35 protein-coding genes and 8 pseudogenes (1 of these 43 running past the window's edge) are annotated in these 57,671 nt (G+C 43.6%); 18 read left to right on the forward strand and 25 right to left on the reverse strand.

Translation table 11 applies throughout. The features are described from left to right. Window positions 1-110: 110 nt before the first annotated feature. Window positions 111-633: pseudogene (locus tag Xhom_RS17600) on the reverse strand (IS110 family transposase); the annotation flags it as partial. A 90-nt stretch (window positions 634-723) separates the two neighbouring features. Here Xhom_RS17600 and Xhom_RS37025 point away from each other — a divergent pair. Together Xhom_RS37025 and Xhom_RS17615 are read left to right on the forward strand one after the other, a co-directional pair. Continuing rightward, window positions 724-1,147: pseudogene (locus tag Xhom_RS37025) on the forward strand (IS1 family transposase); the annotation flags it as partial. A 202-nt stretch (window positions 1,148-1,349) separates the two neighbouring features. Further along, window positions 1,350-1,562 (forward strand): annotated as a pseudogene (locus tag Xhom_RS17615) (IS5/IS1182 family transposase); the annotation flags it as partial. Window positions 1,563-1,747: 185 nt separating this feature from the next. Here the strand turns inward: Xhom_RS17615 and Xhom_RS17620 are convergent. Then, window positions 1,748-3,175: a phosphoethanolamine transferase gene (locus Xhom_RS17620; RefSeq protein ID WP_232326261.1), complete on the reverse strand. Its 1,428-nt coding sequence runs from the start codon at window positions 3,173-3,175 to the stop codon at window positions 1,748-1,750. 665 nt (window positions 3,176-3,840) lie between these two features. Between Xhom_RS17620 and Xhom_RS17625 the strand changes: the two are divergent. Together Xhom_RS17625 and Xhom_RS17630 are read left to right on the forward strand one after the other, a co-directional pair. Beyond that, a pseudogene (locus Xhom_RS17625) lies at window positions 3,841-4,262 on the forward strand (tyrosine-type recombinase/integrase); the annotation flags it as partial. 1,510 nt (window positions 4,263-5,772) lie between these two features. Then, window positions 5,773-6,495 (forward strand): hypothetical protein, encoded by a 723-nt coding sequence (locus Xhom_RS17630; RefSeq protein ID WP_069315530.1) that lies wholly within the window; start codon window positions 5,773-5,775, stop codon window positions 6,493-6,495. Between the two features lie 242 nt (window positions 6,496-6,737). Here the strand turns inward: Xhom_RS17630 and Xhom_RS17635 are convergent, their stop codons facing one another. The 6 genes from Xhom_RS17635 to Xhom_RS17660 form a co-directional block, all read right to left on the reverse strand. Next, entirely contained in the window at window positions 6,738-8,123 is a 1,386-nt protein-coding gene (locus Xhom_RS17635; RefSeq protein WP_069315531.1) for an MATE family efflux transporter, read from the reverse strand. Between the two features lie 82 nt (window positions 8,124-8,205). Continuing rightward, window positions 8,206-18,312, reverse strand: coding sequence for an amino acid adenylation domain-containing protein (locus Xhom_RS17640; protein WP_084022995.1), 10,107 nt, complete (start codon window positions 18,310-18,312; stop codon window positions 8,206-8,208). Window positions 18,313-18,429: 117 nt separating this feature from the next. Then, window positions 18,430-19,185, reverse strand: coding sequence for an SDR family oxidoreductase (locus tag Xhom_RS17645; protein WP_069315533.1), 756 nt, complete (start codon window positions 19,183-19,185; stop codon window positions 18,430-18,432). Then, entirely contained in the window at window positions 19,185-23,498 is a 4,314-nt protein-coding gene (locus Xhom_RS17650; RefSeq protein ID WP_069315534.1) for an AMP-binding protein, read from the reverse strand. Before Xhom_RS17650 ends, Xhom_RS17645 begins: the two co-directional genes overlap by 1 nt. Before the next feature lie 1,073 nt (window positions 23,499-24,571). Continuing rightward, entirely contained in the window at window positions 24,572-25,891 is a 1,320-nt protein-coding gene (locus tag Xhom_RS17655; protein ID WP_069315535.1) for a dicarboxylate/amino acid:cation symporter, read from the reverse strand. Between the two features lie 318 nt (window positions 25,892-26,209). Next, window positions 26,210-26,620, reverse strand: a complete 411-nt coding sequence (locus tag Xhom_RS17660; RefSeq protein WP_069315536.1) for a hypothetical protein — start codon at window positions 26,618-26,620, stop codon at window positions 26,210-26,212. Window positions 26,621-27,079: 459 nt separating this feature from the next. Between Xhom_RS17660 and Xhom_RS17665 the strand changes: the two genes are divergently transcribed. Then, window positions 27,080-27,946 (forward strand): DUF817 domain-containing protein, encoded by an 867-nt coding sequence (locus Xhom_RS17665; protein ID WP_069315537.1) that lies wholly within the window; start codon window positions 27,080-27,082, stop codon window positions 27,944-27,946. Between the two features lie 119 nt (window positions 27,947-28,065). After that, window positions 28,066-28,653 (forward strand): PF03691 family colicin E2 tolerance protein CbrC, encoded by a 588-nt coding sequence (gene cbrC / locus Xhom_RS17670; protein ID WP_069315538.1) that lies wholly within the window; start codon window positions 28,066-28,068, stop codon window positions 28,651-28,653. A gap of 174 nt (window positions 28,654-28,827) precedes the next feature. Here the strand turns inward: cbrC and Xhom_RS37030 are convergent, their stop codons facing one another. The 6 genes and pseudogenes from Xhom_RS37030 to Xhom_RS17690 all read right to left on the reverse strand — a co-directional run bounded on the left by Xhom_RS37030 (window position 28,828) and on the right by Xhom_RS17690 (window position 30,432). Next, complete coding sequence (locus tag Xhom_RS37030) at window positions 28,828-28,935, reverse strand: hypothetical protein (RefSeq protein WP_232326262.1); 108 nt, start codon at window positions 28,933-28,935, stop codon at window positions 28,828-28,830. 115 nt (window positions 28,936-29,050) lie between these two features. Next, complete coding sequence (locus Xhom_RS37035) at window positions 29,051-29,203, reverse strand: hypothetical protein (RefSeq protein ID WP_232326264.1); 153 nt, start codon at window positions 29,201-29,203, stop codon at window positions 29,051-29,053. A gap of 98 nt (window positions 29,204-29,301) precedes the next feature. Continuing rightward, the gene (locus Xhom_RS17680) at window positions 29,302-29,778 is read right to left on the reverse strand and encodes a DUF6882 domain-containing protein (RefSeq protein ID WP_069315539.1); all 477 of its coding nucleotides are present in this window, start codon (window positions 29,776-29,778) and stop codon (window positions 29,302-29,304) included. A 47-nt stretch (window positions 29,779-29,825) separates the two neighbouring features. After that, window positions 29,826-29,978 (reverse strand): annotated as a pseudogene (locus Xhom_RS33735) (IS110 family transposase); the annotation flags it as partial. Further along, window positions 29,973-30,140 (reverse strand): annotated as a pseudogene (locus Xhom_RS33740) (IS110 family transposase); the annotation flags it as partial. The pseudogenes Xhom_RS33740 and Xhom_RS33735, both read right to left, overlap by 6 nt. 64 nt (window positions 30,141-30,204) lie before the next feature. After that, a complete protein-coding gene (locus Xhom_RS17690) occupies window positions 30,205-30,432 on the reverse strand; it encodes a hypothetical protein (RefSeq protein ID WP_069315541.1) in 228 nt (75 codons plus the stop codon). Between the two features lie 459 nt (window positions 30,433-30,891). Here Xhom_RS17690 and Xhom_RS17695 point away from each other — a divergent pair, with 459 nt between their 5' ends. The 8 genes from Xhom_RS17695 to Xhom_RS17730 all read left to right on the forward strand — a co-directional run bounded on the left by Xhom_RS17695 (window position 30,892) and on the right by Xhom_RS17730 (window position 39,069). Beyond that, entirely contained in the window at window positions 30,892-32,322 is a 1,431-nt protein-coding gene (locus Xhom_RS17695; RefSeq protein WP_069315542.1) for a gamma-aminobutyraldehyde dehydrogenase, read from the forward strand. 15 nt (window positions 32,323-32,337) lie between these two features. Beyond that, window positions 32,338-33,111, forward strand: coding sequence for a nuclear transport factor 2 family protein (locus Xhom_RS17700; RefSeq protein ID WP_069315543.1), 774 nt, complete (start codon window positions 32,338-32,340; stop codon window positions 33,109-33,111). Window positions 33,112-33,181: 70 nt separating this feature from the next. Continuing rightward, complete coding sequence (locus Xhom_RS17705) at window positions 33,182-33,919, forward strand: FadR/GntR family transcriptional regulator (protein ID WP_069315544.1); 738 nt, start codon at window positions 33,182-33,184, stop codon at window positions 33,917-33,919. Window positions 33,920-33,973: 54 nt separating this feature from the next. Next, window positions 33,974-34,726, forward strand: coding sequence for a cache domain-containing protein (locus tag Xhom_RS17710; protein ID WP_069315545.1), 753 nt, complete (start codon window positions 33,974-33,976; stop codon window positions 34,724-34,726). A 36-nt stretch (window positions 34,727-34,762) separates the two neighbouring features. Continuing rightward, on the forward strand, window positions 34,763-36,049 hold the full coding sequence (locus Xhom_RS17715; RefSeq protein WP_069315546.1) for a 4-aminobutyrate--2-oxoglutarate transaminase: 1,287 nt from the start codon (window positions 34,763-34,765) through the stop codon (window positions 36,047-36,049). 49 nt (window positions 36,050-36,098) lie between these two features. After that, a complete protein-coding gene (locus Xhom_RS17720; protein ID WP_069315547.1) occupies window positions 36,099-36,497 on the forward strand; it encodes a DUF805 domain-containing protein in 399 nt (132 codons plus the stop codon). 25 nt (window positions 36,498-36,522) lie between these two features. Further along, window positions 36,523-38,064 carry an NAD(P)/FAD-dependent oxidoreductase gene (locus Xhom_RS17725; protein ID WP_069315548.1) on the forward strand — a complete coding sequence of 514 codons (1,542 nt, stop codon included), beginning with the start codon at window positions 36,523-36,525 and terminating at the stop codon, window positions 38,062-38,064. Between the two features lie 762 nt (window positions 38,065-38,826). Continuing rightward, window positions 38,827-39,069, forward strand: coding sequence for a hypothetical protein (locus Xhom_RS17730; RefSeq protein ID WP_069315549.1), 243 nt, complete (start codon window positions 38,827-38,829; stop codon window positions 39,067-39,069). Here the strand turns inward: Xhom_RS17730 and Xhom_RS37040 are convergent. Beyond that, a pseudogene (locus tag Xhom_RS37040) lies at window positions 39,041-39,235 on the reverse strand (group II intron reverse transcriptase/maturase); the annotation flags it as partial. The gene Xhom_RS17730 and the pseudogene Xhom_RS37040 sit on opposite strands and share 29 nt — an antisense overlap. Window positions 39,236-39,905: 670 nt before the next feature. Here Xhom_RS37040 and Xhom_RS17735 point away from each other — a divergent pair. Next, entirely contained in the window at window positions 39,906-47,120 is a 7,215-nt protein-coding gene (locus Xhom_RS17735) for a TcdA/TcdB pore-forming domain-containing protein (protein ID WP_069315550.1), read from the forward strand. 75 nt (window positions 47,121-47,195) lie between these two features. Here Xhom_RS17735 and Xhom_RS17740 read toward each other — a convergent pair whose 3' ends face one another. Both Xhom_RS17740 and Xhom_RS17745 read right to left on the reverse strand, forming a co-directional pair. Next, window positions 47,196-47,708, reverse strand: coding sequence for a DUF6622 family protein (locus tag Xhom_RS17740; RefSeq protein ID WP_069315551.1), 513 nt, complete (start codon window positions 47,706-47,708; stop codon window positions 47,196-47,198). 260 nt (window positions 47,709-47,968) lie between these two features. Continuing rightward, the gene (locus Xhom_RS17745) at window positions 47,969-48,313 is read right to left on the reverse strand and encodes an IS1 family transposase (protein ID WP_084022997.1); all 345 of its coding nucleotides are present in this window, start codon (window positions 48,311-48,313) and stop codon (window positions 47,969-47,971) included. Between the two features lie 169 nt (window positions 48,314-48,482). Here Xhom_RS17745 and Xhom_RS17750 point away from each other — a divergent pair, with 169 nt between their 5' ends. Then, window positions 48,483-48,872, forward strand: coding sequence for a hypothetical protein (locus tag Xhom_RS17750; protein ID WP_069315552.1), 390 nt, complete (start codon window positions 48,483-48,485; stop codon window positions 48,870-48,872). A 203-nt stretch (window positions 48,873-49,075) separates the two neighbouring features. On the opposite strand, the gene Xhom_RS17755 is transcribed toward Xhom_RS17750, so the two are convergent. The 8 genes and pseudogenes from Xhom_RS17755 to Xhom_RS17785 form a co-directional block, all read right to left on the reverse strand. After that, window positions 49,076-50,209, reverse strand: coding sequence for an alpha/beta fold hydrolase (locus tag Xhom_RS17755; protein WP_069315553.1), 1,134 nt, complete (start codon window positions 50,207-50,209; stop codon window positions 49,076-49,078). 587 nt (window positions 50,210-50,796) lie between these two features. Then, window positions 50,797-51,192 (reverse strand): structural protein, encoded by a 396-nt coding sequence (locus tag Xhom_RS17760; RefSeq protein WP_069315554.1) that lies wholly within the window; start codon window positions 51,190-51,192, stop codon window positions 50,797-50,799. Beyond that, the gene (locus Xhom_RS17765; RefSeq protein WP_069315555.1) at window positions 51,189-51,506 is read right to left on the reverse strand and encodes a phage holin, lambda family; all 318 of its coding nucleotides are present in this window, start codon (window positions 51,504-51,506) and stop codon (window positions 51,189-51,191) included. The genes Xhom_RS17760 and Xhom_RS17765 overlap by 4 nt, the downstream gene beginning before the upstream one ends. A 205-nt stretch (window positions 51,507-51,711) precedes the next feature. Next, the gene (locus tag Xhom_RS17770; protein WP_084022999.1) at window positions 51,712-51,855 is read right to left on the reverse strand and encodes a phosphopantetheine-binding protein; all 144 of its coding nucleotides are present in this window, start codon (window positions 51,853-51,855) and stop codon (window positions 51,712-51,714) included. After that, window positions 51,852-52,139 carry a hypothetical protein gene (locus Xhom_RS37045; RefSeq protein WP_069315556.1) on the reverse strand — a complete coding sequence of 96 codons (288 nt, stop codon included), beginning with the start codon at window positions 52,137-52,139 and terminating at the stop codon, window positions 51,852-51,854. The genes Xhom_RS17770 and Xhom_RS37045 overlap by 4 nt, the downstream gene beginning before the upstream one ends. A 77-nt stretch (window positions 52,140-52,216) precedes the next feature. Continuing rightward, a pseudogene (locus Xhom_RS46215) lies at window positions 52,217-52,444 on the reverse strand (hypothetical protein); the annotation flags it as partial. Continuing rightward, the gene (locus Xhom_RS17780) at window positions 52,441-52,677 is read right to left on the reverse strand and encodes a hypothetical protein (RefSeq protein WP_069315557.1); all 237 of its coding nucleotides are present in this window, start codon (window positions 52,675-52,677) and stop codon (window positions 52,441-52,443) included. The gene Xhom_RS17780 and the pseudogene Xhom_RS46215, both read right to left, overlap by 4 nt. Before the next feature lie 469 nt (window positions 52,678-53,146). After that, entirely contained in the window at window positions 53,147-53,782 is a 636-nt protein-coding gene (locus Xhom_RS17785) for a histidine phosphatase family protein (RefSeq protein WP_069315558.1), read from the reverse strand. 359 nt (window positions 53,783-54,141) lie between these two features. Between Xhom_RS17785 and adiA the strand changes: the two genes are divergently transcribed. Next, on the forward strand, window positions 54,142-56,415 hold the full coding sequence (adiA, locus tag Xhom_RS17790) for an arginine decarboxylase (RefSeq protein WP_069315559.1): 2,274 nt from the start codon (window positions 54,142-54,144) through the stop codon (window positions 56,413-56,415). Window positions 56,416-56,432: 17 nt separating this feature from the next. Then, window positions 56,433-57,671 carry the 5' portion of an arginine/agmatine antiporter gene (adiC, locus tag Xhom_RS17795; RefSeq protein ID WP_069315560.1) on the forward strand. The gene runs 120 nt beyond the window's last position, so 1,239 of the gene's 1,359 nt are visible here — the first part of the coding sequence; it begins with the start codon at window positions 56,433-56,435; its stop codon lies off the right edge, out of view.

Genomic DNA, 57,671 nt, shown 5'->3' on the forward strand with positions numbered 1-57,671 from the left:
ATAGAACACAAATGGGGCGGAGCAAAAGCGATAAGGAGGCAAAAAAGATGTTCAGTTGATGAGTTGTTTACGGAGCATATTGAATATGTCAGGTTATGTTGATTTTTCTATAGATAAAGCGGCAGCACATTCTTTTCCAATACAGAAGACAGACGTTTTATCACGACGATGCCAACTGGTATACTGAGACTAAATTACAGTAAAAACGCCTGCATCTGATTCGTTGTTTTCACCTTATTCCTGACCAGCGACTCCCTGACACTGTGTAATGCCCTCATCGTCTGCTGGTTTTTCGTACTGGGCTGAACAAAACGTATGGCAGGCCGGGATGCTGCTTCACAGATGGCTTCAGCATCAATATAATCGTTTTTATTACTTTTAACGAATGTCCGAACAAATTGGAGGATAAATCAGTTTAGCCGCATGTCTTAAGGCGCTAATCTTGCACGCCATGAAATGGGTACCGGCACCGGCTTCCATGACAACAGTCGCGGAAGGGGTCATCGCCAAAAATTCAAAGAGCTTGGTTCGAGTTAATTTCTTGCGACAAAGTGCCTTTCCATTCTTATCCTGACAATGGCTGTGGAAAGTTTGTTTACCGAGGTCGATACCAATAAGTGCAATACTATTCATGATAATGGTCTTTTCTGAAAGAAAAACACGCTGTCAATATACGGTAACAGAGTGGGGGATGACCATCTCATTAAACTCAGATTCTGATACGTAACTGAAGCCATTTATCCCAGCACCGAAGTGATTGTCTATTGCGAAATGGATCAGCCGTGGTCGTATGTGAAGCCAAAGAACAAACCCCGTTGGCTCTTTTATGCTTACGACAGAATTCGACGAAAAGTGATCACCCCTGTTTTTGGCTCAAGAATAAAGAAAACACTGAAACGTCTGAGGGCCTTGTTAACCCCTTTCAACATTGTGATCCATATGACCGTTGGTTGGCGGGGCTATGAAAACGCTGACAGGAAAACTGCATGTGATCAGCAAGCGCTATACACAGCGCATAGAGAGGCATAATCTGAATCATCGTCAGTATTTGGCAAGACTCACTCGCAAAACCCAGTTTTTTTCAAAATCTGTAGAAATGCGTGACAAATTTATTGGGTATCATCTGAATATTTGGCATTATCAATAAATTTGAGTCACGACCGAGAAAGCGACGGTAGATATTTACAAAGGGATTCAGGTTCTTGTAGAACACAGGAAATAGTTGTTTGGAATGGTCAAGTACAAGATAGAGGAGATATGGTTTGTACAGAAAGTATAGCAGGCTGTTTAGTTTATATAAATGCCGCAAATAGCCAATAGTTACCATTAGGCTGTGTCCCATAATGTATATTTCGTATAAAATCAATGAAAAAGGCAGCACTAATGGCCGCACGAAATTTGATGAACAGGTTTATCATGACCGTAATATTGTCGAATGCTGTTTCGGTTTTCTCAAAGGAAATCGGCGTATTGCAACACGCTACGAAAAAACCGCACGAAACTATCTGTCCATGGTAAAATTAGGCTGTATTCGACTCTTTTACAGGCGATTATTTAATTAAGGGACACAGCCTAGAAATACCTGTTACTCGAAGAGTGTTTATTATCCTATGGGTTGCGGGAAGGTGGCACCCTCAACATTAAAATTGAGTACAAAGAATGAATCAAGTAGTATTGTCGAAATAATACGGTGGATGTATATCTTACGACCACTCTAATAAGTGGTCGTGATTTTTTATACTTTACTTCATTCTACCTGTGAAAATGGCAAAACGGATTCATCTGCTGTTAATACTCTGTCATTATTTCTTTCTTTATTAAGGATTGATGGATCAATATCGTAACCTATAAGATTTGATAATATGTATTTGTTCATTAATCCACTCAAATAACCACCTTCATTTCGGAATGATTCTATTAATTGACAGTTATATTGATGATTATTTGATTTGTACATAAAAGGTACAAGGTATTGCTCTCTACCTTTTTGATAGCCATGTCCTTTATTAACAATTTCTCCATGGTCAGAAGTGTATATTAAAGAGTAGTTAATATTTTTTTTATTAATAACATTATATATATTATTTATAACCCTATCTGTATGATGGATAGTTAGGTCATAGTTATCAGCATTAGGCAGTGCCATTTTATCAGCATCATCGTAATTTTTATAAGGCATATGGCTACCATGTAAATGAATTACAATGAATTTATTTTCTGCATTATCTAAAAAAACTTCATTCAACAGAAAACTTAGGTTGTCATCTTTAAAGTTTGTGAGTTTTATTATATCAGATTTTTTTGCTATAAATCCATATTTAGATGAGTGAAGTCCATTTAAGTCTTGTGAACCCAACCAATACGTTTTGTAGTCGTTTGATTTAGCCATTTCTATTATTGACTTGTTTTTAAATAAATTTTCTTCACTTTCAGGAGAATGGAAAGCAAGGCTCATCGAAACAGAATTTCTTGTTATTGGAGCACTGGAGTGTGCATTATTTTTTATACATCCTCCACTGGAAGAAAATATACGATTCATGTTTGGTGTTGTATTTAATTTGTATCCATATGCGCTATAACGAGTTGATAGTGATGACTCACCCATTATTAAAATAACAGTATTAATTTCAGGCTTGTTTTTTCTTGTTATTGATTTGTTGACTTTATTTATTTCATTAATGTTTGCATATTTATCATTTGAATGACTAGAAATATACAAATAAAAAAAATCACCAATAACAGCGGGATATCTGTCTCTTATAAATAGACCAACTGTTTTATCATCTTCTCTTATATCTGACAATAATTGTTTATCAACGGAAGAAGCACTAAGACAAAACGTGATAAAGAAAATAAAAATAGGTAAGATTTTAAATGTTATATGGTACTGAATGTTTTTTGATTTTTTTCTTATTAGATAAAATAAAGCTACTGTAACTACTAAAGACGGTAATAACATTATGAAAAATAAATGTCCGGCCATAGATAACGATTCTTCTTTATTCGTCTCAATAAATGAATCTAGAACTGATACAGATACTCTTTCACCGAAAACAAGAGAGTAATTTATTTGGATAATAAGAAAGAAAAATAGTGCACTACCAGTCCTGAACAAAATTTTACTCTTTCCATTAATTAACAAAAAAATTGATAAGAGCAGTGCGAAAGTTGACATGTGAGGTATGCTGGAATCTTTTTGAAAGATAAAAATATTCAGTAGATAAGATAAACCCAATATTGCAATAATAGTCAAAATGTACTTGTATGAGATTTTATTTATTAAATTCATGAGTGATATTGTGTAATAGTGATATAAAAATATTATTATACATACATTAATTTATTAAACAAAAAAAAATAGAAGAGCATTTACTTCTTTGATAAAGAAGCAAAAGTGAGGAGCTGTTATTGATTTTATTGCTTATACATTCGATTTTCTATCTTCCACCGCTCTACAATCGCGCTTTGGTTTGACTGGGAAGAGGCGGATATATTGAGTTAGCCTCCATGCCCAGATAAAGAATAAAAGTGATTAACAACACACAAGGGTTGTTGCTATCTCTACGTCTTTTTTATTCCTAATTACCAGTGGGTAGAGTCTGTAACTATTTGTTTTTTATCAAGGTTAATTGATGTTTTTATTAGGATTTTGTTATAACTTATTGATTTTATTTAAAGTAACAATGATTTTAAAGTCTCTCGGTCTTTAGGTTGTTCGGGTTCAAGTTCCGATACGGCGACATACTATAAGTTTTCTGCGTCTACTGTAGTCCATTGGAATCAATATGCCTCTGGGGCATAATCAGGGGTGTCTACACATCTATTGCAGCCTAAATCAGAGGGGCATATCCCTTTGAACGCATTGCTCGTGAATGGTACGCTAGTAACAAACGATGGAATGAAGATCACAGCAACTGGATCATGCGTAGTCTTGAACAATACATTTTCCCCATATTGGTGCTTTCGATGTATGCACTTTGAGAACAAGTCACTTATTAGCCCCTATCAAAGCTGTTGATGCGGATGGCAAACATGACATAGCCTAACGATTACAACAAAGTGTCACTGCTATCATGCATTATGCCGTCCAGAATGATATCCTCGAATCCAGTTCGGCCGATGATATGGCTGGCGCTCTCACTACAGTAAAATCCAAACATCACCCCGCATTACCTCATGAACGTTTACCTGAATTTTTGACCCGTATTTCCCGCTATCGTGGGCGATTGATTAGAATAACCACTATTCTGTTCTTATCTACTATGACTTTTTTCCCTATGCACTCAATGTATTGTCCTGATAAGGTCTAATTATTCTGGCTATAATTAGGATTTCAAACAATCACTCTATTATCGATAATAACAATTGGCTAAATATTATAACAACATGTTCGTCTGGGGGGGGGGACTAAACCTGTTATTACCATAAAAACACGCGTCTGTAACTTGTGCCACACTAAAATATTCGAACATGTTCCTTCGTTCTCGCTTCTCGCATTTCGCTATGTTGTTTTTTTGAGGGCAGGCGCGGCCAATAAATACTGCCGTGCCTGCCCACTAAATACAGTGCTTTTTATGCACCTGCAAGGGATCGTCGGAAAGCCACCAATACTGGTGCTTTGCGGGGTATAAGATCCTTTGCGAGGTGTGCGGATTTGTGCGGGGAATGAACAACTTATGCAAGAGAAAAGTCGTTACATTTTTATAAAGCTAAATTACCCTTATTCATAAGTATCTATAGTGTTTATGAGGGTATTTTATGCCTCATCCATTCACAACAGTTGCTCGTATTAATAATTTTATTGAATACGAACGGAATCGTCGAAGACGTTGGAGTCGAAACCATCATATGAATGAGTTATTTTACTCTGGTCTTGAAGCTACCGTTGTAAATCCACATGATTGCTACCCACGTTTATATCTTACTCATGATATTGACGGTAATCTAATGGTTTTAATCTATGTTCATAGCCTTGGCAGGGATTGACATTATATGACCCTATTACAGCAGTCGGTTGGTATCTGGCTAATGATCATTTGGTATGTTATACCGACGAAAGACTATAAACTTGATAACGCCTGAAACCTCATTTACGACACTTAGTAACATTATTGATGTGATGAATAGTACCTATACCCATTTTATTTAAAATAAATTTAATAAAAATAGTCTGCTATGCATTTCAGGTTTGTTTAGTATATAAGCATAACTGATTTTTAATATTTTATTAATGAAATATATTTATCACAAACTAAAGTGAAGAATTTTTTCTATGACTATTTTTTTCTACAGACATTTTGTTGAAGATAAATTGAATAACGTATGACAATTATCATTATTGATAAAATTGAGTACCTCAGTTTACTCAAAAATAGTTCACGACTGCTAATTAATGGTTGCCATGATAGCATTGATTAGATTTATTCTAATACACAAGTATTATTTAAAAATCTCTATATGAAATAGATACTACATTAATTTTTGTTGCTTTTAATAAAAATATATGAATTGTAGTAAATATTATTTTTTTATTTATTTTGATGTTTAACAGAAAGATGATTTTGTTTTTTGTGTTTTATAAATAGTAGGCATTACAACTGAATTATATGCCTGTCGTCTTTCAAGTTGCAGCTTTGTTGGCTACGTTCACTCACCCCAGTCACATAGTGGCCTATGCTCCTGGGGATCTGTTCTCTTGCCGTCGCGCTGCACTTTGAAATCCATTGGGTATAGAGATCTGTTTAAAAAACAACCTAAATGAGGAAGCTTAATATGAGTAGCGTAAGTATAAAATTCAGTGATGGACGTAATGACGTTGTTGGTGTTGATAATGCCAATGCAATTCTGCGTGAAGTTGGTGTGCGGATTAGTTTGGCATCTATTCCAGAAGAAGCTAAACCTATTATCAAAGTATCAAAAACCCGTGCAACTAACGATGAAGAGAAGAAAAAACTTATTTCCATCTTTAATTTAAACCGTGCAGATTTTCTGGAGCAAATCCGGCTTGCTGGGCGAACTCCAGCAGTTAATCGCGGTGGCTATTTATCTACTACAGAAGTAGATGTTCCCCCTTATCCAAAAGTTTACGATATGAAAGAAATGACAGATGAAACGAAAAAGTACGTACTGAGTAAATTTGGTCGACTGCATGTAAATTCTTCTGAAGATGGCTCCGGAATTGACGAAGTAATGACTGTGATTTCAGGCGGCCCATTAAATTGGTTCTTTGTTCTGAACAATGGAGTGACTGCTAACGTGTTAGTTAATGAAGTTGGACCAAACGATCAGGCTATACGCCTCAGCTATCCGGGATTGGGCCCTCATGGTGGTTTCATTAATGCGGATCAAGGTTTACTGGTGGCATACGCACATGGTCCGGAAACATTTGTGATGCGTTATGAGGATCCCAGCGTAGCTCATTCAGAAATACTTAATACCAATCCTTGGATGGACTTTTCGGGTGACAGGCCGAAACTATTAGATAAGGTAAAATAAATTCGAGCGGCTATTTAAGTCCCAGTTTAAATAAAACCTGTTTTCTGATATGACCGACAGAATTCGGGAAAAACCCACACAAAAAATTTGCTTATTTATGATATAAAACAAGATATTATATCTGTAATTTTGCCAATAATCTGCGGCCGCCTGTGTGCGGCCCATTGAGAAAAATTTATCCTGAAGATTCCTTCACTGTCGTACAAGAAATAGAATCGCATTATCAATGTATAAATAAATTTCTATATTTCTAATTTAGTAGAATTATGCATGCGTTGCCGTAATAGCATTTGCAATCTAATCTGCATTATAAAACAAGCGATGAACAGCCCGGAACACATTCCCCACCAGACACCATCAGGGCCGAGAGAAGACTGCGAGAGCCACCATGCAAGTGGAAGACCGATCCCCCAATAACTCACTCCAGAAATAATAACTGTAATTTGAGCATCCTTCAAAGCACGGAGAAGTCCACATACCATTGTTTGCCAACCATCCAGCAGGCACAGTAGGGCGGCAAACGGCACCAACATTAATGCGATATTTTTGGCTTCGGTTGCCTGATTTACATCTGAAGGTAGGAAAAGGGACAATAATTCATTTGGGATCAGCAGTAAGGCAGTGATGGTAAATAATGACCATAATAGAATTAGAGTGTTTCCAATCCAGGATAAGCTATGTACTTTATGCCAGTTTCCCGCACCTGAAGCTTGCCCAGCACGCATGGAAACCGCATACATCAGCCCTAGTGGCACAGTAAAACTTGTGATGACCAATTGCATGAGGCTTTGATGAGCCGCTAGCGTGATAGCGCCTAAAGCTCCCATTAGCCAGGCACAGCCATTAAACAAACTATTTTCCAGACCCAGTGTTCCCGCTGTAGGTATACCAATTTTAAGTAATTCTGGCATGGTGGCTAAATTTTTGCGGGTTAATCGGGTAAAGATTGGATAGCGTTTGTAGTTGCGATGCAGGCAGAGAATAACAACGAATGCGATTCCCATATAACCATATGTAATAGTAGATGCAATGGCGATGCCATATATCCCCATCATTTGGGATAAAATCAACCCTAAACTACCAGAGAGAATAAGTGCGCTGAACATAATAAAAGGGATGGGCCCCGGTTTACCAATACCGGCGGTGAACCCTCTCAATGCGAGAAATAAGAGGCCAAATGGCATACCCCAAACGAGTATGTGCAAAAATTTCTGGGCTATTTCTACCGTATGTGCAGGTTGTCCAAGCATCAGCATCAGAGGGGTAATATTCCACAAAAGTATTCCCATTCCTAGAGATAAAAGCAGAGCAAGAAGTAACCCACAACGAATAGCAGATACAATATCGCGACGGCGACCTGAGCCATGATAGATAGCAACCAGATTGCCGGCAGCGGAAATGACACCGAATGACAATATATAGCATAAGTAAAATGCCGAAATGGCCAACGCACCTGCTGCCAATACCTGCGGGCCGAGTTGCCCCATCAATAATGTATCGATGAATAAAATCCCACTTTGAGCACATTGGGAAATAATCAATGGCGTCGCAAGCGTCAGAATAGAACGTATATCATCCAGCCAATTAAGGGGCTTAATAATATTCTTTGTGTGAAGGTCTATATTCAAATTTACATCCTTGCTCAACTTGATAAATCTGCCCCACAGAAGAGTAGCTGTGGGGCAGTCTTTTTTTAGCTATTACTTCTGTTTATTGACTACTTTGTTCACTGATAAGCGTGTTGGTTTTAGGTAAAGCACTTTGTTGGGCAAATATCCGGTTGAGGATATTCGCTATCTCCTCGATGTTGCCTTCCTTAAAGATATCATCATGGGTAGCGTTAATACGGTAGGTATTAAATTTCCCCTTGACTAATTCATCCCAATGATTAACAAGATTGTCAAAAATAAGTGGATTGTTGTTTTCTTGCTTTTGTGACGCTTGTATCAGTACTACTCGCCCCGAATAAGGATGTGGCTGATAGTTCATCAGCAGTTTTGGATTGTGCTGTAACTCAACCGAAAAGGCTTTACCAAAAGCACTTTCAGGATCAACACCTTCCTTAGACATGAAATCTTGCAAGGCAATCTCGTCAGGCTGTTGCCAATGGTGATCCGATGCAAAGAAACTATCTATCAGGACAAGCATTTCAACCTTTTGACCCATAGCACGCAATTGTTGAGCCATTTCATAAGCGACTACGCCACCATAAGACCATCCGCCTAAATGATAAGGTCCGTTGGGTTGTGCTTTACGAATTGCTGCAATATAGTGCTCAGCTTGTTGTTCTATGCTGACGAAACGCCCCTGTTTTTGACCAAAAGTAGGGTTGTTTAATCCAAAAAGTCGTTTGCCCGGCATACGTTTGCTTAAGGCAAGGTACGGAAATGCCAAGCCAAAAACAGGATGAACCAGGAAAATAGCTTTATCGGAACCTTTTTTTGAAATGGTTAACAAGATTTCTTTGTCTGGATTCAACATCTCTTCACTAAAAGTTTCCGCCAACTCTTTTGGTGTTGGGTGCTGGAAGATGTCTATGATTTGTACAGGTTTGCCCAACTTATTTTCGATAGTGACGGCAAGTCGCAGGGCAAGTAGTGAGTGACCTCCAATCTGGAAGAAATTGTCAGTAATACTGACCTGTTCCAGTCCTAAAATCTCTTGGAAAGACTCGGTTAACGAACGCTCAATACGCGTGCGAGGGGGTTGGTAAGTGTTGTTTTTGAGGTGTAAACGAGAAACAGCAGGTAAACGACGACGATCCAGTTTACCGGAGGCGTTGAGTGGGATCTCATCGACAGGGGTAAAAGAAGCCGGAATCATGAATTCTGGGATACGTACTGAAAGCGCCTGACGCAGTTGCCCGATCCACTCAGGTGTTGGTGTTGCACTGGAACAAAAGTAGGCAACCAGCTCTTTATCACCAGATTCTTCTTGGTGCATGACAACAACTGCGGCATTAATGCCGGGATAGGTCAACATGGCGGCTTCAATTTCACCTAACTCGATCCTGAAACCACGAAGTTTCACCTGATCATCAATTCGACCGAGATATTCAATATCACCACTGGATAGATATCGGGCATAGTCGCCGCTTTTGTACAACCGCAGAGAGAGGTTGTCTTCAGTAGGAAGCTCAATAAAGCGTTCGCGGGTCAACTCTGGTCGATTGAGATAACCACGAGCCAAACCTTGTCCCCCGAAATAAAGTTCACCGACAACACCAACAGGACATGGGTTTAATTGCCTGTCCAGAATGAAGGCATAAGTGTTATTAATTGGTCGCCCAATCGGAACGCCTCGCACGAAGTCATTCTTATGGTTGGTAATATCGTAGGTTGTTGAGAACGTGGTATTCTCGGTTGGCCCATAACCGTTAATGAGTTTTTCTGGTCCTTGTCCGCTATTTAACAATTCTCGAATATGCGGGACGCTTAAGGCTTCACCACCAATAATGAGGGCACGCAAGGGCCGGAACAAATCCGGGACAGCGGAAACTTGTTGATTGAATAGGCTGGATGTCAGCCACATTATGCTGAGAGATGCTTCACGAATGGCAGAAAACAGTTTGTGAGGATCCAGCACGGTTGTTTTATCCAAAATGACCAACGTAGCACCATTGAGTAAAGCTCCCCAAATCTCAAATGTGGCGGCGTCGAATGCCAGGCTGGATGCGAGTGCGATCCGATCTTTTGGTGATATGTCCAGGAAACCGTTTTCTTTCACCAGCCGTATAATACCTTGGTGTTCAATACAAACACCTTTGGGCAGACCGGTGGAGCCAGAGGTATAAATGGCATAGGCCAGATTGTCCCGCTCGATATTTCTTATCTGTTCAGAAATAGTACCTTCAGCGTAAGGTAATTCGTTAATTGAGTTTAGGTAGATTATTTCACCTTCGAACGCTTTACATTTGTGCGTGGTATCGTTGTCGGTAATCAGACAGAGTACCTCCGCATCGTTCAGGATGAGAGTGATTCTCTCTGCCGGGTAGTCATTATCGATAGGGACGTACATTCCCCCAGCTTTGAGTATTGCAAGGATTGTTACGATGGCTTCCGGTGAAGGGCGTAATAACATACCGACAGGTGTTTCATGCGTGACTCCTTTGAGTTGCAGGAAGTCTGCAAGTTCTGACGATTTTGCATCCAGCTCGGCATAACTTATTGAGCGTTCTCCTGCGATGAGTGCAATGGCATCAGGATTAGTGCTTACTTGTTGTTTAAAGATCGACACAACATTGCCTTTGGCTTTAGATATTGATGCCGTTGGTATGGGCAGTGAACCTGTTTGCAGCGGTATATTTGCCAGCTCCAGTTTCGGTGTATGCGCGACCGCCTGAAGTAAGGTGGCGAAACTGTCGGCAAAGTGACGGATAGACTCTTCACGGAACAGTTCTGTCGAATATTCAAAAGCAAGCTCAAGCCCATGGCTATCTTCTTTGACTGCGAGCAAGAGATCAAAGCGGGCTATTTGCGTATCGACTTCGAAGAATGTGGTTTTTACATCAGGAAGATCGAGTTGCCACTCGTTTTCGTTTTGCATATCAAACATGGTTTGAAACACCGGATGTTGGTTAAGTCCACGTTTGACCTGACAAATTTCCACGACTCTTTCAAACGGAATGTCCTGATGTTCATAAGCATCCAATATATTACTCTTGACGACGTTCAAAAATTCATTGAACTGCATCTCAGGAGTACATTGGCTGCGGATAGCGACGGTGTTAACAAATAAACCAATGGTCTTTTCAATCCCTTGGTAGTGTCGGTTAGCGATAGGAACGCCGACAACAAGATCTTCTTGAGTGGTCAGACGATGCAACTGGGCTTTATAGGCGGTAAGCAGCATCATGAATAGCGTGACCCCGTTCTGTTCGCCTAATTTGCGCAATTGCACATACGTTTCGTAAGGTATCCGGGAGTTGAGTACTTTTCCGTGATAGCCCAGTTGTGCCGGACGAGTATAGTCTGTTGGCAAGGCTAAATAATCTGGGGCACCGGATAGCTTAGCGCGCCAATAGTTAGCCTGGTGTTGCAGATCAGGGTTAGATAGATACTGGCGTTGCCATGTGGCAAATTCGCTATAGCGCATTCCTTGTTTATCGGTTGGCATGGATCTGTTTTTGATGATAGCGCTGTACCGTTGTCCAAGTTCATGCAGGAAGATAGTACGTGACCAGCCATCCCAGATTAGATGATGAACATTCATGAAAAAAACGTTGCGGGTGGGGCTTATCTCTATCAAGCTGGCACGAATAAGTGGCCCATGTTCAATATCGAAAGGTTGGATAGCTTCGCTTTGCAAAGAAACGTTGAGATTATGCAACCACTGGTCATCATCGGCGAACACGTTATCAGCGAATACCTTACCATCAACAAATTGCAAAATATCAGGGGTATTGGCGCTGATATTCAATACGGGTTGCTCATCCTCTTGATTGATTGTTGAGCGGAAAACTTCATGAGATACCAATAACTCACGAAATGCCCGAACGAATGTCTGTTTGTCTAACTGACCTTCCAAGACGAAAGCGATAGGAACATTATATAGCGGCGAGTTTGGTTGCAGTCGGGAAATGAACCATAACCGCTCTTGAGCGAATGACAAAGGTGCAATACGTGAAGTCGTACAAGAGAGTAAATCTGGTGCCATTCCAGCGTGGGTCGGGGAGGCAGAATTTGAGGTACTGTCTATCAATCCTTCAATTTTTTGGGCCAACTGAGCAATCGTTGGTGCATCGAAAATGGTGCGCAGAGGAAGATTGATTTGCATCGAATTGCGGATTTTTGAGATCAACTGTGCTGCGAGCAATGAATGTCCTCCCATAGTAAAGAAGTTCGCGCCGATACTACGTACTTCTAAACCGAGGACTTCGCTCCATAGTGATATTAATTGATGCTGGATATTGGTTTGAGCGGGGCGTTCTTCTTCTTCGGTATGGATGAGGCCCTGTTTTTGAGTATCTTCAATCAGGCGTTTGCGATCCACTTTACCGTTGGACGTCATCGGAAAACTCGGGTCAACAATAATGTGTGCCGGAATCATATAATCAGGCAGTTGGCTGCGCATGTGTTCTTTCAACAGGTTACGATCTACCGAGTACAGTGTCTTGGCTTTCTCCTGCAATTGACCCAAATAATCAAGCCCCTCCAATACCAGTGATGGTTGGATACCAAAATCAACCAGACAGGCGATTTCATCAACGCCGATATCTTTTAATTGGCGTACCACACTCAGACAGGATTCAACGCTGCCGATGAGTGAAGACGTTTTAGAATATCGTTCAAACGCCAGTTCGATGATAGCTTCCGCTTCTTCTTCTGTTTCGAACATCTCCTCTTTACCAAATGATTTCGCCATTTTTTCAAGGGATAAGTGCGCACGCAAATAGTCGGAGAAAGGTTTGCGGCAGATTTCCACTGCATCTGATTCATCCTTCCAGACAAAGGCATGAAGCATTAAGGTAATAGTTTTTTCTGCTGGGTTATGACCATATTCCCGCAGAGTCTGTCGATAAAGGGCGATTTTTTCTTGTAGGACTTCTACTGATTGTCCCAGAAGGTGAGTCAGTAAATTGGTTCCTGTTTTGCCTGCTTCTACAAAGGTGGAAGGGTCGCCTGCTGCGGTAATCCACGTTCCCAGATTTTCCTGTTGTGGTCTTGGATATACACTGACTTCACCGATATTGCCGACACCATCTTTGACAGTGATGGCTTCGCCACGCCACAGCGCTTTAATCGTTTCAATGTGTTCAGCCATGACTTCGCGTCTGTTGGCAAAATTCTCAGGAAGTAGTGCGAAGTCTTTAGGATTCCAACCAGAGGCGAAAGCCAATCCGACTCGACCGTTAGACAAATTGTCGACAACAGCCCATTCTTCAACGATTCGTATCGGATTGTGAAGTGGCAGAACAACACTGCCAGCGCGGATTTGGATCTGATTTGTGATCATCGCGATAGCCGCACCCAAAACGGAAGGGTTAGGGAACTGACCACCGACGGCATGGAAGTGACGTTCTGGTGTCCATATTGCTTTAAAGTTGAGAGTATCAGCACGTTTCGCACTTTCCAGATAGAGCTGATAGCTCTCTTTCGCCGATGTCTCGAAACCCGCAGAGAAGTAAAACAAACTGAAATCCATTGCGGCTGAGGTGTGTTCATGTTTCGGAATAATATGTGCAACCAAGCTGGTATCGCCAGATTGACCTTTGACGGGGATAACAACTGCTTGTTTTACCGCGGGAGCTTGTTCCAGACATTGTTCAATCTCACCCAACTCAATTCGGAAACCGCGTAATTTTATCTGGTTGTCCGAACGGCCAAGATACTCAATACGACCATCTACCAAAAACCGAGCAACATCACCAGTGAAGTAGAGGCGGCCTAAAGAAGCGTGTTCAATGAAACGTTCCGTCGTTAAATCTGGGCGTTGATGATAGCCACGTGCTAAACCGGCACCGCCAATATAAAGATTACCGATCACACCAATGGGTGTTGGCTGCATCTGGTTATCAAAAATATGGATAGAGGTATTGGCGATAGGGCGCCCAATGGTTATTTTATCAAAATCAGGATATAGGCGCTCTGTGGTAGACCAAATAGTCGTTTCTGTTGGCCCGTATACGTTCCATAATTCAGCCCCAGTGCCTACGAGTGAATGAGCAAGCTCTTCACTAAGTGCTTCTCCACCACAGAGGATCTTAAATCCAGTCGGGCATTGCCAGTTTGCTGCTAACAAGAGCCGCCAAGTGACTGGCGTAGCTTGCATAATTGAACAATGGTTTGTCGTGAGAAGCTCTGTTAATCGTTCACCGTCAGAGGCTTCCTCTTTATCTGCAATCAGTAACTTACCCCCCGTAATTAATGGTAGGTACAGTTCCAGGCCCGCGATATCAAATGAAATCGTCGTGACTGACAACAGAGAATCTTCTGCTGTGATTCTCAACCGTTGTTGCATATCGAGAAGCAGATTACTTAGCCCGCGTTGTGTGACCTGAACGCCTTTTGGCACACCTGTTGAGCCGGATGTAAAAATAACGTAAGCGAGATCTTCAGGTTCATTCAGTACGGATAATGCCGCGGTATTTGATTCGGCAATAACAGGCCAATCTGTATCGATGAATAGCGTCTTATCTTGCGGCCAGTTTTGCTGATTTTTCAATGACGCTGAGGTGATCAACACAGTTGCATTGGACTGGGTCAGCATGTATTCGGTTCTGTCTGCCGGGTAGGCAGGATCAATCGGGACATAGGCCGCTCCAGATTTTATCACCGCCATCAGCGCGATGACCATATCCACTGATCGCTCAAGTGACACCGCCACCAATTTGTCGGGTTCTGCCTCTTTGGTTCGAAGGTATTTGGTTTGAAGGTATTTGTTTCGAAGATAATGCGCTAATTGGTTAGAACGCTTGTCGAGCTCTGTGTAACTCAATTGGTTGTCTTTACAAACTACCGCGATGGCATCACAACGAATGCTTGCTTGTTGGCTGAATATTTCGCTGACATTGCGCTCCAAATCGAAATCAGCATTAGTGTCATTCCATTGCGATAACGTTTTATTTTCCTCAGTACTGATGACTGAATGTGTGTGCAGCGCAGCGTTTGGTTGTCGTACGATGGCATCCAATAATGTATTGAAGTTTGCACAGAATCGCTTTATGGTCGCAGCTTGGAACAGATCAGTAGAGTATTCTAATTTGATCTGGGCGCCATCATCGTCTTCCAGTATGGTCATCGATAAATCAAAACGAGAACTGTTTGAATCCACCAGCAGCGCCTGACTTTGGATGCCCTGCATTTGTAACCTGAGTTCATCTCGATGCTGATAATCGAACATTACCTGAAATATAGGGTTAAAGCTGAGATCACGTTCTTGTTGAAGTGCTTCTACCACTCTTTCAAACGGAACATCCTGATTCTCAAAAGCAGTCAGTGTGGTATCCCGTACTTGTTCCAGAAGGGCAGGGAAAGTCAGTTCTCCACGACACCAACTGCGGATAACAACCGTATTGACGAAAAGACCGAATACATTTTCTACTCCCGGATAATGGCGGTTGGCTGCTGGTGTGCCTACGGGAATATCTTCCCGACCGCTATAACGGGCGAGCAAGCTGGAAAAAACAGCCATTAAGGACATGAAAGGGCTTGCTCCCTGTTTCAGACCCAACAGTTTGATAGATTCCAGTGCCTCCTTACTGATTCTGTCCTGATGTAATGCACCACGATAAGAGGTGGATTTAGGGCGAGGCATATCTGTCGGAAGAGGCAGAAGAGCGTCGCTGTTTTGCAGATGTTCTTTCCAATAATGAAGTTGTTTGTTGATATCTGATGACATGATTTGAGTCTGTTGCCAAACAGCAAAATCAAAATAACTGATATCTTGCAACGTAGGAACTTGCAGCGTAGAAAGTGGGGTATTTTCTTCACACTGCCTATTATAGGCTTCTCCCAGTTGGCGAAGATACAGGCTGAGTGACCAGCCATCCGTAATAAGATGGTGGAAAGTCAGTGCCAGATAATGCTTCTGATCATGAATCTGGAACAGGGCCGCTCTCAATCCGCCTTCATTTTCCAAATCCATAGTACGTGTCGCTTCAGCACTGAGTAATTTAGCCAACTCGGCTTGCAGACTGGTGCTATCAAGGTTTGCCAACCATTCACAATGGTAAATTTTAAACTCAGTCATCGCATTAGCTAAGACAAGTGTCACTTGAACATGTTTTTGTACAAATCGTGCACGGAGTAATGGATGATGTTTTTCAACATGAATGAAAGCCTGTTGCAGCTTTTTGATATCTAAAGTGCCATTCAATTCAAATGCGACAGGGATATGATAAACGGCTGAATCGGGTATCAGTTGTGACAGAAACCAAAGCCGTTGCTGGGGGAAAGACAGTGGATAATTCTCAGATTGTGCCTGACGTGGGATCACGATTTCTGAACGGTGTTCTACGTTTGAAGCGCTATCTATCTGTGCTGCTAAGGCACGGATTGTTGGTGCTTGGAAGAAACGCCGCAAACTCAACTCAACACCAAACTGTTTGTTGATGGCTGACAGTAATTGTGTTGCCAGCAAAGAATGGCCGCCCAGAGTAAAGAAACTGGCATCTGCACTAATTGAACTGATAGCAGTGATATCCAGTAGTTTTGACCAATGATGACTGAGCCAAATTTCTGTTTTACCCAACGGGGCAATATATTCATCGGGTGATAATGCAAGAACATCAACGAGTAAGTGCTCAAGCGCTTTGCGATCTAACTTGCCGGAGTTAGTTTTGGGTATCGCATCCAGAAATGATATAAGGCCGGGAACCATATAGGCGGGAAGTCGGGCAACTGCTAACTGGCGTATTTCAGTCAGAATTGAGTGTGAACGCGCGATGGCATCCGGCTTGATGGTAACAAATGCTGTCAAACGTTGGTGGCTTTGCCCGTTTCGCTGAACAGTAGCAGCGGCGTCCTGAACATCAGGGTGGCGTTGTAGCACGGATTCTATTTCACCCAGTTCGATACGGTAGCCGTTCATCTTCACTTGATCATCCCCGCGACCAAGGTAAGCCAGTTCACCATCTTGACGCCAGGCTGCGCGATCGCCTGTGCGCAGTAAAATCCCGTGAAAACCCAGTTTCCGTGAAATATCAGAGTCAGGTTTTATATGTATAAAACGCTGTTGAGTAAGTTCATCTTGGCGGAGATAACCGGCTGATACACTGTCTCCGCCTATATAGAGTTCGCCTTCGATTCCAATGGGTGTTTGCACCATTTTTTCATCAAGAACGAATAAATGAACATTGTCTATGGGATGACCTATAGGTACTGAGAACTCTCCGGCACTTTCACACTGCGTGAATGACAGTGAACGTGTATCGAAATAAGTCACGTCTGCACAGCTTTCGGTCAGACCATATTGGTTAGATAGCCAGCCATCAGGCAGACTGTCGTAGAATCGTTTGCAGATATCGAGCGTCAATGGCTCGCCACTCACAACCCAAAGTTTAGTGGTTGGCACTCGCTGTCCGAGATCAGGGAAAATAGTCAACATGGTGCCCAAATAGGAAGGCACAAGGCAAATTCGATAAATAGAGTAACGTGCCAGCGCTTGCACCAATAAATTGGCATCTTTTACGACGTTGTCAGGTAATAGTTGTAGTGGAACACCTTGACAAAGAGGGCCAAAAATCTCCCAAAAAGAGTCAACCGTCGTGAAAGCGGTGTTTTGGAAACACACTTCGTCAGGCTGGAACGGTTGGGCCTGCCACATCCACTCCAGTCGGTTAATCATTCCAAGGTGCGTGCCCATTACACCTTTGGGCTGGCCTGTTGAGCCTGAGGTATAAATGATCCATGCCGTGTCTGTCTCAGACAATATCGTGCCGGGGTTTTCCGTTGGAAAGTGGTCTAACTGTGTAAGATGACTGACATTGATTACATCAATATCCAGTCCATCAAGAGCTTGTGACGCTGTCTCATCGGTGAGCGCAAAGCGTGTTTGTGCATCCTGAACGATCATTTTGATACGATCGCTTGGAAAATCTGGATTTACTGGTACATAGAAAGCACCAATTTTTAGTAATGCAATTAATGAGATAATTGCATTCACTCCACGTTCGTAGCAGAACAGAACTGAAGTCCCCTTGATAATACCTTTTTTGCTCAGGAAAGAAGCGAGCTGGTTTGCGCGCTGATTCAATTGACTAAAGGTCAACGTATCATGAATGCTAATCAGTGCGGGTTTATTCGCGTGGTATTCCGCACTTCTTTCAAATAAAGCAACGACGAGTTGTCGTTTTGAGCATGAGATGTATTCCATCATTTTATCTTTCTAATTTTCCAGCCGTATCTTTACGGCAATGTTTAGATTATTGGGTACTTATTTGGTTAAAATTTTCTTTGGTCAAAATTTTCCGTTTCCAATAAGGCATGGTGTGACTTAAACACGCTGCCTTGTCGGACGAATGCGGAAATCATCGACATGGACATGGGGAGGGAGTTCCAGAGCGAAATGAATGACATCCGCAACATCTTGGGCGTGTAAGAAAGGTCCTTGCTCGCGTTCTGCCTGCTCGAACCATTCCATATTGTATCCGGCTGTAGCCTGAAATTCTGAATGGACAAATCCCGGCTCGATTAATGTGACGCGAATGAGTTTCTCGCACAATTCTTGACGTAGTGATTCAACCAGAGAATGCAGGGCAAATTTAGTCGCGCCGTATACAGGGTTTCCGGCTGATAATGTACGACCGACAGTTGAACCAATCACAACAATATCCCGGACTTTGGGTTCTATGAGTGCTTGTTGTGAGAATAAAGTCGCGCAAGAGCGTAACTGGTGCATGGCACCTAATAAATTGATGTTAATGAGATCTTGCCACTGCTCAGAGTCGGATGTGGTCAGTGTGCCCGGTAATCCTCGTCCAGCACTCAATACAAAAGCGGTAGGAGTTTGACCGATTTTTTGCTCTGCCAGCGAATGAAGTTGGTCATAATGATTGCTGTCTGTTGCGTCAGCACACAGTCCCACGACAGTGTGGCCCATTTGCCGATGCTCTTCTTCGATTTGGCGAATACGATCAGCTCTACGGCCACTGAAAACCACTGCGGTTTGATTTTGTGCGGCGAGATCTAACACGGCTTTGCCCATGCCAGCGGTAGCACCAGAGATAGCAATAACTTGATGGTTTTTCATTATAACGCTCCTAAAGTTTCAGAATGGCAAACAGTGACATTTTTTATTGTCGAATTAATCAAAGATGGTTGGATAACGTGCTGATCCAGCAAGTGATTGATGAACTTCTCGGCCCATGCATGGTCAAGTGGCTTGAATATAATCCCGTGACGCTCTAGGTGTGTGAGGGTCTTCCTGTGGTTAAATTGGATGTTGCGATCACCTCGTGCTGACCAGAAGTAGCCAATGGCAATATCCTTATGATCTAACCGACCTGATTGACGGAATAAGTGTTCCAGAGAAGGGCTATTAACCTTTTCGATTTGAGCACCGTATCGCTCCAGTACATTAATAAAGGTTTGTATTGGTAATGTGTATTCAGAATCCAGATGGAAAGTTCCACCATTTAGAGATGTATCTAACGATAGTGCAACTAATCCATGAGCAACGATATCGACTGGACTGAGAACGATTTTTTCATCGTAAGAAAGAGGGATCTGACCTAAAGCAACAATACCTTTTAAACTTTGTACTAAGCGGTTGTCTGCGGCATTTCGTTGGAATTTACCGCTTTGAGAGTGTCCGGTTACATTTCCGGTGCGGTAAATAAATGTTTCACTACCCCGGTAAGCGAAATTACGTACCAAAATTTCCGCATCGTACTTGTATCGCTCGTAACTGTTTTGAAACTCTTGGTCTATTTCCAGACTTGTTTCGTCGAAATAGCGTGGCTGTTTACCTTTTCGAGTACCGCTTACAGCGAGTGTTGACATAAAGTGGAGATCTTTGGGTTTGCCCGTTTCCGCAAGGTGAATACAACCTTTTACTGGAGCAAGAATATTGTCATGGGCGATATTGCCGCTGCCCACAAGTTTTGTGTCAGCCGCAAAATGGTAGATTGCGTCTATGGTTTGGCCTAATGACTCCCAGACTAAATGAGTCAGCCCAAGATTTGGCTGAACCAGATCGGCAGAGAGACATTGAACACGATCTTTATGGTGTTGCAGCGTTTCTAATTCAAAGAATGTTTGCCAGGCTTCTTGCAAACGTTGTTCGGCAGTTGTTTCTGATCGGGGACGAATTAAGCAATGAATGCAGGCATCCGTATGTTCCAGTAGTTTTTGTAGAACATGAATACCAATGAAACCAGTCGCTCCTGTGAGAAGTATATGTTTGTATTGACGCTGTTTTTCTTGCTTTGTACGAGTTAATAACGCGGGTAGTGGATTCCAGATTGCCCCAGCAGAGTTGTTGCTATCCAGAATGGCGACACTTTTCTTTTTATAACTCAAAGGAATATGACGCAACAAACGAGCATGTAAGCGCTGTGCCCATGCTAACATTTGCTCATCATTGTATTGCTGACTGTTAAAGTTGATGTCCAGCAGTAATTGTTGCTTATACATGCGACCAGTGAGTTTTAGCTCATGTATACGGTTATTTGTTGTTCCTCTTAAGGACGGGAGAACAACATCGGCTGGCGTTAATTGCCAGTCATTCCTAATGCCGAGTTTAAATTGCCCAGCATAATTAAAGCAGAGTGCGGCTGGAACGGTATTTTCTATTGGTAATAGACCATGAGCCGTACCCAGATGAGGGAGTGTGTTCATCCTATCGTTGACGATAGAGACTAAAACATCATCTGTTTCTTTAGTGATGTCGAATGTAAGCGGGAAAATGGACGTGAACCAGCCAGCCGTACGTGATACATCAATATCAGAACGCAGTGATAAGCGACCATGGCTCTCCACATCCACATTGATAACGGATTTTGCTTTGAGTTGTGCAGCTTCTTCTAGGAATGCGGCCAGCAGGTACCTATCCAGCGTACAATTCCACTTTTCGGCTGCAACTTGATTGATATGTCGGGATTCCTGTTCAGTCAGGGCAAGCCATAGTGTTTTTGAATCTTTTTCCTGCCCGGGATTTAACTCTGTTCTTTCCATTTGAGGCTGTGATTGCCAGTAATGGATGTCATTAACAAATAAATGCCGTTCCGCTTCCAAATGTCGACACCAGTCATCGAACTGGTTGAGATTGAATGACTTCGTTGAAGTTTCCAGGCCGGTTTCAACCGCGTAATGCCTCATTAAATCATCCAATAGCAATCGCCATGTAATGATATCAACGGCTAAATGGTGAGCTATCAGCAGCAAGATCGAAGGACCGTCACAGAAATCAAGTAAGGTAGCGCGACAGAGTTGGCCGGTGTGAAGATCTAATTGTGATTCCAACATTTGATAAGCTTCACGCACGACTGATTCTCTCTCTGACCAAGAGCGGGCAGACGTGTGATCGTGTATAAATATTTTTTGGCTGATTTGGCCGGCAATAAACTGCCACTCTTGTAAGTCGTTACAAAAGAAACGAGCAGTGAGCATTGGGTGCTCTGTAGCAAGTTGCATGAACGCAATGTTAAGTTTGTGATGGTCAAGTTTAATGCCGACTTCTAGAGAGAGTGCCTGAGTCCAGCGGTTTGGCTCTTGCATATTTTGCCGGAAAAACCATTGCTGAGAAGGAGAGCAAGAAGTGACTTCACCGAATTTTTTATGTTGAGCTATTTTATGGTTATTGGAAATACGTAGACTTTCCAATACGCCTTGTACCGAGGGTTGGGAAAGAAAACTATGTGCAGTGAGAGGATAACCTTGAAGCTGTAAATCGGACACCAGTTGAATGGCATCAAGTGAATCGCCCCCTAATTGGAAGAAATCATCATTTATGGTGAACGTAACACCCTGAAGCTGTTTTTTAAATGCGCGTATAACGTCTTGTTCGCATTTATCGGTCGGATTACCGACAGGACCTATTGATTCTTTAGATTGACGCTGTTCGAAATTTTCAATCAATATTCTCTTGATAGATGATAAATCTACTTTGCCGTTGGGAGTCATCGGCATACTGTCAAGATATTCGAAGCGGGCAGGGATCATATAAGAGGGAACTCGCTCACTGAGAGTATGGCGCATTTCCTCAATATTGTTTGCTATACCTGAGTAAGCACACAATAAATAATCGTGGTTATTGTAACGGTGACAGAATGTGACAGCATGGTCGACATCAGTAAGATTGCGTATTTCTCGTTCTACTGCTTCAAGTTCGACCCGATAACCTTTAATTTTGACTTGTCTATCAACCCTGCCGAGAAAGTGTAATGTCCCGTTTGTTTCTCTTCGAACTCGATCTCCTGTGCGGTAATACAAACCTGCATAGTCAGAGAGTTCAATAAAGCGCTCTGCACTGGCCTGAGGCAAATTTCTGTAACCTTTTGCAACAGAAGGTCCACCGATGAATAATTCTCCTTCAGTGGAACCTTTGTCGCTGAATTTACCATCATTCTCACGTAAAAGAATTTGAGTACACCCGAAAGGTTGACCAATCGGTAATGTCAATTCGGAGGTAGAACGTAGCTCCTGAAGTGAAGTTTGATGGATTGTGACACCTATAGTCGTTTCGGTTGGGCCATAATGATTAACCAGACGTTGTGTTGTCAGGTGCTCAAGGCTGGCTCGGGCTAGTTCTGTTTGTAGAGCTTCTCCGCCCAATAAGAGGCATTCTAAAAGTGGTTCATTGTATTTTTGAGCCTGTAGTGCGGTTAGGACAGGTCGCCAATGAGTTGGTGTAATCTTTAAGACCTGAATATTTTTGTCAGAAATAAGGCGGGCAAGGGCAGCAGGGTCTTTGCGTTCTGACTCATTAGCGAGGTATAACGAACCGCCCGACCAAAGAGATAAAAATAGGCAGGTATTACCTAAATCAGCGGCGAGTGTGCTGACATGACCATATATCAGATGGGGCGCTAAGTTTAACTGTTCCGTTAGTGAACGACAATAATGGGTAAGGTTATCGTGGCTAACCTCAACGCCTTTAGGCGCTCCTGTTGAACCTGATGTGTATAATACATAGGCTACAGCGTGACCATCTGGCATTGATGGAAGTTCTGAATCATGTCGGTCTGAGGATGCTGCATGATAAGTTACCCAACGGAAGCCGCTTTCCTGCGCGAACGTTTCATTATCTTCATCGGTGATGATGAAATCAGGTTGAATGGCATGCAACCTTGCCATTGTTTCTTGATGATTGTTACCCGTTTCCACAATGGTATAGGCATGACCTGCTCGCATGATCCCAAGAAGTGTTGCGATAATGGCAGGTTGCCTATTCATTAAAATTGCGATAAGTGAGTCAGGCTCAGCTAATCGCTGATTAATGGATTTTGCGATACTATAACAATGGGTCGCCAATTGTGCATAAGTCATGGCTCCCGATTTAGAATAAATCGCTACCTTATCGGCATTATAAGAAAAGTGATACTCAATTTTTTGCAATAACATTTTTTTCTTTCTGTGCTAGTCGTAAAATTAATAGAAATAGAACTAAGTGATATTTTTAATCACTCAGATATGTTATTTAGCATCAGCATGATAAATGTAGGTGCTTATGGTTAATGGAAATAACTAATATTTAATTTTACATATAGAACTCCCTTGCTTATTTCAGCAATATATAAGTGAATTAAAATAATGATTCAGAAATTTGGTTAATTTTGGATAGTAATGAATAAAATAATTTCCATAGTTGTATTATGTATTAAAATACAGCAAAGAAAATTAAGTTATGATCACCTTTCTGGTATAAATCACCCAGTTGATGATGAATGGATGTTGATTTGGGCTGGAATTGAGTGTTGTTTATAAAACGATATGACGTTTGTTTTGAAGTTGGATTTGAAGAGGTAAACGTTAAATTTTTTTAAATAGCTTGGATTAAATACATTCATGAATGTACTTTTTTTGCAAGCAATGCTTGGATAGACAATAATATTAGAAGAGTGAATTAAAGTGTTTTTGTATTCTTGCAGACATGAGTGATATCCACAGAGAAGATATTGTATATAATAACTGTTCATCATAATTTTGCATAACCTCTATCAGTAACAGCAAGGACACAACAACGGTTATGACCAAATACCCATAAAAAATGCAACATTTATGTAAATTAATTTACATGTTAATAATGTTGCATCATAATTAATATCATGTCAATAACTACTGGAGAGTGTTGAAGTTTTGTGAATGGAATTTGAACAAAATACTCGTTTGATATAATCACTTGCGACCGCATTTAATATGCAATGCCCGTGTAGTATCACAGATACCTGTTCTTTATTTTGAAAAAAATGAGTACAAAGTACTCAATATACATCGGGAACAACACCTTGAATATAAGACTATCCGCTCAGTATTGGGTCAAGTCAAAGTGGATAGCCAATCTAATGAGATCGGCTATCCCTGAATTGCTGCAACGACAACGGCTGGTATTTTCCGGGTGTCTGGTCACATTTGATGCGAAGGCTGTCAGAAAGCGGTTGCCCTGATCAGAGTGAAATAGCCCAACGGGCTGGTGTTCATACGTCCAGTCTCTCCTGTGCAACGGAATTTTTTTGTATTGAATTTTGCATATCGCCATTTAAAGCCAAGTGCATTTTTTCCTTATCTAACGCATTTTCCCAGCGAGCGACAACAATGCTGGCGCAGGCGTTGCCAACTAAATTGGTCAATGCGCGACATTCAGACATAAATCGGTCGATACCTAAAATAAGCGCCATTCCGGCTACAGGTACACTTGGAACAACCGATAAAGTTGCAGCAAGAGTAATAAAACCTGCGCCGGTGACTCCCGCAGCACCTTTTGAACTTATCATGGCAATTAATAATAAAGAAATTTGTTCTGCGATACTCAAATTAATGTTGGTTGCCTGAGCAATAAACAGTGCAGCCATTGTCATATAAATATTAGTACCATCAAGATTAAATGAATAACCTGTAGGAATAACTAATCCAACAACAGATTTCTCACAGCCTGCATTTTCCATTTTACTCATCAGGCTAGGCAAAGCGGCTTCAGAAGAGGAAGTGCCTAATACTAACCATAATTCATCTTTAATATATTTAATTAATCGAATAATGGAAAACCCATTATATTTAGCAACGGCACCAAGAACAATAAGAACAAAAAGTAATGATGTAATGTAAAAAGTGGCAATTAACGTGATTAAATTGCCAATGGATGAAATGCCATATTTACCGATGGTAAATGCCATTGCACCAAATGCACCAATAGGAGACAATTTCATTAACATACTCACCATCTTAAAAACAACTTCTGAAAGATTTTGAAAAAATAGTAGTATAGGTTCCCCTTTTTTGCCTATTGACGCTAAAGCAAGGCCGAAAATAATAGAAATAAACAGTACTTGAAGAATATTACCATTTACAAGCGGGCTGACAACCGTGTCAGGTATGATATCCATAAGAAAACCGACGATAGATGACTCGTGAGCTTTCTCTACATAGCCTATGACTTTACTGCTGTCCAGCGAGGCAGGTAAGATATTCAGGCCATCACCGGGACGAATGATATTTGCGACAATCAAACCAATAACTAAAGCAAGAGTTGAAAATGTGAGAAAATATGTCATGGCTTTCCCGACAACCCTACCAACTGCTTTCATATTATTCATGCTTGCTATGCCTGTTACTACAGTCAGAAAAATAACAGGAGCAATAATCATTTTTACAATCTTGATGAAAGCATCACCTAATGGTCTTAGTGATTCACCAATATCTGGATAAAAATGACCAAGAGTTATACCGAATAAAATTGCAACAATCACTTGAACGTAAAGGATTTTATATAAAGATTTTTTCTTTAAATGATTAGACATAGAAATTCCTGTTATTAACAATTTGATTTATATCCTTCATCTTCCAAGTTACCTTTTTGTTTACACCTCGGCTTATCGCTTCAATGTAACTCAAAATCTATTGGGGATGATATTACGACCACTATTATTTGTAATATATTACCCGGTGCGTCGTAAAGCTCTGTCTTTCAGAAAGGACCACAAAAAACCACCATTATCAATTAAGAGCTGTGTTGATCTTATTCCCTCTCGCTTAATGATCGGGAACCTGTTGTATGGATAATAAAAGGGTGTAGTTCGCTCAGAGAACTTGAACGTCCGGCAGATGACGGAATCGTGCTACGTGTTCTCATTATTTTCTTCTGACTCAGGAAGCGATTTTACGAGAAAAAAGGCGGTAAGAGTGGAATTTACTTTGCGTGCCATGGCGTATAACTTATCAAGGGCAGTTGCCTTGTCTTCACTTATAGCTTGCGAATAATCGACTTTGCTACCCAACTCGTTAATTTGATGTATTGTATCATCTTTAATCTGGTCTTTTAGAGGTGCCAATGCAATAGTAAGTGACTCTTTACGATTACTGTTCTTCAAGAAAGAAAACTGTTTGTTTTTTTCTTCATCAGACAAATTTTCTTGCCAACGCTGCTGAGAAATTCGCACCGCATCTCTCATCAGTGCTTCATGTTCTTCTATTTCGCCGTAACCCCATTGTAATAATTTCTCAATATTTTCCTCAGTGTCATCTCCCATTTGGGATGTGGCTAATGAATCAATTACTTGTTTTACAACATATTATACAAATTCGCTATGGGTTGAAAAGTAACTGCGCAAAATTATCTTTGCATCTTCTGCTTCATTAGCAATCTCTTCAGGAGAAGGAACTCCCGTGGAAGGTGGACAAAATGAAAAGGTATCTATCACGCTATTTACAAATAATTTCTCAATACTGTATCCAGAATCTTTATAACAGGATAGTTTACTACTCCCCATTTTATAGATCTAATTTTTATGAGAAATGATGAAATGTGGTATAGCCGATGAATTCAGGGATATAAAGAGTTAACGCGTCATACGTATATCCGGATGTGCTTAACTGGAGTTATTCAATAGATGCTGGTGAATGGTTACTTAAATCCTGCTAGAATTCGCGGCGTGAAATAGGCATTATCGTAGTGAATTGACAATAAATAACACCAACAGGTTAATTAAATGGAAAGTAGGTGCCAGAAACTGAATGTGCTGCGTAAAGTTGATAATTTTTTAATGTCTCATAAGCCCAATAACAGCACAGGTGTTAAGCGATTTATTTTAGAGTTTCTTTTCTTTGGATTGATTAATGCACGCTCGTGCTTATTTGCCGGTTTCTTTTTTTTGGCTTTATTTTTGGTTCCAGCAAAAGGCATCGTGGGCATACCACGTTATGATGTACTATTAGTATTTGCAGTGACCTTTCAAGCATTACTAATACGATTAAAACTCGAAACATGGGATGAATTGAAAGCGATTTGCGTCTTCCACTTAGTCGGTTTTATGATGGAGCTATTTAAGACATCAGCATCTATTAGTTCATGGCAATATCCTGATGCTGCGTTTACCAAGCTTTGGAGAGTCCCACTATTTACAGGTTTTATGTATGCGGCTGTGGGGAGCTACATTATACAGTCATGGCGCTTTTTTAAGGTACGCATTGAGCATTACCCACCATATTGGATGGCAACACTGGTGGCACTGGCAATTTATATCAACTTCTTTAGTCATCATTATATTGATGATTATCGCTGGTACTTAACTGCTTTTATTTTCGGTTTGTATGCACGTGGTACTGTTTTTTATACGCCGTTGGATAGAGAATGCAGAATGCCACTATTACTTGCTTTTATATTGATTGGTTTTTTTATTTGGTTGGCGGAAAACTTCGGTACCTTCTTTGGGATCTGGCAATACCCGAATCAATTAGGTGCTTGGTCTGTTGTTCATGCAGGAAAATGGGGGGCATGGTCATTATTGGTGGTTGTTACCTTTACGATTGTAGTTCACCTTAAACATATCAAAGCGAATGTGGCAATTGCTCGTTAATTTAGTAATGTTACTTTTTTCTCATTTAGAAATGTCCCTTTTTCATGCATAACAGTATGAAACGATATCATCATAAAGGGCGTAAGGATCTAAATATATGACCCGCGAAAGGAGCAAATATGGCACCGAATAAAAAAGCATTACCTGTTTTTAAATATCACCCAGATCCCATAGGAACAGGGGCATTTTCTACCGATAAAACCGTTAACTGTGATTGCTGCCATCAACCGACTGATATTTATTATGAACACCCATTTTTTTCTGTCGATGATATCGATGCCTTATGCCCTTGGTGTATTGCGGATGGATCTGCCAGTAAGAAATTTGATGGTGAATTTCAAGATAGTACCAGTGTAGAAGGCCTCGACTATGAATATGATGAAAGCGGTGAATTTTCAGGCACAAAGAATCCGTATCCCTCAGAAATGTTTAATGAACTTGTCACAAAAACGCCGGGGTACAGTGGTTGGCAACAAGAGCTTTGGCTAGCACATTGCAATGAACCTTGTGCATTTATCGGTTATGTGGGTTGGGATGAAATAAAAGATAGGCTTGATGAATTCGTTTCTCTAGAAAACGATATCGCAGAGTATGGTTTTTCAATTGACGATCTTTCCCGTTGCCTACGTAATAACGGTGATTGTCAGGGATATCTATTCCACTGCCTCCACTGCGGCAAACTACGCCTGTGTTTTGATTTCAACTAATAGCACAATGTTTATCTATCCGGATTTGATGGGGTGTCTTACCACCCCATATCATCGTTTTTATTCATTCATTAATCGAACAATCTGCTCCGCCAATTCAGGTGTTGCGGCAGTTAACAAGCTTGAAAAACAGCGATAACACGCATCGAGATCACTGTACAACATCCAGCCTCCCTATCCTTGAGCAACATATACGATAGTTGAGATAGTTGGAAAGCTAATCACACCGACATCAGGTTCACCGTTTTCAACATAAGCGATTAATGCACTAAGTAATGGCACATCATAAATAAACGCTCGCGTGCCATCAATCGGATCAATGATCTAACCTGACTCAAAAGTTTCGCTTCCTGCGAGATCAAACTCTTCATCAAGGATAGGCACTCCGGGGCTACGTTTAGTAAATAGTTCGCAATTTAGTTTCAACACGTAAATCCGTTTGTGTGACAACCGAACGGTCTGGATTGTAATCAAACGCTCCCGCACCTTGAAAAGCATCAACTGTCATAGTTTTTAATGATTTCACGGCTTCAAGTGCAATCGCTAGCATAGACTTTCGCCTCCTGTATGAGGCATAACATGAGCTGCTAGTATAACAGACAAAGAAGAGATAGTGTCTTACGCAGCGAAGAGTAAGGCTCTGTTTTGCTAATTTTCTTGGTGGAGAGAAACTTCACCAAACGTCATAAAAATCAACGTACTTCCGGCAACACCACGATAAACACCCTGCTGGCTATTGAGTTCACAAGCTAACGCCGCCAACTGCCACGCTTCGTTTTCATCCATTTCACTGACATGCTCGGTCAATAAAACATTGCTATAGCGCTCACCATAAGCCTGTACAGTTAATGCATCCTTCGTCAGAGATTTTTTTATCGAACTATTTGCCCAGCCCCACATCCAGCTCCCCTGATTTTGGTCGTAAGTGCCCACAATCTGCACTGGTGCCATTGCCACTATATTATCTGGAGCATGAAAAATGATGGTACCCTCATCTTGATCGACAGACCAACTCGCTTCATCTAGCTTCCAATTATCACAGTGGAACTGACTTTTATGTTGTAATGCGTTCATGCTACGTTCAATTAGCGCATCATAGGACATTTGTTCAAGTTCATTATTCATTAAATGTATTCCTTGTAGTGTAAAAGCAACTGCCTTGAACGATATTTTTATGAGGTAATTTTATAGTACGATTCATCCCACTCCTCGTTTTTTTTGACCATGGCATTTAGGATAGTGAGAAGCTTACACATACAGGCAACGAGTGCCACTTTTTTCGGCTTCCCGACAGTCAGAAGACGGTTGTAGAATATCTTTATCACCTCTGCCATCTGAGGCAGCACTTTGGCATCAATGCGGTCGGTCTTTGCCAGATACCCCATGGCACGAGCAAAATCACGGGCTTGTTTGGGATTGATGACAACGACATCAAAAACTTCAACTTGAAGCACACAAGAGATAGCCACTTCCAGCCCATCGGTTGCCGTATTTATAGTAATCGGATTGCAAGATACAAGGACGATGAGGGTCATAATAGTTATTCAAGTATTAGGTGATATCTCTTACCACTTTATAGATATCGCGGTACCCCTCTGGAGGAACCCATTCATTCTTCAAACTGCGAAACAGCCGCTTCATTGGCTTCTTTGAATGCCCTGTAGAAAATAAGCCACCCTCAATACAACGGGTTTCCAACGCATTGTTCAATGCGCTGCACATCAGATCCGCATCCGGTGAGGATGACATCGCCATGCCAACAACACGGTAGGTAAACAAGTCTATTACCACCGCAAGATAGCACCATATCGTATTAGGGCATACAGGAGCGAAATGTCGCCGAAAAATATTTGGTGATGCTCTATTTTCTAGGGTTCTTCTATAGGCCCTCCTTTAGGCGAAGTGTATTTGGCCAATAGGACGTTTGGGCTTTAAGGCCTAAATAACTGGAAAATTCACAATCGATAAGTTTATTTACAACAGTGCAGTACTAGGACCCGGACTGAGCCAGTGAGTTTGTTCGTACTATCGGCCTGTAAAATATGAAATCTTCGATCCTTCTCACAAATTTGCATATTTTTTCTGATGGGAAAGCTATAGAAAAGCTGAAAGTTGCATGTATGTATCTAACCTTTCTTGTTTTTTTACATTTTTGATACAAATTTGACGATAATGAAACCATTAAATATATTAAATAATAGGTTATATTTTATGCATTCAATCCATCAGGAGGTAACCATGTCGGTGCCAACGCTTAGGCATTTCATTAATGGCCAGTACATTGAATCTAAAGGTTCTGAATATTTTGATCTGGTAAGCCCGGTCACTGGTGAATCTTATGCGCGTTCTCCTAACGCGACCGAGGCGGATGTTGATGATGCTTATGCATCGGCTAAAGAGGCGTTTAAAATATGGGGGCGCAGTACACCCTCGGAACGTCAGCAGGCGTTGCTAGCGCTGGCTGATACGGTGGAAAAAAACGCTGAACGTTTGATTGAGTCACAAAGCCGCAATACAGGGCAACTCAAGCACCTGATTGCCTCTGAGGAGATTGCGACGTCGGTGGATCATATCCGCTTCTTCGCTGGTGCGGCTCGTTTTTTGGAAGGTAAGGCTACAGCTGAATATCTTTCTGGTATGACTACCAGTATCCGGCGTGAACCGCTGGGCGTGGTAGGGCAGGTTACCCCATGGAACTATCCGTTGATGATGGCGGTATGGAAGATAGCGCCTGCTCTGGCAGCAGGTAATACTGTGGTGCTTAAACCGAGCGATACTACACCGGAGAGTACTCTGTTACTGGCTGAACTGTCTGCTCCGTTCTTCCCTGTCGGCACCTTTAACGTGGTGCTGGGTAATGCCAGCGCGGGTGCCCTGGTTGTTTCACACAAAACGCCGGCTATGGTTTCCATCACGGGTTCCGTACGTGCGGGTTTGCAGGTTGCGTCTTCGGCGGCGGCTAATCTCACCAGAGCGCATCTGGAGTTGGGTGGCAAGGCTCCAGTAGTTGTTTTTTCCGATGCAGATATCGACAAAGCGGTGGAGACCATTGCTACCGCGGGGTACTTCAATTCTGGTCAGGACTGCACGGCAGCTTCACGTGTGCTGGTGCATGAATCTGTTCACGATATCTTTGTCACTAAACTGGTGGCGGCAGCTAAAGCTACCCGTTTTGGCGATCCAGAAGATAAAGAAGCGCTGTATGGGCCGCTTAATAATGTTTGCCAGCTGGAGCAAGTCAAAGGGTTCATTGCGCGCCTGCCCGCTCATGCCCGTATCGACACAGGGGGCCGTCAAGCTGATCGTTCGGGGTATTATTTTGAACCTACGGTGATTACTGGTCTGGAGCAATACGATGAAATGATTCAGACCGAGATTTTTGGCCCTGTTATTACAGTGCAGAAGTTCTTAACAGAACAGGATGCTATCGAGAAAGCTAACGATGTGAAATACGGGTTGGCTTCGAGTGTCTGGACCCGCGACCATGGTCGCGCGTTGCGTCTGTCTCGTGAGCTTGATTTTGGAACTGTCTGGATTAATACCCATATTCCTCTTACGGCAGAGGCACCGCATGGCGGCTTCAAGAACTCTGGATACGGTAAGGATCTGTCGTCTTATGGTTTCGATGAATATACGCGTATCAAACACGTGATGAGTTCTAACGACTGATACAGGACACCCATAATGAATCAAAATAGATCTGCACGTGACCTGGTGTCACGTGCTCACCACGAGCTGTTTACTGACCGTGATGTGGGGGCACTTGAACGTTATTTTGTGCCGAATTTCATTGAACATTCCCCGTTGGTCAAAGATGGTCTTGCCGGACTGCGTGAGTTGGTTCAGACACATCCTAAACTACACCATGAACCGTATCGTGTACTACAGGACGGTGACTTAGTTGCTATCCACGGCCGTTTTACGGGGTTAGACGATCAGCCGTTGGTCGGTTTCGATCTATACCGGGTTGCTGATGGTTTAATCGTGGAGCACTGGGATGGCTTAGTGCCGCAGTCCGCGCCCAATGCCAGTGACCGAACTCAGTTAGACGGTCCGACTGAAACGGGTCATAACCATGATAGGGAGAAAAACCGCGAACTGGTGGTTAACTTTTTCACGCGTACCCTGATCGAAGGACACTATGATGAGTTTAGAAACTACACCAATGGTGAAGAGTTTCGCCAGCACAGCCCCGATATTCCTGATGGTACGGTTGCAGTCGTTGCATTTCTTAAGCAACTCAAGGATGAAGGACGGGGCCTGCATTATGCAAAAATCCATCGTACAGTAGCCGATGGGCAATTTGTTCTGAGTCATTCGGAGGGGAGTATTGCCGGAGTACGTCACAGCTATTTTGAGCTATGGCGTGTCGAGAACGGCAAAGTGGCTGAGCTTTGGGATGCTATCACCCCAGTACCGGAGGATGAGCAAGCACTGCATCGCCACGGTATTTTTTAGCGTTGTTTGTAGACATGTAAAGTTTGCAGGCATGCTGAAATACCGTGTCATTTCAACCAGGAATTAGAGAATGACAGCATATTCTATCGTCTACGCATCGCTCGATCAGGCTACCCGGACCGAACAGGTTGTGGAACGTTTAAGTAACGCGATCATCTCCGGGATATTACAAACGGATGAGCAGTTACCTAACGAAAATGAGCTGTCTCGGCTGTTGGGTGTGTCACCGGTAACTGTTCGTGACGCCTTGAACACACTGCGCGCTAGGCAGTTGATCGAGACTCGACGCGGACGTCATGGCGGTAGTTTTGTGTGTCAAGTTTCCGTTGAGACAATGCAGAAATATCACCCGTTACGACTGATAGCCTCAGGTGAACTGGCTGATTTCAGCGAGTTTCACTGTGCAGTGATTGGTCACAGCGCGAGGCTTGCGGCTCAACGTTCAACGCCGGGTGAACTGAAAAAACTTGAGCAACTGATTGACAGCTTTACGGCTGCGACACAACCGGATGCCCGTATACAGACAGATATGCGCTGTTTGTTAACTTTAGCATCCCAAGCACAGTCGGCTAGGCTTGCCAATCAGGAGCTGGAGATTCAGGCCGAATGGGTGCCTTTGATGGGGTTTTTGTACAGAGAGACTACCATTCACAGCGAGGTTGCTGCTGCTTGGCATACACTCCTGGCTGCTTTGTATAAGGGTGATGACCTAGCCTGTTACCAGATGGCGCAGAAGATGATTATCCGAATTACCGATCACCTGCTTGAATGCAAATTGCGTATGGATGCTGATGCGCCATTCTTGTAGAGGTCTGATCGCGAGTAACGCGGCTGCATTCATCCCAGAAAAGGGGGAAGGCATATGTACAACGACATACACGTAGAACGGGCTAAGAGCATCTTAGACGATATTCTGGTCACGGCGCAGCAGGCCACTGCAGCTCTAGCGGATAAGACAGCGCATATTTTATTGGAGCTGCCATTATATCATATGGAAGGTATCCGCTTGGCGCAGGAGCAGCGCGGTGCATTGCAAAAACATATCCACGATGTACTGCGTAACAACGCTTGGTGTAACGGGGCGGGATTTGCCAGCTATGCAGTAACGAAGACGGTTGGAGAAGAGGGAGGTTACTGGACGTTGGAGTGGTGGCGTCAGGAAAGGAATACCATTCAGTATGCGAAGCTGGAACACAATCAGGAGCAGCGCAGACACCTGGATTTCCGATTATTTGAGTGGTTCCGGCAGCCAGCTAGCCGTCACCTTCCTGTTATCGACGGCCCCTATGTGGATTATGTCTGCAACGGCGCCTACACGATTACGATAGCCCATCCGGTGCTTATCGGTGAAAAATTTGCTGGTGTTGCGGCGGTGGATATTCTGGTCTCAACGCTGGATCGGTTACTTCTGCCAGCTCTGGGCGCTATCGGTAAGCCAGCATTAATTATTAATGACGATGCGCGTGTCGTGACTTCAACAGTGCCGGGTGTTCGTTCAGGTTCGCTATTGAAGAGCCAGGACGTTAACTGGTCGGCCGATGGTGAAGTACCTTCACTGCGCTTGGTGATCCTACCGTCATCACATACGGAATCACACAGGGCGTTTGTCTGCTGAAGCCCACTTATTCAGATTGCTGAGGAGTTTTTACTTATGACTGAGTCAATGTTAGCTAAAAGGCGCAGCGAGGCTATCGCAAAAGGTGTTGGCGTGACCACACAAGTTTATGTTGAGCGTGCGGAAAATGCTGAAATCTGGGATGCTCAGGGGCAACGCTATATTGATTTTTCCGCCGGTATCGCTGTGGTGAATACCGGTCACTGCCACCCGCGTGTTATTGCCGCAGCCAGAGATCAGATGGAGAAGTTTCTCCATACCTGTCATCAGGTAGTGCCTTATGAAAATTATATAGCACTAGCCGAACGACTGAACCGTCTGGTGCCCGGTAATTTTGTAAAGAAGACCGTTTTTGTTACCACCGGGGCTGAGGCAGTAGAAAATGCCGTGAAGATCGCGCGTGCGGCTACCGGGCGCAGCGGCGTGGTGGCTTTCAGCGGCGCTTTTCATGGACGTACCTTCCTCGGTATGTCATTAACCGGCAAAGTCGCGCCGTACAAAATGGGGTTCGGCCCGCTGGTTAACGACGTTTACCGTGTCCCGTTTCCGGTAGAACTGCACGGTATCAGCGTGGAACAGACGCTGAATGCACTGGAGAATCTCTTCAAAACCGAGATTGAGCCCACACGCGTCGCCGCCATCATCATCGAACCGGTACAGGGCGAAGGCGGTTTCTATCCTGCGCCTTCCGAACTGCTCAAATCCCTACGCGAAATTGCCGATCGCTACGGTATTGTATTCATTGCCGATGAGATACAGACGGGTTTCGCGCGTACGGGAAAATTGTTTGCTATGGAACATCATGAGGTTGTGGCTGATCTGACCACAATGGCAAAAGGTCTGGCAGGGGGATTGCCGCTGGCGGCTGTAACGGGACGAGCAGAGTTGATGGACTCTGTGGTGCCGGGTGGTTTGGGGGGAACCTATGGAGGTAACCCGGTGGCGATTGCGGCTAGCCACGCAGTGCTGGATGTGATCGAAGAAGAGAAGCTGGCTACGCGTGCGACGCAGTTGGGGGAGCGGTTAAAACACTGTCTGCATGGGCTGCGGCCACGTGTCCCGCAGATCGCCGACGTGCGTGGGCTTGGGCTAATGATTGCGGTGGAGTTTAACCGTGCAGACAGTCAGGAACCCGATGCCGGTTTTACCAATACTGTGCGTCAGAAAGCGCTAGAGCGAGGCCTCATTCTGTTGACGTGCGGTGTACACGGTAACGTGATCCGTTTTCTTCCACCGCTGACCATACAAAATGATATTTTTGACGAGGCGCTTAACATTCTGGAATCTGTGCTGCTCGATCTGAACTGTAAAGAAGGAAAGTAATGGCTGGGAGTTCTTTACTGGCTCTGTTGGTTCATAAGAGAGGACAACAATGCACTGGTATTTAAATGTATTAAAGAACTATACCTGCTTCAGAGGGCGAGCCCAGTGTAAGGAGTTCTGGTATTTCGTTCTGTTTCAGATCCTGGCTGTTCTCATCATTTCTTTTCTGGAAAGGTTGTTTGCTGTTGCCAATCCTGAAATTTATATGGGGTGGTTCAGCGCTATCTATCTGCTGCTCACATTTCTGCCGGCTCTGGCGGTAAATGCCCGTCGCCTGCACGATATCAACTGTAGCGCCTGGTGGTTACTGTTACATCTTATCCCGTTTGTCGGCACTGTTATCTTATTGATTCTCGCCGCTCTGAAAGGGCAGGCGGGCAGCAATAAATACAGTTCAGAGAACCGGACTCACTCACAGGGAAATACCCCGGGTCAGGTTAACGGGTAATTTCCGGTCACAAAGGAGTGCTGAAATGGCAATGAACAGACGAGATTTTATCTCTACTGCCGCGACCCTCGCAGGGGCAGGAGTACTTTCATCTATACTTCCCACGACATCTCTGCTTGCCCGGACCTTAACTGCGGTCGATACTTCGACCGTTAATATTGACCAACTCCGGCCAACGCTGTTGCAGGATGCACAGTACAGAGCCAGCCGGTTGGGGTTGGACCCGCGCATCTGGAATTGGCATAGAGACGTGGCTACCAACGCCATGCCCGCCAACTATTATGAGGCTTCCCTGGCTGATTGGCCGGCTTTTGGCAGTTTTTCTAGAGACCAGAGCTGTGAGGTTGTAGTTATTGGTGGCGGGTTGCTGGGGGCTTCCACTGCGCTGCATCTTGCTGAAGCGGGCATGGATGTGATTCTGGTTGAAAAGGATAACATTGGTTCGGGAGCCTCTGGTCGTAATGGTGGGCAGATGACCCCCGGAATTGCCCGCTGGGAAGCTGGAACCATACTGGAAAAATTTTCACCCGATGAGGCCAAACGTTTATGGCGTTTTGCATCGGTTGAAGCGATGAATCTTGTGGATGAACTCCGCGAGCGTTACGGTTTTGAATGTGATCGCAAATATGGTCATATTACGGCAGCGATACACCCAGGTCATATGGGGCCATTGGTAGCTAATGCCGATGCCCGGCGCCAGCTGGGAGATATGGCGGTGAAGGTTATTGGGCCACACGAATTACAGGAAGAATATGTGCGTTCGAGTATCTATCATGGTGCCAATATAGACAGTATCGGTGGGCAGGTTCAGCCTCTGGCGCTGCTGCGAGGCCTAGTTTATGGCTTTACCAGACTGGGTGGACGAGTCTATGACAGAACGAAAGTGCAGAGCATCAGGCAGGATGCCAACAGCACGGTCATAGAAACTGAGCGGGGAGTTATCAGGGCGAGTAAAGCCGTTGTACTGGGGGTACATGGCTCCACCGATGAGTTTATCTCCGGCCCTTCCACTACAGTGCCTTTTTTCACCTATGTGGCGGTAACTCCGCCGTTGCCAGTGGATATCCAAGAGCTAATCCCGTCAGATCTGCCAGTCTACGATACACAGTTACAGATAGACTATTATCGCGCGGTGCGTGACAACCGCCTGTTGTTCGGTGGACAGGGTACTGGCAACTCCTGGTCACCGCGTGATGTGAACAATTATTTGCTTGAGCGTATCAGAACCGTGTTCCCTCATCTGGAAAAAACCGAGCTGGAATACTCTTGGGGTGGGATCAGCGATCTAACCCTGAACGGTGCCACCGATGCCCGCAAAAGCGGTGACAGCATCCCTGTATATATGGTACATGGCTGGAGCGGTCATGGAGTGGCGCAGACTGTACGCATTGGCAAAGCCATCAGCGACGATCTCACCGGACGCAATCACGACTTTACTATGCTTACCCGCATCGACCACGCGAGTATTCCGTTGGGCTCCTATCTCTCTCCGGTAGCTATCCCATTGATTAAAGGCGCTCTGGGAGTGGTAAGTACACTTAATCCGACAGAAATGGTTTCGTTCTGAATGGCTGGTTTCATTAGCCGAGAAGTCGTTATTATGCTCTTCACTACCTTAAAGAAATTTTCCATAGAAAACCGGAGAAAAACGTCGGGGCCTGCTGTGGCGGGCATTATTCGCATCGAACAAGGTTAGGAATGAACTTCGTCACACGACATTTCGCGTTGGTAGCAGCGCGGCCGCAAAGGATAGAGGTGCAGCTCCCTGACGGGAACGTCCCTGATTCACTGCCCGGTACAACCGGGCTTTAAGGTCGCCTTGTTTCGCTGCTCCCACCGCGAGTCGGGTTAGCCCCGATTATCCCAAATGATGATAAACACCAGTGCTAACAGACTGGCATAATTTCGTATTTTATTGTAATTACAAGAAAATATTTAATTCTGGCAAATACGTTTTCCACCCAGTGTCAGTAATGATATTCATAGCAGAGTGACTCACTATCATGAAACTCGGCTTTTTCACTTGAAAAGTGTAAAAAATTAATCCTGACACGACCACCAATAAAAAGCCTGATGCACTACGGTGCTTTGAATGGAAAGAGGTATCCAGAATACCGTCCAGCATGGCCGAAGCTACGTACTCAAAGGGTAAATATATCGAATCATTATGCCGTTCAAATTTCCCTCATAAGACGTTAATAGGCCTTAGAGTATTTTTTTCAGGAAGTTTAATCATGATCAGCTCAAATATGCAGCTTTGAGCTTTGGGATGGTTGTTTTAATTCTAAAGAAATTAATTTCTTAGTGATATGGGGTGAGTAGTATGTAATTGTGGGATAACTGTCTGAAAGACATTATTAAATGGGCAGAGAATGCAGTCAACGTTCAAGCACTGATTCAAACGGGTTCTCTGACTCGAAAAGACAATTCCAGTGATGATCTCTCTGGACGTCTGGAGCGGGAAGTTGCCCAATATCTTGGCTTCGATTATTCGCAGGAATGTGAAATTCGTATAACCGAACTGAACCGGAAGATTTTGTCACAGCATGCGCTTTCGTTCCTTTTACAATAATGACGAAATTATCTGCACAGCGGCAGTAAGCCACCGAAAAGCACCACTGCCAGTCACCTTTAATAGCTAGTTTACGCCCAATTTTGATACTGTTGTTATGATATCAACGTGCTTTATTGCATAGGTAATATCGCACCAGATACTGGTCGAACTCATGGAGCATGATGCGAACCCGTAACGTCCTTCTCTTTTTGTCAGCGGCAAGACAACTGTAAAAGCCTTTGATTACCGGATTAAAACAGGCCGCTACTAGCGTGGTCATGTGCTACTAGCAAATCAACTTATTAATTTTAAAGGTAAAATTATCAAAAATATCAATTGATAATGATTGTTATTTTTGATAATGCTTATCAAATGCTATATTAGTATCTTTAAGTTATCTTCACTAGTGGAAATTTTATGCGGTCGTGTATTTATTTAATGCAGTCTATTCGCTGATAGGCTCTCTTAATAAGGGGAAATACACGCCCTGCGAGAGAAGCTTTTGACTTAAGTCTTCTGATATTAATGTAGATTATTACCATTTTTCTAACACATTTTCTTTCAGCAACATGAGAATGGAATCACGTGATGGGGCATAGCAAATTGAAATCTTATGTTGCTTCGCCTCGTATGCTCCTCATAGACGAGCATCTTCTCTGCGAGATTCTGATTTTTTCTCCCTGATGTTGTAACTGTTCGCCTTACAATGAACTTTCTGCCAGGTTATGGGCCTTGCAGATGAAGGATTGCTGTGGGTTCAGGCGATCAGATTAACTCATCATGACCATATTTGAAGTGTTATAACCCGTAAAGACCGTCAGTAGGACAGTAGGATTTTTTTAAGGATAATTATCATGCCCAATAATAGCTATCAATCGCTGCTTGTGTCCGCGCAGGCAACCCTTAAAGAGATGCAGCGCAAACCGGATATCAAGGCGTTGCTCCAGTCTATCAAGCAAGGGTTTAGTGAAAGTGGTCACAGGTGGACTCCTGAACTGCTCAAAAAGCATAAAGTGTTGTCAAAGACGCTGGAAAAGAATGCTTATATACGCTATAGCAATGACAGGCCGATTGGTGTCAGTGGACTCGATGAAGGTGAGCAACAGTTATTTGTCAGTTATGTCAAAGCACTGTCGGCTCGTACCTCGACGGTCGATATCTTGGTACAAGGCAACGAGAAGACAGCTTTATCTGCTCAAACCGATACCGCTCTGGGCGGTGCTGACGCCTTCCGAGTGATTCCCAAGGATTTCAAGCAACGTCATGGTACCCGAGCCAAGATTGGTGCAAGGCTAACTATCAATGTTGACAAGGCTCATTTCAACTCACTTGCCAATGCGTTGACCCAATTGTTCAACGATGATAATCGTGGCTGGCTGGAGCAGGCCAAAATTATGGGCCCGAAAAATTTGGGCCGCCGTACCGACCAAGCCGTGATCTACCTATCCAGCGCAGGTGTTGAACACGCCCATGCTATCGGCAATAAGCTCAGTGAATTGTTACCGGCGACAGCCTTTATCGAACATACTCCGACTGGCATGTATCGCGTAGGCAAAGGCATTGCCTATTCTGAAACGGTTGAAGGTGAATCGAGTAGTCATGGTCAATCCCGAGCACAGTTGATAGCGGTAGCAGGCACAGAATCTTTGCTCACCAATACTTCGATCGAGAGAACTCTGCCGCGCACCTTGCAGGAGCGCGGGTATGATATCCAAAACCCAGCATTACTCGCACAATCGATACGGGATAGTGAACTCAAGGGTGGGCTAGTGCCTATGAGTGGTAGAACCGAATCCCGTCAGGGCAGCAACGATATTCAACAGTTTGCCATCGATCCTGAATTGTTTGCTAAATCCAATACTATCAGTGTCGAGATATTGGCCAGAGCAGGGCGACTCCCGGCAGAGGGACGTGCCCAGTTGGTGAAGATTAAGAACGGCTTATACGAGGTCGAATACTCTGCTCAAAGCACGAATGATATTGCTGAGGGAGGCGCTAGCAGCGTACCTGCGTATTTCCTCGGTTATAACGGTGCAAATCAGTCCAATACGTTGCCAGCCTATGTGGATATTCCTAAGCATGCGGTTCCAGGAAGTTTTCTGTTTACTGGGTCATTGTCGGGATGTTCGATTGTGGTGACCAACCTTGATGCTAATACTTACCGAGTCTACCACGACGGTCGGGTCAATAGTTCGCTGCTGTATGACAATGTGGTCATGGCAGTGGACTATCAGGATTATCAGATAGCAGGCACCGCTGAAGGTCTCGCTGCAGCGTACATGCAATACGTTAATGATGAATGGCAGTTGGTGTTCCAGCGCCAGGAATATCAGCGAGACGGCCACATGATCTGGCCGAAGTTGCGCAATGGTGAGGAATCAATATCGATTAAGGTTGCTGATAGCCAAATGGCTGAGCGTAACCAAGCCCAATTTACAACTTACCGTGAAAATATTCATCAAAAACTCAAAAAGATCGCTACTCAGTTCGGAGTATCAATCGAAGGGATCTCTGATGGTGTTTACGAAGCGGGAGAGTTTTCTCCTCATCATCCGGCGATTGCTGCGTGGCTTGAGCTACGAGATAAGGTTCAAGCCGAGATCACGGCAGACATTCAGCAGTTGACGGACCGACGAAGAGAACTCTATCAGACCCAGGGCAGCATCAGAGACCGTTCTCAGCTTACCCTGATTGATCAACAGATAAAGCAGATCAATATCACGCTGGAGTTCTACAAGGAACAATACGATTCAGTTTTGCGTGAAGTGTTCTCCGTCGAACAAAGCTGGTTATGGCAGCAGATCAAGTCCAAGGACGGTATAGATGCAGTGTTGCGGATTAATGATACCTCTATCCAAGGAGGCGGTCGGGAACGCGAGCGTAACTTGGGCGAGCGTTATGCTATTGCTGAAGCTTATCAGCAAGGCGAACAGAGTACCGAGTTTACTGATGGCCTGCATAACTTCCAAGATATCAGCATCCCAGGTTTTAATGACAGGATGTCGGCCTTAGAGATGAAAAGCCTGTTTTTTGACAACCAGCTTACCCCTAAACAGCGGGGGGCCTTGAGTGGTCGCATCACTGAAGCCAGTCGGGCTGAATACATCGACAAAGTATTGAAGCAGACAGCGGTGTTCAGTGAGGATTTTCAGCGTGCTGGTAGCAGCTTCAGTCATTTGGTACCACAAGATTTTTATCTGTCATTGATCGGAGATGTGTCTGGTGGCCGTTGTTATCCCTTAGTCAGGGCCATGGCTGTGGCGCTGGCCAGCAATGGCGAGGCAGGTATCAACAGTCTGGTGGAAAAACTCTTCTTGGCCGCTGCTGCTCCTCAGGAAGGCAGTTCTACATTGTTAAAAAACAGTTTGGCAAGATTGCACTCCAATGTTGAGGCCGTGCAGGCGTCAACGGTGCGGGGTCAGGTTACGTTGCCTGAGGTTGTTTCCTTGTTAGAGGGCACAACCGGGACCTCGGTGTTCGCTCTCAATACCCGAAATCATTCGATGATGGTGGGATGTACTGCCGGAAATGAAGGTCGTCGTTACTATTTCTATGACCCAAATGTCGGGATTTTTGCATTCGACGATTCGACCAGTTTCTCCAGTGCCATGAATAAACATTTGGTGAAGCGCAATATGGCTGTTCACTATGGCTCGCTTGGTAGTAAGTCGGTCCCTGCCTTTAATTTGGTAGAGATCGATCCTGAGAAGATGGCAAGGGTACCTGTGGGCAATGGTTTGGATGTCGCTGACTTAACCCGTCCCGATGAACTGGCCACCGTCATAGAGCAACGGCAGTGGGTCAAACAAACGGTTAATGCCCAGGTGAAAATTGCTGAGGATGCCCAGTTACACACTGCATTGGCTACTTTCGATGCTGAGAAATGGGGAGCAAAATTCGATGAAGCGATGACAAAGCTTGCTCAGGAAAATAAGCTTGGTCAGCACTGGATGCCCGTGATTGGCAATACCGAGGATCAGGGTGAAGGCCGCTACAGCGTCCAATTCATCAATCGTGATCACCCTGAGGAGATTCATTGGGTGAGCAGCAACGATGCCACTTTTGTCGAGTTCCGCCGTTTCATTGATGAACATATGTTCACTCTGAATCAGCATTTCACCCTCGAACGCGGTCAGATACGGCCCAAAGGTGGTGTCAGCGAGGTAGCTTCGGTTGATGGGCTGAATGCAGGGTTTGCGGTACAGACGCTGATCCAGTGGTTTGCCGACAAGAACCGCCACGATGCTGCAAATGGAATAACTTCGCTTGATCTGGCTACCGCACTCAAAATCCACAGTTACCTTAATTATGCTCAAATGGTTCACAGTGGCGTGAATGACGTAACCAAAGTTACCGAGTTGGTGCGCACGGCATTGCGTGGCGAAGTGCTGGTCGCTGAAACTTCGCTCAAAGGATATTCTTCAGCTTTGGCTCATACCGTCAACGAAGGTATCGGTGTGCTTTTTGGTGGGGCCGCTGTTGTGTTGGATGCCTATGAACTGGCTCATGCCGAAACTGAGACACAGAAGGCCGTGTTCGGAACCCAATTGGCGTTCGATTCAGCCAGCTTCGTCACTGGTACTGCCGGAATAGGTGCTGGGCTGATTGGCGCCTCGACGACTGCGGCTGTACTCGGTGGGGCTGGAGTGATTCTTGGTGGGCTTGCGGTGGGCTTTACGGCGCTGGCTCAAGCCTTTGGTGCGGTCGCTGAGGATGCCAAAGCGGTGGGGCGTTACTTTGATATGCTTGACAAGGCTTACAAAGGTAATGGCTATCGTTATGACAGAGAGAAGGGAGTATTGGTACCTCTGGCCGGCGCTGTGATCAAAACCCTTGATTTGCGCAATAGTCAGATCGATTTCGACAGTCAATACATTTATCGCACCCATTCAGGCTCTACCGGTTCTGGGGAAATCAATTATTTCTTCTGGATCGGCGATTTTCCAAAGATGGTACATGACCGTAAACAAGCAATTGAGGTACGCAGCGGAATTGGTTACAAGGATGCTTCTCATAGACTCGACCACAGCGACAGCAATGTGCTGATTCTGCCGGGAACACCCAAATCCTTTATCAAGTATGAATACATGCAGCTCCCTGGCGCAACTATGCGTCACGATACTGGCTTTGATGTCATTCGCAGGCTCGAAGAAGACAAGCGGTTTGACTACGACTTCTACATCTTCCCAGGTGAAGTTACTATCCGTAGGATTCATCAGGAGTATGTGGCGACACCGATCGAAGTGGTGCTAGACCAGCACAGCAGGAAACTTATAGTGCCTGAGCTCCCCAAGGAGCTGCATGGATACCTGCATTATGAGATCAAAGGTGCAGGAGGCGAGTACCTGATCGGGCTGAATGAAGGTACCAGCGTGAAGCTTACGAGTGACGTTCCCAACCCGGATGGTAGTGGCAATATACCGTCGCGCTGGATCATTGATAGCAGCCAGCTTTCCAGCGATACCATCAAAGTTTCGGAGAAACAACTGGAAGTCGGTGGGGTGGTAGTCGAGCTCGACCCGATTCAGAATGGACGGGTGCTGGTGGTCAATAGCAAGGGCGATGTACATGAAGTTGACTTCTCTAACCAAAAAGCTCTGGTGGTAAGCGAAGATGCAAGTAAGTGGCAAGTGCCCGGTCAGAAAATTGAGCAGCATCTGAGTGATCTGGCTAAAGCACATCAGTTGCACGGGCAGTATGTGGTAGTAGAAAACTATAGCCACAACGATCGTGATGTTGGTCGGGCTTTCTATGATGTGACTAAAAAGCGGATGCTGTTCACCGACACTACCCACGAACAGGCCAAACATGCTCAACTGGGTGCTGTGATGGGCGACCAAGCCTATTTCTACGATGCCGACAACGCGGTGGCGTGGCGGGTAGACATTGCTACCGGACAGGTCGATGCGCAGTTTGAACCATGGTTCAACACGAATGAGGGCCAGATCAGTCGGCTATGGCAAGAGGGGGATGCAGTCTACCTTGCACGCCGTTACCAGCTGAATGGGAGAAAAGCTGAGTTGGGCTATCGGATCATCGGTGACCGAATGGAGTTGGTCAGTGCGGTGGGTGATGATGCGTTGCTTCAACTTTCGGCACGCACCAGCCAGCATGGTGATAAGCTCAAATCCATACTTCAAGGCTACGAGAACAATACGCCCCAGCGTGAGACACCGACATATACGTTGGGTACACGGCTGATCCGGCCGACCAGTGCCGAACTGGTCACCGTGTTCGGTAAGGATGCAGCTGGCGTGGCGCATCGCTACTGGATACGTACCAACGATGGTACGTTGATTAAGCCGAATCTGGCCCCCCCAGAGGATCAGACCTTGCATTTTGAGGAGCACGAACAGACCCGTAGTGCTTGGCAGATCCCGGCTGACCTCGTGTTAGCGGGCAGCATTACCCGCCCCGCCAATACAGAAGTGTTCTTTTTCTACAGCAAAGAGCAAAAGGTTCTGTTCCGTCAGGAAGGTTCGGGTCAGGCTGTTCTCGATGCCAACCATCCCAGTGCATTGCGCGTCAACACTCCAGCATTGGCCAACGTGGTCAACCTGAACGGTAGTTTGCTCGCCATCACCGAGGATGGGCGTGTGGCCCAGATCGATGCGTTGGGGCAACTCAGCTACGAAGCAGTCAACGAGCATTGGCTCAAGGGTCGGCCTCTCTGGTGGCAGGATCTGGCCAGCGTCACAGATAGCAGAGCCACTCTGGCAGTATTTGGGGTCAAGGGTTCTGATGGCAAGAGTCTGCTGCCAGTGTGGTACCACAACGGTAAGGTGGTAGTGGCTTCGGCGGCACTACAGGGTAAATCGCTTCAGTTTTTGGGATTTGAAGCGGATGGCGCCTCTGCACGGCTATTCGAGGCCGAAAGCGGTAAGCTGTATCACCAGCCAACCATGACCGAGAATGCGTTGGCCGCTGCCTTTGGTACTGACCAAGTGCTTAGCGCCTCGGCACAACTTCCTACTGCCAGTGAGTTGACACCAGGGTTGTCTTTCAAGGAAGTGCAACAAGTTGATGTCGGTATGCGCCTGATTACAGTCGGGGGTGAGATTCTGTTGCGAACGAATAATGGCAAGTTGCAGTTAGCTGGTGTTGACAAAGATTGGTTGCAGCACCATTTTTACAAAGAATGGCTACGAGACGATATGGTTCTTCTGTCACGGGAGCTTACTGAACTCGCTGATCAGTGGCAGGCTAAAGGGGTACTGACCTTGCAGGATGACAATATGCGAAGCTGGTTCGATGTTAGCAGTGGTCAGATATTTTCAAATAATGAAATCCCTGTCTCGGACAAGCTGCGTTTCGTGGGGACCAATGCAGAAGAAAAGACGGCGTATATATATGACCAGACGACTCAGGCGCTGTATAAGAGCGATGGCGGTAAGGCAATAATACTTAATCATTTCATCGGATTGGATCGCATCAATTCGTCTCTGTTAGTTCAAGGAGGGAAGGCCAATGACACTCTGACTCTACCGATCATTGACGGTGTTGATAGTTTGGTGCTGTATGGCGGGGCTAATAACGATACCTATCGACTCAGTAAGGAGATGTGGACCCACTATCGTACGGTTATCATCGATAATGAGGATCCGAGCCAAGCCTTGGATCGCTTGATCCTACCGATAGCCAAGCCTGAGAGCATTTTGGTGAGTCGGCGCAATGATGACCTGATGTTGACCGACTCCGACAACGGAACGGCTTTAGTGGTACGCCAGGTATTTGGTAGCCAGGCCAAGAATCATCAACATCTGCATATCAATCTGAAGGGAGCTTTGTCGGCAATTGACGTAGAGCACTTAGTCAAGAATGTTAGCAAACAGAGTGACACCGATAGGATGTTGATGGATTTATCCTGGGCCAGTAGGCGATCAAACATGACGGCCCATTCAGTTACCACTGCCTCAAAGGTTGAAGAGCTGAGTCTGGCGAATCTGATTGGGGCCATGGCCTCATTCCCTGATACTGGCAGTGCCTACGGGCACTTGCCGCAAGGTTTTGCGCCTGCTAAGGCCGAACAGCCGTTTTTGATACCTGATTCTACTCCTGTCATAAAGTAACTACGAGAAACAACAGGAGGGGCTAAATGCCGCTCCTGTTTCTGTTTATTCAACCAAAATTGCGGTTTGTCGAAATTACATGATTTTATTCCTGTTTTTATACCATGAAATAAAAAGATTTAGAGTTCCTCCCCAGAAAACACCATCAAAAATACCACTGAGTAAGCCGAACAGTAGATTATAATGTAATGAATGCAGTAACACTGGGTGGATGCTTAACATGGCAGTCATAACAAATTTACTTACAAAAGTAATGACAATCAATATCAGTGTCAGAGAAGTACCCGAGCGAATAATTAAAGTGCTGTCAGATTTTTCTTTCAATCGTGGCTGAGATTTCCAAAGTACCCAACCAATCGCAATTCCGACAATTAGACCTGCTACCATTGTTATTAATGATAAATCTGAAAAGTAGGTTTTGTAGAGGACGCTATGTACTCCCCAAACTAAAAATACGATAGGTAACAAGAAAATGCGTTCTATACGCATTTCACGATCGCTCAAAGCCTTAATTCCTTTCATAACAAGAAATACAAAAAGAATCCAAACCCAGACAGGCGTGTCTTTTATAGTGGCGATGAGTGACATGTTATTCTCCGTTAATCTTCTTCATGTAAGAAATATCTAACCTAAATGATTTAGATTTTTTCTGTCATGCGCTCTCATTATTGTTGGTAAATACTTAGATATGAGCATAGTGAACATAACCAAACTTAAAGAGGATAAATGAGAAGATGCCCTTGATACAAAAATATAGCTTATTATTTCATTAGATCACTTTTCCGTCGAAACATATCTTGTATCATCAATTTTAGCCGGACTCGCCGATATTGGGTCATGACTCAAATTTATTGATAATGGCAAATGTTCAGATAATACCCAATGACGTCGTCATGCATTTTTACAGGTTTTGAAAAAGACAATGTTTTGCGAGTGAGTCTTGCTAAATGCTGACGAATATTCAGGTTATGCCTCTCTATGCGCTGTGTATAGCGCTTGCTGACCAGAATTGGAGCGTCCATTACGGTGGACTCTTTAACTGCACAACAAGATGGGCAGGTAACACCAATCATTGTCATCTGAATGTTCTCTAAATAGGCATATTGTACATGATTCAATAAATTGATATCACGACCAAAAACTCGGGTGCCGACGTGTGAGCAGAACAAAATTAAGATAGATGCTACTTCCATGCATGATAGCCAATACTGTGATGCAGTTCTTGATGGGATAAATACGAATCGGTGTATTTATGCGGATGACGTATCGTCATTTTGAGTGGGATGAGCTTTTAGCCATCCCCTAAAATGTGAGACTCTGGTGTTCAGGGGCTTTTTATCATCAGAAGCAGGAGAAGAAGCTATGTTTACCGTAAAACAAATTATCGAGAACGCAACCTCACTGTATGAAACCCAGGAGATCACCATTGCCCGGGAAGGTTCGCCTCAGTGGAAACAGGCATTTGAATTAGCAAACGAGTTGAGGATTAAAAACCCAGACATACTTGAGTTCACGTCACCTATCTATGCAGATGAAGATATGACCAAAGTTTTGCGCGAAGAAAGTATTCTCAGTACTGAGCGTGATAATGTATCACTGGATGATTGTATAGCCATTGTCTGCTCAACACTCCCAATCCCTGCGTTTCCAGAAGCTCCAGAACAGGGTGGATGTGGGTATCAGTTCCTCTACAAAGGGGATCAGCTTTATATTACCAATGACAGTGGTGCTATAGTCGAAGCCGTCAAATAAACCGTTCAGCCCCTAAAACTCAGGGGCTGCAAGCGTTCCGAATCGGGAGGAAATTGTTTCTGTATCCACGCCTCCGAGTAGCTAACAACGGTAATGCTGGTGGTTTCCTTACCTGTTTCATGCTTTTTGGCATCTTTTTTTGATGACAAAACTGACATTGCATAAAGAGCAATATCTTGAATGCATTACCGTTTTAGAGGGGGTTAATTGATAAATTCAATATCGTTTAAATAGCCCGTATTGGTAAAGTCTTTCCCATTGAAAAATCGAATAAGAAAATCGGCCAGCACATCTGGGCGTTCTACCATGACGAGATGATCCGATTTTTTTATTGTGGTGAATATTGAGCGAGGGAAAATAGAAGCGCAGACTTTGACATTTTCAGGTGGTGTAATGATATCGTATTCACCCGTTGTAAATAAGATAGGTTTGTTAAAGTTGTCAGCTCGTTCGTATTTCTTTGGTTTCAAAAGGCGCGTCTGGAGAAGTTCATATCGCTCCCCTTGATGTTGTGTTGATTCCTGCAATGTTTTTTTTAGAAGCTTATATGTAGTATCTTTTCCTAGTATGTCAACACCGGGTTCGAGGCAGAGAATGCTTGAAATTATCTTCTCTACAGACTCCTCGTATTTTCCTTCAGAAAGTAAGCGCAGGGCTGTATTCAATCTATCTTGTATGTGCGGTGGCTGAGTTTGCGCAGTACCAATTAATACAGCTTTATTAATTCTATCAGGCCAATGATATGTAAATTCTAGGGCAGTAAACCCACCGTAAGAAATACCAATGAGGTTTATCGTCTGCAAAGAAAGAACATCTAGAATATGTTGGATACATTCAGCTAGAAACTCAAAGCTTTTACCGTCTGGAATATCGTCCGCAGACCCTGTTCCCGGCAAATCAACCATGATTAGAGGACTGTCATCTTTAAGAAGGTACTCAAGATGCGGCAGGGAGTACATATCTTGGAAACCACCGGCAATAATTAGCTTTGGCACTGCTGTGGCAGCATAGATATCACCAATTACACGAAAAGCATACTTTACCCCTTGCCATTCAATTTCCCTCTTGTCTTGTGGTGGAAGACGATGAGTTGAATCGATAAAAGCAGAAAGGGATTCAACAGTTCTGAATCTAAGTACGTCACTCCAATCTATTTTCTTTCCTAAATGTTGCTCAATAAAAATTTGTATTTCAACCAAGGAAATCGAATCTGCCCCAAGACTGAAAAAGTCATCTTTGATGCTCATTGATTCTACATGTAGTACTTCTTGGCATATTTTCAGTACTTCATTTTCGGTGAGATTTAGTTTATGACTTTGTGATGATGACGTCGTCATATCGGTCTCCTATCATCATTTGCTTACTTTTGATTAAAAGATGTCTAACAAAGTAAATAAAAGAACTATTTTTGATCAAGTAATAATCAATATCAACTGTAATTTAAGGTATTAATGCAACACAATCAGCAATGTTTACCAAGAGGGTGTCGCAGACATTTCAAATTTAGTACAGCGGCTCAAATCAACGGGTAATTGTTCGGAAAAAATCTCAGGTCATGACGCCAAAGGGATGTCGTAGTGTTTCCCAATGTGTGCACCAATGAATTTTTGATTGATAACTTATTCAATATATTCAAACTGTTGATAGGTTTTAAGCGTCGTGTTTTCAGTCAATAAATGTACTCATGATTTTTTCATGCATTTTGGTCGATTTTGAATAATCGAGTGTCTTTTTGCTTTCTTTTGTTATTCTTGTCTGACAGACACGATGATTTTCGGTGTGGGCATTTGGGAACAGTATGGCGACTTGGAATTTGATATGTCGCTGACTTTTTTGTACGTGAAAAATCGCGAATAGGGTGGATTTTTACTGCTTGAAAAAATCACCGGCAGAAAACTGACGGTGATTATACGAAGATTAAATTTTATAACAATTCAAATGCCTGAGTGATGATGGCATCAGAATAAGGCTGCTGACCATTTTCCATCTGAATGATGGCCTTAACTAATCGGCTCACGGTAGCAATATTGTCTACATTAATTACAGTGCTACTGGAAACACCAACTATTTTGCAGACATACGCAATATAGCTTTCGGTGTTATTTTCATTCGGCGGCGCCCAACGAGAAATGATCTGTCGAATACTATTTAATCCATATTTTCGTTCATAATTACGAATAATCTTGATAATGGCGCGTATACCGTACTCTGGCGATACAAATTGGCAAAATGATTTGTCTGTTTGTGTATCACATAAACCCTGCCATTTATCCCCGTGGCGGATATTCCCCGGGTTGTGGTTACGGATCCCTCTTGTCATTGTTTATCTCCTAAACGTTTATTAATGGCACGGATAGCAAATTCACGCAGTTTTTCTACACCAATAAAACCAACAGCACCGCCAAGTGCAGGTGAAACACTGCTTGGAATGCCAAATAGTTCCAATCCGCTGGAGAACCCCCACGACAGTGCTCCGCACAGTAGCGGTTCGACCCAGCGATTTTTCCGCTCTACACCGTCATAAATCAATCGGCCATAACAAATCATGATGGCCAAAATAGAGCCAGATATCTGCGGCCAAGCATTTTTTAGGCCGTTGAGTAACTCGGCCCATAAATCAGGATGTTCTTTCATTATTCGTCCCATAATTTAATGATGGGGTCACAGCAGCAGGCGTTTTTAATCAATTCAATCCAGAAAAAATAAGGTTAAATAATCCTTATCCAGGATTGGTTTTTTAGCACTTGCTTAATGACCCCTTGTACTCGTCCATAGTAACGTCAGTAAAGAAAATCCACATTGTCATGCCGTTGTGCTCTGGCTCTTACTTAAATCAACGTTATGATTGCGTGGGCCGTATAGACGGCTTTATATTTCCTACGGCCAACGCCAGTTCAGACAGGGTTGGATGAGTAAATAACGCTGCCAGCGGGATCTCCATATTTTGCTCATGCATACGAGCCAGCAGTTGTATTGCTATCAATGAATGTCCCCCAGCTTGAAGAAATTGTCATGACGATCTACTTGTTCCAATTTCAGTAATTTCTGCCAGATTTGGGCCAGTACCATTTCCACGCCATCAATGGGGGCGTCATAACCGTGTTTCGTAACGGCAGACGCGGGCCGTGCCTGATGGTCGATCTTGCTATTGGTCTGAATGGCGTTGAAATCGATCGGTAACTGTTGATGTCCGGTGGTGGGTAGAATAGGGATGCCCACGGTTGGCTGTTGGGATTCGCTTTCCAGCGTTTTAACCAGATCCGCCAAGGTGGTGGTGATATCAGCGTTATGCCAATCGGAATAACGGATGCAAACATCCCCATCGTCTGTTTTTGCCGGGCATTTTTGCGGTTGTGTACGGGAATATCAATGACAATTTCATTCGCATCAGTTATACGTGTGAAATAGCAAGCGAGAACTGCATACATGAAATGTAGTAGGGGTAATCTTGTTCCGGTCACGGTCTTTTCGATACGTTGAAAAAGCGATTGGTCGATTGGCCAAAAAATATATTTGTTTTGCCGTCTTGCTGGAATACTTAGGTTGAAGCAATGGTGGTGGCAGGTTTTCATAGCGTTTCAACCAGAATTGCAGATCGTGTGAATAGTGTTGAGAAGCCATCTAATTTTCCTTCAATGCGGATAAAAAAATCGATGTTGTAATTGGGAGACTCGGGATGAATAGCCTGCTCGAGCCAGATGATTTTCTGTCGAGAGTTGAGGGGAGATGCATCAAGGGGAGAATTATCATTATCAACAGCTAAGGAAGTTTCTAAGGAATGATTGTGATTATGACTGTGTGGCATATTCATTTATCCTTTTTAATAGCTCAGATTTAATCTGCACCATCTATTTGAAAATAAGATACTTAATTTTTTTTGCTTAATCTGAGATTTGGGTGAAAAATGGACTTGGCACGCATTCAAAAGTAAGAACTTTCGACCGATGTATGATTTAAAAATAAAATATTTCAGGTAACTTAACTAAGTTACTATATGATGTCGATATTTTTTGTCGTAGAAAGGCGCCGATTAAGCATATATGCTATGTGAATAAGTTATAGGCGTGTGATTATGAAGCAAAATTGGCTTATTAATTAATACTACTATTTATTAATAATATTTATTATAAATAATAATCATTGTAATCTACTTCTGAATAGAAGATATTCAGTGGCTGTTCTGGCGGCTACTGGTATGGTAAATATCCGATGAACCGTTACCGCTCTCCGGGCAACGGGGTGAAAATTCAGTTTCTCGTGTTATCCAGCTTCGGCTATAACTCAGCCACAGTCAGCAAATGAGTTGCAATACCCCAATTCACCACTTCAATCTGTTTTCCTTCAATATCAATCAATGAATAGCTACAGTTTCGATGAGCATATTTTGTTGTCTCTGTATCGAGATCACCTCCTTTCAATTTCCATATCAATGCCTGTAATGCAAACCCGTGAGTAACACAACAAAGCGTTTCATTGTGGCTATTTGTTACTAACAACTTTGTTGTTAAAAATTGTAAATAAGCGAGTATTCTTTGGGCAACTTCTATGGCAGATTCCCCTTCGGGAGCTGCTATCGTTGGTTCTCCGGCAAGAACACGAGATGAAATGTCAGGGTAAATATACTGTGCTTGTTCAAAAGAAAGTCCTTCCAGCAGGCCAAGATTTTGTTCTCGTAAGTTTTCATTGATTTCTAGTTCACAACCAAAATGTTCTGCCAAAATCTGAGCTGTGGTACAGGCTCTGCCCGCTGGAGATGAAATAATTCGGCTGATGGGGTAATTTTTTATTGCTGCCAATAATGAATCTATCTGGCGAAATCCTCTATCCGTTATGGGGCTATCCAGCTTCCCTTGAACAATTCTATTAATATTCCATTGGGTTTCGGCGTGTCGTATGGCAATTATATGCATTATGTTTTCCTGAAATTAATTATATATATAAAACAAATGAAATTAATAAAAAGTAAACGAAAAACAAATTACATAGAAAGACTAAAACAATAGTTATTAATTATTTTCTCAGTTATTTCAATAAATATGGTATTAATCCTATATCGAAAGTTATTTCCTGATTATTTACCTGAATTGCACAAACTGAAATAGACACTATATTAATCAATGTGATTTTAATCATAGGAACTTATATTCTAATAAATAGTTAACTAATGTAATTGTGTTATCGATATTGGTGTCAAGCATCTGATGGTAATTGCCAAGTAATACTGAATTTATTTTGTTATTTCAAGTAAAAATAGCTAAGGAAAAATGTTATGAAGGTATTGATAGCAAAAAGCGAAGTGGGTACTCAATATCATAGCCATTATATCGAAAATGCGGTGCAGCGGTTGGCGGAAAAATTAACGGAAAGAGATGTTAATGTTGTTACTGCAGATTCCCTTGATGATAGCTATACGATAATTTCAGCCAATGAGCCGTTCGATTGTTTAATGATAAGTTGTGCACTTATAGATAACGATTTATATCGTAGTATACAAAGATTATTGAATAAATTATTCGAGCGTCAGGAAAATGTTCCGGTATTTTTATTAAGTGATCGGGAAAAAACCGTATTTCTATTGAATCATGAATTTTTGGAGCATTTGGCGGAATTCGCCTGGATATTGGAAGATTCAGCAGATTTTATTGCTGGTCGGGCTATTGCGGCAATGCACCGTTATCGTCAACAATTATTACCGCCTTTAATGTCAGCATTGATGAAATACAGCCAAGTCTATGAATATTCTTGGGCTGCTCCGGGGCATCAGGGTGGGGTAGGATTTAATAAAACTCCTGTTGGCCGCTTATATCATGACTATTATGGGGAAAATCTCTTTCGTACCGATATGGGGATTGAACGTGCTTCATTAGGCTCGTTGTTGGATCACTCCGGTGCTTTTGGTGAAAGTGAAAGAAACGCGGCCAGAGTATTTGGTGCAGATCATTCTTACTCGGTAGTGGTAGGAACATCAGGCTCTAACCGTACGATTATGCAGGCTTGTATGACCGAAGATGATGTGGTCATCATTGATCGTAATTGCCATAAGTCCATTGAACAGGGGTTGATCCTGACAGGGGCTAAGCCTGTCTATATGCTGCCAAGTCGTAACCGCTATGGCATCATTGGCCCGATTTATCCGCAAGAAATGCAGGCAAAAACACTACAGAAAAAGCTGAAGCAGAATCCACTGACGCAAAGTATGGCTAAACGTAAACCTTCTTATAGCGTAGTGACAAACTGTACCTATGATGGTGTGTGTTATAACGCTAAGCATGTACAGGAGTTGCTGGATAAGAGTGTCGATCGGATACATTTTGATGAAGCATGGTACGGTTATGCGCGCTTTAACCCAATTTATCACGATCATTACGCAATGCGGGGCGAGCCGAAAAACCATTCTGGGCCGACGGTTTTTGCAACCCATTCATCTCATAAATTACTGAATGCACTCTCACAAGCGTCTTATATTCATGTACGGGATGGGCGCAATCCGGTGGATTTTTCAAGGTTTAATCAGGCCTATATGATGCATGCGACAACTTCGCCCCTGTATGCGATTTGTGCTTCAAATGATATTGCGGTTTCCATGATGGATGGCAATAGTGGTTATTCTTTGACGCAGGAAGTGATTGAAGAAGCTGTTGATTTTCGTCAGGCATTAGCGCGTTTGAATCGGGATTTCAGCAAAAAAGGTAGCTGGTTCTTTAAGCCTTGGAATCAGGAAAAAGTGACAGATCCTGCGACTGGCAAAAAAATTGCGTTTGAAGATGCTCCGAAGGAGTTACTGACAACAGAACAAAGTTGTTGGTTAATGCGTCCGGGAGACAGTTGGCACGGATTCGAAAATTTACCGGATGATTGGAGTATGCTTGACCCGATTAAAGTCAGCATATTGGCGCCGGGTATGGGGGAAAATGGCAAGTTACAGAAACAAGGCATCCCGGCGGCATTGGTAACAGCATGGTTAAGTCAGCACGGTATTGTCCCCACCCGCACCACGGATTTCCAAATTATGTTCCTGTTTTCAATGGGTATTACCAAAGGAAAATGGGGCACTTTGCTTAACACCTTATTGTCTTTCAAACAGCATTATGACGCTAATACGCCTTTGAGTAAGGTTTTGCTGGATTTGGTGAATCAGCACCCAGAAATATATGGCCATTTAGGGTTGAAAGACCTGGGCGACAAAATGTTTGCCTATCTGCGACAGAATAATCCAGGCGAGAAATTGAATCTGGCGTATGCAGACTTGCCTGAGATGGCGATGACCCCGCGAGCGGCTTATCAAGCGATTGTTGCCAATAATGTGGAAATGGTGGCACTCGAAAATCTCCCTTATCGCATTGCAGCGAACTCCATTATTCCATATCCACCCGGCATTCCGATGCTGCTTTCTGGCGAAAATTTCGGTGATAAAACCAGCCCACAAATCGGGTACTTGCATGCCCTGCAAAAATGGGATCATGAATTCCCGGGGTTTGAACATGAAACGGAAGGCACGGAGATTATCAACGGTATTTATCATGTCATGTGTATAAAAAAGTGAGAACAGGAAGATAAATTATGGCTACAGTTTCAGAGACGAAAAAAGTCGGATTGATCCCTGTCACACTGATGGTTTCGGGCAATATTATGGGGTCAGGTGTTTTTCTTCTACCTGCAAGTCTGGCTTCAACGGGGGGAATCGCCATTCTTGGGTGGCTGGTGACAATTATTGGTGCCGTGGGGTTATCGATCGTTTATGCCAAAATGTCCTCATTGGATGACAGCCCTGGTGGTTCCTATGCCTATGCACGACGGGCCTTTGGGCCCTTTTTGGGCTACCAGACCAACGTTTTGTATTGGCTGGCATGTTGGATCGGAAATATTGCGATGGTTGTCATCGGGGTAGGTTATCTAAGTTATTTTTTCCCTATCTTAAAAGACCCCATTATTTTAACGATCACTTGTACGGCGATACTATGGATATTTGTCTTTTTAAACATTATTGGGCCGAATGTCATTACCCGTGTGCAGGCTGTAGCGACAACACTGGCGTTGATTCCCATTGTAGCGACTGCGGTATTTGGCTGGTTCTGGTTTAGCGGCAAAACCTACATGGAGGCGTGGAATGTCAGTGGATTAAATACTTTTGGTGCGATCCAAAGCATCTTAAACGTGACATTGTGGTCTTTTATCGGCGTGGAAAGTGCTTCTGTCGCTGCGGGTGTGGTTAAAAACCCTAAGCGGAACGTGCCGATTGCGACCATTGGTGGCGTGCTTATCGCGGCTGTTTGCTATGTCCTGTCCAGTAGCGTGATAATGGGAATGATCCCCAATGCGACGTTGAAAATCTCGTCTTCACCTTTTGGCGATGCGGCCAGATTAGCATTGGGCGATACAGCAGGCGCAGTGGTTGCTTTTTGCGCGGCGGCAGGATGTTTGGGATCGCTGGGAGGTTGGACCCTGCTCGCAGGGCAAACCGCTAAGGCTGCTGCTGATGATGGACTGTTTCCTTCGATCTTTGCCAAAGTGAATAAAGCCGGAACACCTGTTGCTGGTCTGTTGATCCTCGGCGTTTTGATGACGATTTTTCAACTCAGCAGTATTTCCCCGAATGCGGCGAAAGAATTTGGGCTGGTTTCTTCCGTCTCGGTTATTTTCACCTTGATACCGTATTTGTATACCTGTGCGGCTTTGCTGTTAATCGGCCACGGTCATCTTGGACAAGAAAAGACACGATATATTGCCATCACTTTTATTGCCTTTATTTATTGTATCTGGGCTGTATTGGGTACGGGGTCAAAAGAAGTGGTATGGACA

This window comes from Xenorhabdus hominickii (genome assembly GCF_002632725.1).
GTDB lineage: Bacteria > Pseudomonadota > Gammaproteobacteria > Enterobacterales > Enterobacteriaceae > Xenorhabdus > Xenorhabdus hominickii.

Excerpts from the sequence above, each read along its gene's own strand:
- Xhom_RS17620 (WP_232326261.1), bottom strand. The coding sequence starts at position 3,175 with ATGTCAACTTTCGCACTGCTCTTATCAATTTTTTTGTTAATTAATGGA.
- Xhom_RS17630 (WP_069315530.1), top strand. The coding sequence starts at position 5,773 with ATGAGTAGCGTAAGTATAAAATTCAGTGATGGACGTAATGACGTTGTT.
- Xhom_RS17640 (WP_084022995.1), bottom strand. The coding sequence starts at position 18,312 with ATGATGGAATACATCTCATGCTCAAAACGACAACTCGTCGTTGCTTTA.
- Xhom_RS17645 (WP_069315533.1), bottom strand. The coding sequence starts at position 19,185 with ATGAAAAACCATCAAGTTATTGCTATCTCTGGTGCTACCGCTGGCATG.
- Xhom_RS17650 (WP_069315534.1), bottom strand. The coding sequence starts at position 23,498 with ATGTTATTGCAAAAAATTGAGTATCACTTTTCTTATAATGCCGATAAG.
- Xhom_RS17655 (WP_069315535.1), bottom strand. The coding sequence starts at position 25,891 with ATGTCTAATCATTTAAAGAAAAAATCTTTATATAAAATCCTTTACGTT.
- Xhom_RS17660 (WP_069315536.1), bottom strand. The coding sequence starts at position 26,620 with ATGGGAGATGACACTGAGGAAAATATTGAGAAATTATTACAATGGGGT.
- Xhom_RS17665 (WP_069315537.1), top strand. The coding sequence starts at position 27,080 with ATGGAAAGTAGGTGCCAGAAACTGAATGTGCTGCGTAAAGTTGATAAT.
- cbrC (WP_069315538.1), top strand. The coding sequence starts at position 28,066 with ATGGCACCGAATAAAAAAGCATTACCTGTTTTTAAATATCACCCAGAT.
- Xhom_RS37035 (WP_232326264.1), bottom strand. The coding sequence starts at position 29,203 with ATGCTAGCGATTGCACTTGAAGCCGTGAAATCATTAAAAACTATGACA.
- Xhom_RS17680 (WP_069315539.1), bottom strand. The coding sequence starts at position 29,778 with ATGAATAATGAACTTGAACAAATGTCCTATGATGCGCTAATTGAACGT.
- Xhom_RS17695 (WP_069315542.1), top strand. The coding sequence starts at position 30,892 with ATGTCGGTGCCAACGCTTAGGCATTTCATTAATGGCCAGTACATTGAA.
- Xhom_RS17700 (WP_069315543.1), top strand. The coding sequence starts at position 32,338 with ATGAATCAAAATAGATCTGCACGTGACCTGGTGTCACGTGCTCACCAC.
- Xhom_RS17705 (WP_069315544.1), top strand. The coding sequence starts at position 33,182 with ATGACAGCATATTCTATCGTCTACGCATCGCTCGATCAGGCTACCCGG.
- Xhom_RS17710 (WP_069315545.1), top strand. The coding sequence starts at position 33,974 with ATGTACAACGACATACACGTAGAACGGGCTAAGAGCATCTTAGACGAT.
- Xhom_RS17715 (WP_069315546.1), top strand. The coding sequence starts at position 34,763 with ATGACTGAGTCAATGTTAGCTAAAAGGCGCAGCGAGGCTATCGCAAAA.
- Xhom_RS17720 (WP_069315547.1), top strand. The coding sequence starts at position 36,099 with ATGCACTGGTATTTAAATGTATTAAAGAACTATACCTGCTTCAGAGGG.
- Xhom_RS17725 (WP_069315548.1), top strand. The coding sequence starts at position 36,523 with ATGGCAATGAACAGACGAGATTTTATCTCTACTGCCGCGACCCTCGCA.
- Xhom_RS17735 (WP_069315550.1), top strand. The coding sequence starts at position 39,906 with ATGCCCAATAATAGCTATCAATCGCTGCTTGTGTCCGCGCAGGCAACC.
- Xhom_RS17740 (WP_069315551.1), bottom strand. The coding sequence starts at position 47,708 with ATGTCACTCATCGCCACTATAAAAGACACGCCTGTCTGGGTTTGGATT.
- Xhom_RS17745 (WP_084022997.1), bottom strand. The coding sequence starts at position 48,313 with ATGGAAGTAGCATCTATCTTAATTTTGTTCTGCTCACACGTCGGCACC.
- Xhom_RS17750 (WP_069315552.1), top strand. The coding sequence starts at position 48,483 with ATGTTTACCGTAAAACAAATTATCGAGAACGCAACCTCACTGTATGAA.
- Xhom_RS17755 (WP_069315553.1), bottom strand. The coding sequence starts at position 50,209 with ATGACGACGTCATCATCACAAAGTCATAAACTAAATCTCACCGAAAAT.
- Xhom_RS17760 (WP_069315554.1), bottom strand. The coding sequence starts at position 51,192 with ATGACAAGAGGGATCCGTAACCACAACCCGGGGAATATCCGCCACGGG.
- Xhom_RS17765 (WP_069315555.1), bottom strand. The coding sequence starts at position 51,506 with ATGAAAGAACATCCTGATTTATGGGCCGAGTTACTCAACGGCCTAAAA.
- Xhom_RS17780 (WP_069315557.1), bottom strand. The coding sequence starts at position 52,677 with ATGCCACACAGTCATAATCACAATCATTCCTTAGAAACTTCCTTAGCT.
- Xhom_RS17785 (WP_069315558.1), bottom strand. The coding sequence starts at position 53,782 with ATGCATATAATTGCCATACGACACGCCGAAACCCAATGGAATATTAAT.
- adiA (WP_069315559.1), top strand. The coding sequence starts at position 54,142 with ATGAAGGTATTGATAGCAAAAAGCGAAGTGGGTACTCAATATCATAGC.